At 43.0% G+C, this 57671-nt stretch carries 42 protein-coding genes (2 of these 42 cut by a window edge); 24 read left to right on the plus strand and 18 right to left on the minus strand.

What is annotated here, in order from left to right; all coding sequences use genetic code 11:
• Together ACFGVS_RS07180 and ACFGVS_RS07185 are read right to left on the minus strand one after the other, a co-directional pair.
• Positions 1-1994 carry the 5' portion of a HAMP domain-containing protein gene (locus ACFGVS_RS07180; RefSeq protein WP_439698052.1) on the minus strand. The gene continues 3655 nt to the left of window position 1, outside the view, so 1994 of the gene's 5649 nt are visible here — the first part of the coding sequence; it begins with the start codon at positions 1992-1994; the stop codon falls past the left edge of the window.
• A gap of 402 nt (positions 1995-2396) precedes the next feature.
• Complete coding sequence (locus ACFGVS_RS07185; RefSeq protein ID WP_439698053.1) at positions 2397-3185, minus strand: rhamnogalacturonan acetylesterase; 789 nt, start codon at positions 3183-3185, stop codon at positions 2397-2399.
• 377 nt (positions 3186-3562) lie between these two features.
• Between ACFGVS_RS07185 and ACFGVS_RS07190 the strand changes: the two genes are divergently transcribed.
• The 6 genes from ACFGVS_RS07190 to ACFGVS_RS07215 all read left to right on the plus strand — a co-directional run bounded on the left by ACFGVS_RS07190 (position 3563) and on the right by ACFGVS_RS07215 (position 14802).
• A complete protein-coding gene (locus tag ACFGVS_RS07190) occupies positions 3563-4126 on the plus strand; it encodes an RNA polymerase sigma-70 factor (protein WP_439698054.1) in 564 nt (187 codons plus the stop codon).
• 116 nt (positions 4127-4242) lie between these two features.
• Positions 4243-5439 carry a FecR family protein gene (locus ACFGVS_RS07195; RefSeq protein ID WP_439698055.1) on the plus strand — a complete coding sequence of 399 codons (1197 nt, stop codon included), beginning with the start codon at positions 4243-4245 and terminating at the stop codon, positions 5437-5439.
• Positions 5440-5588: 149 nt separating this feature from the next.
• The gene (locus tag ACFGVS_RS07200; RefSeq protein WP_439698056.1) at positions 5589-9131 is read left to right on the plus strand and encodes a TonB-dependent receptor; all 3543 of its coding nucleotides are present in this window, start codon (positions 5589-5591) and stop codon (positions 9129-9131) included.
• Positions 9132-9161: 30 nt separating this feature from the next.
• Positions 9162-11135 (plus strand): RagB/SusD family nutrient uptake outer membrane protein, encoded by a 1974-nt coding sequence (locus tag ACFGVS_RS07205; protein ID WP_439698057.1) that lies wholly within the window; start codon positions 9162-9164, stop codon positions 11133-11135.
• 289 nt (positions 11136-11424) lie between these two features.
• Positions 11425-12738 (plus strand): glycoside hydrolase family 88/105 protein, encoded by a 1314-nt coding sequence (locus ACFGVS_RS07210; protein WP_439698058.1) that lies wholly within the window; start codon positions 11425-11427, stop codon positions 12736-12738.
• A 51-nt stretch (positions 12739-12789) separates the two neighbouring features.
• Positions 12790-14802 carry an FAD-dependent oxidoreductase gene (locus ACFGVS_RS07215; protein ID WP_439698059.1) on the plus strand — a complete coding sequence of 671 codons (2013 nt, stop codon included), beginning with the start codon at positions 12790-12792 and terminating at the stop codon, positions 14800-14802.
• 63 nt (positions 14803-14865) lie between these two features.
• On the opposite strand, the gene ACFGVS_RS07220 is transcribed toward ACFGVS_RS07215, so the two are convergent.
• From ACFGVS_RS07220 to ACFGVS_RS07255, 8 genes are all read right to left on the minus strand, one after another.
• Positions 14866-17328, minus strand: a complete 2463-nt coding sequence (locus tag ACFGVS_RS07220; RefSeq protein WP_439698060.1) for a glycoside hydrolase family 31 protein — start codon at positions 17326-17328, stop codon at positions 14866-14868.
• Positions 17328-18473: a glycoside hydrolase family 88/105 protein gene (locus ACFGVS_RS07225; RefSeq protein ID WP_439698061.1), complete on the minus strand. Its 1146-nt coding sequence runs from the start codon at positions 18471-18473 to the stop codon at positions 17328-17330. The genes ACFGVS_RS07220 and ACFGVS_RS07225 overlap by 1 nt, the downstream gene beginning before the upstream one ends.
• Positions 18474-18533: 60 nt before the next feature.
• Complete coding sequence (locus ACFGVS_RS07230) at positions 18534-20675, minus strand: hypothetical protein (protein WP_439698062.1); 2142 nt, start codon at positions 20673-20675, stop codon at positions 18534-18536.
• 167 nt (positions 20676-20842) lie between these two features.
• On the minus strand, positions 20843-21649 hold the full coding sequence (locus ACFGVS_RS07235; RefSeq protein ID WP_439698063.1) for a rhamnogalacturonan acetylesterase: 807 nt from the start codon (positions 21647-21649) through the stop codon (positions 20843-20845).
• Positions 21650-21662: 13 nt separating this feature from the next.
• On the minus strand, positions 21663-22433 hold the full coding sequence (locus tag ACFGVS_RS07240; protein ID WP_439698064.1) for a rhamnogalacturonan acetylesterase: 771 nt from the start codon (positions 22431-22433) through the stop codon (positions 21663-21665).
• Positions 22434-22440: 7 nt separating this feature from the next.
• Positions 22441-25299, minus strand: coding sequence for a glycosyl hydrolase (locus ACFGVS_RS07245; RefSeq protein ID WP_439698065.1), 2859 nt, complete (start codon positions 25297-25299; stop codon positions 22441-22443).
• Positions 25300-25309: 10 nt separating this feature from the next.
• Positions 25310-26539 carry an oligogalacturonate lyase family protein gene (locus ACFGVS_RS07250; protein ID WP_439698066.1) on the minus strand — a complete coding sequence of 410 codons (1230 nt, stop codon included), beginning with the start codon at positions 26537-26539 and terminating at the stop codon, positions 25310-25312.
• Between the two features lie 14 nt (positions 26540-26553).
• A complete protein-coding gene (locus ACFGVS_RS07255; protein ID WP_439698067.1) occupies positions 26554-27900 on the minus strand; it encodes a rhamnogalacturonan acetylesterase in 1347 nt (448 codons plus the stop codon).
• A 252-nt stretch (positions 27901-28152) separates the two neighbouring features.
• On the opposite strand from ACFGVS_RS07255, the gene ACFGVS_RS07260 reads away from it, so the two are divergent.
• Both ACFGVS_RS07260 and ACFGVS_RS07265 read left to right on the plus strand, forming a co-directional pair.
• Complete coding sequence (locus tag ACFGVS_RS07260; protein ID WP_439698068.1) at positions 28153-29598, plus strand: MFS transporter; 1446 nt, start codon at positions 28153-28155, stop codon at positions 29596-29598.
• A 32-nt stretch (positions 29599-29630) separates the two neighbouring features.
• Positions 29631-30200, plus strand: coding sequence for a Crp/Fnr family transcriptional regulator (locus tag ACFGVS_RS07265; RefSeq protein WP_090648007.1), 570 nt, complete (start codon positions 29631-29633; stop codon positions 30198-30200).
• Between the two features lie 102 nt (positions 30201-30302).
• Here ACFGVS_RS07265 and rhaM read toward each other — a convergent pair whose 3' ends face one another.
• A complete protein-coding gene (gene rhaM, locus ACFGVS_RS07270; protein ID WP_439698069.1) occupies positions 30303-30617 on the minus strand; it encodes an L-rhamnose mutarotase in 315 nt (104 codons plus the stop codon).
• Between the two features lie 222 nt (positions 30618-30839).
• Here rhaM and ACFGVS_RS07275 point away from each other — a divergent pair, with 222 nt between their 5' ends.
• Positions 30840-31871 carry a GntR family transcriptional regulator gene (locus ACFGVS_RS07275; protein ID WP_439698070.1) on the plus strand — a complete coding sequence of 344 codons (1032 nt, stop codon included), beginning with the start codon at positions 30840-30842 and terminating at the stop codon, positions 31869-31871.
• A 19-nt stretch (positions 31872-31890) separates the two neighbouring features.
• Here ACFGVS_RS07275 and ACFGVS_RS07280 read toward each other — a convergent pair whose 3' ends face one another.
• Positions 31891-32898, minus strand: a complete 1008-nt coding sequence (locus ACFGVS_RS07280; protein ID WP_439698071.1) for a GntR family transcriptional regulator — start codon at positions 32896-32898, stop codon at positions 31891-31893.
• 199 nt (positions 32899-33097) lie between these two features.
• On the opposite strand from ACFGVS_RS07280, the gene ACFGVS_RS07285 reads away from it, so the two are divergent.
• The 9 genes from ACFGVS_RS07285 (at position 33098) to ACFGVS_RS07325 (ending at position 40674) form a co-directional block, all read left to right on the plus strand.
• Positions 33098-33361: a CHC2 zinc finger domain-containing protein gene (locus ACFGVS_RS07285; RefSeq protein ID WP_177183788.1), complete on the plus strand. Its 264-nt coding sequence runs from the start codon at positions 33098-33100 to the stop codon at positions 33359-33361.
• 573 nt (positions 33362-33934) lie between these two features.
• Entirely contained in the window at positions 33935-34576 is a 642-nt protein-coding gene (locus ACFGVS_RS07290) for a GNAT family N-acetyltransferase (RefSeq protein ID WP_439698072.1), read from the plus strand.
• Between the two features lie 72 nt (positions 34577-34648).
• A complete protein-coding gene (locus tag ACFGVS_RS07295) occupies positions 34649-35014 on the plus strand; it encodes a four helix bundle protein (RefSeq protein ID WP_439698073.1) in 366 nt (121 codons plus the stop codon).
• A gap of 33 nt (positions 35015-35047) precedes the next feature.
• Positions 35048-36274 (plus strand): argininosuccinate synthase, encoded by a 1227-nt coding sequence (gene argG / locus ACFGVS_RS07300; RefSeq protein WP_439698074.1) that lies wholly within the window; start codon positions 35048-35050, stop codon positions 36272-36274.
• Between the two features lie 2 nt (positions 36275-36276).
• On the plus strand, positions 36277-36681 hold the full coding sequence (locus tag ACFGVS_RS07305) for a cupin domain-containing protein (RefSeq protein WP_439698075.1): 405 nt from the start codon (positions 36277-36279) through the stop codon (positions 36679-36681).
• A gap of 30 nt (positions 36682-36711) precedes the next feature.
• Positions 36712-37749 (plus strand): N-acetyl-gamma-glutamyl-phosphate reductase, encoded by a 1038-nt coding sequence (argC, locus tag ACFGVS_RS07310; protein WP_439698076.1) that lies wholly within the window; start codon positions 36712-36714, stop codon positions 37747-37749.
• A 157-nt stretch (positions 37750-37906) separates the two neighbouring features.
• A complete protein-coding gene (locus ACFGVS_RS07315; protein WP_439698077.1) occupies positions 37907-39034 on the plus strand; it encodes an aspartate aminotransferase family protein in 1128 nt (375 codons plus the stop codon).
• Positions 39035-39060: 26 nt separating this feature from the next.
• Positions 39061-40008 carry an N-acetylornithine carbamoyltransferase gene (locus ACFGVS_RS07320; RefSeq protein WP_439698078.1) on the plus strand — a complete coding sequence of 316 codons (948 nt, stop codon included), beginning with the start codon at positions 39061-39063 and terminating at the stop codon, positions 40006-40008.
• A 57-nt stretch (positions 40009-40065) separates the two neighbouring features.
• Positions 40066-40674: an FMN-binding negative transcriptional regulator gene (locus ACFGVS_RS07325; RefSeq protein WP_439698079.1), complete on the plus strand. Its 609-nt coding sequence runs from the start codon at positions 40066-40068 to the stop codon at positions 40672-40674.
• Between the two features lie 3 nt (positions 40675-40677).
• Here ACFGVS_RS07325 and ACFGVS_RS07330 read toward each other — a convergent pair whose 3' ends face one another.
• Together ACFGVS_RS07330 and ACFGVS_RS07335 are read right to left on the minus strand one after the other, a co-directional pair.
• Positions 40678-41922 (minus strand): cation:proton antiporter, encoded by a 1245-nt coding sequence (locus ACFGVS_RS07330; RefSeq protein ID WP_090647141.1) that lies wholly within the window; start codon positions 41920-41922, stop codon positions 40678-40680.
• 56 nt (positions 41923-41978) lie between these two features.
• Positions 41979-43277 carry an NAD(P)/FAD-dependent oxidoreductase gene (locus ACFGVS_RS07335; RefSeq protein ID WP_439698080.1) on the minus strand — a complete coding sequence of 433 codons (1299 nt, stop codon included), beginning with the start codon at positions 43275-43277 and terminating at the stop codon, positions 41979-41981.
• A 203-nt stretch (positions 43278-43480) separates the two neighbouring features.
• On the opposite strand from ACFGVS_RS07335, the gene argB reads away from it, so the two are divergent.
• From argB to ACFGVS_RS07350, 3 genes are all read left to right on the plus strand, one after another.
• On the plus strand, positions 43481-44326 hold the full coding sequence (gene argB / locus ACFGVS_RS07340) for an acetylglutamate kinase (RefSeq protein WP_439698081.1): 846 nt from the start codon (positions 43481-43483) through the stop codon (positions 44324-44326).
• The gene (gene proC / locus ACFGVS_RS07345; RefSeq protein ID WP_274212903.1) at positions 44323-45144 is read left to right on the plus strand and encodes a pyrroline-5-carboxylate reductase; all 822 of its coding nucleotides are present in this window, start codon (positions 44323-44325) and stop codon (positions 45142-45144) included. The genes argB and proC overlap by 4 nt, the downstream gene beginning before the upstream one ends.
• A 222-nt stretch (positions 45145-45366) precedes the next feature.
• A complete protein-coding gene (locus ACFGVS_RS07350) occupies positions 45367-46743 on the plus strand; it encodes an aspartate kinase (RefSeq protein ID WP_439698082.1) in 1377 nt (458 codons plus the stop codon).
• Between the two features lie 56 nt (positions 46744-46799).
• On the opposite strand, the gene ACFGVS_RS07355 is transcribed toward ACFGVS_RS07350, so the two are convergent.
• Positions 46800-47258: a hypothetical protein gene (locus ACFGVS_RS07355; RefSeq protein WP_274212901.1), complete on the minus strand. Its 459-nt coding sequence runs from the start codon at positions 47256-47258 to the stop codon at positions 46800-46802.
• Positions 47259-47487: 229 nt separating this feature from the next.
• Here ACFGVS_RS07355 and ACFGVS_RS07360 point away from each other — a divergent pair, with 229 nt between their 5' ends.
• The gene (locus ACFGVS_RS07360) at positions 47488-50220 is read left to right on the plus strand and encodes a prolyl oligopeptidase family serine peptidase (RefSeq protein ID WP_439698083.1); all 2733 of its coding nucleotides are present in this window, start codon (positions 47488-47490) and stop codon (positions 50218-50220) included.
• Between the two features lie 430 nt (positions 50221-50650).
• On the opposite strand, the gene ACFGVS_RS07365 is transcribed toward ACFGVS_RS07360, so the two are convergent.
• From ACFGVS_RS07365 to ACFGVS_RS07375, 3 genes are read right to left on the minus strand one after another with little or no spacing between them, the layout of a single operon-like run.
• On the minus strand, positions 50651-52297 hold the full coding sequence (locus ACFGVS_RS07365; protein ID WP_439698084.1) for a 2-oxo acid dehydrogenase subunit E2: 1647 nt from the start codon (positions 52295-52297) through the stop codon (positions 50651-50653).
• 43 nt (positions 52298-52340) lie between these two features.
• A complete protein-coding gene (locus tag ACFGVS_RS07370; RefSeq protein ID WP_439698085.1) occupies positions 52341-53588 on the minus strand; it encodes a competence/damage-inducible protein A in 1248 nt (415 codons plus the stop codon).
• A gap of 5 nt (positions 53589-53593) precedes the next feature.
• Positions 53594-56443, minus strand: coding sequence for a putative LPS assembly protein LptD (locus tag ACFGVS_RS07375; RefSeq protein WP_439698086.1), 2850 nt, complete (start codon positions 56441-56443; stop codon positions 53594-53596).
• Positions 56444-56495: 52 nt separating this feature from the next.
• On the opposite strand from ACFGVS_RS07375, the gene ACFGVS_RS07380 reads away from it, so the two are divergent.
• A complete protein-coding gene (locus ACFGVS_RS07380) occupies positions 56496-57398 on the plus strand; it encodes an N-acetylmuramoyl-L-alanine amidase family protein (protein WP_274212894.1) in 903 nt (300 codons plus the stop codon).
• Between the two features lie 272 nt (positions 57399-57670).
• Position 57671, plus strand: partial view of an MlaD family protein gene (locus ACFGVS_RS07385; protein WP_090647093.1) — a 1-nt sliver only. Its footprint extends 944 nt past the window's final position; a 1-nt sliver of its 945-nt coding sequence is all that appears in the window; only part of the start codon is in view: it crosses the right edge, with 1 base visible at position 57671; its stop codon lies beyond the right edge, outside the window.

Below are 57671 nucleotides of genomic sequence, written 5' to 3' on the forward strand. Positions count from 1 at the left end.
TTGTTTACCGAGTCGGTCAAATCTTTCCAGGTACCATCCACGCCCGGCACGTTGGCCTGGCCGCCCAACTGCCCTTCCGAACCTACTTCGCGTGCCACGCGGGTTACTTCAGATGCAAAACCGCGCAACTGGTCAACCATGGTGTTGATCGTATCTTTAAGCTCTAACAACTCACCCTTGGCGTTTACGGTGATCTTTCGCGAAAGGTCGCCCTTGGCCACAGCAGTGGTTACCTCGGCTATATTACGTACCTGCGAGGTAAGGTTATCGGCCATTTTATTTACCGAGTCGGTTAAATCCTTCCAGGTACCGCCTACACCCGGCACGTTGGCCTGGCCGCCCAGCTGCCCCTCCGAACCTACCTCCCGGGCCACCCGCGTTACCTCCGAACCGAAGGAGTTTAATTGATCCACCATCGTATTAATGGTGATCTTTAGTTCCAGCATTTCGCCCTGTACGTCAACCGTAATTTTTTTAGATAAGTCGCCTTTGGCCACCGCGGTGGTTACTTCGGCAATGTTACGTACCTGCCCGGTTAAGTTACCCGCCATCTGGTTTACCGAGTCGGTCAAATCCTTCCAGGTACCACCTACGCCCGGCACGTTGGCCTGGCCACCTAACTGCCCTTCGGAGCCTACCTCACGGGCCACGCGGGTTACCTCCGAAGAAAAAGAGTTAAGCTGATCCACCATCGTATTGATGGTATTTTTCAATTCCAGCAACTCGCCTTTGGCATCCACCGTAATTTTTCGCGAAAGGTCGCCCTTGGCCACAGCGGTTGTTACACCCGCAATATTACGTACCTGGTCGGTAAGATTACTTCCCATCTGGTTTACCGAGTCGGTCAGGTCTTTCCATACACCACCTACACCTTTTACACGGGCCTGGCCGCCGAGTTTACCTTCGGTACCTACCTCAAGCGCTACGCGCGTTACTTCGGATGCGAAGGAGTTAAGCTGATCCACCATCGTATTGATGGTTTTTTTCAGCTCGAGCATTTCGCCTTTTACGTCTACCGTAATTTTTTTAGAAAGGTCGCCGTTGGCCACCGCTGTGGTTACGCCGGCTATATTACGCACCTGCGAGGTAAGGTTACCCGCCATACGGTTTACTGAATCTGTTAAGTCTTTCCAGGTACCGGCAACGCCCGGTACCTTGGCCTGGCCGCCCAGCTTACCTTCGGTACCTACCTCGAGCGCCACACGGGTTACCTCGGATGAAAAAGAGTTGAGCTGATCTACCATCGTATTGATGGTATTTTTCAGCTCAAGGATTTCGCCTTTGGCCTCTACCGTGATCTTGCGGGAAAGGTCGCCCTTGGCCACAGCCGTGGTTACTGCGGCTACGTTACGAACCTGGGCTGTTAAGTTACCGGCCATCTGGTTTACCGAGTCGGTAAGTTCGGCCCACACGCCCGCTACGCCTTTAATTTTGGCCTGCTCGCCCAGCTTACCTTCCGAACCTACCTGCCGGGCTACACGGGTTACTTCCATGGAGAACAGCTGGAGTTTGGAAAGCATCTGGTTTGATTCCTTGGCTATGCGCAAAAACTCCCCTTTTAGCGGATGACCTTTTATCTCTAAGGGGATATGTTTAGATAAATCTCCGTTGGCTACGGAATTAATCATACCCGCAATTTCCAGCGTAGGCGACGTAAGATCTTCGATGAGGTTGTTTAATGAATTTACACCGCTGGCCCACTCACCTTTAGCATCCGATAGTTCGATGCGTTTGCCCAGGTTACCCCTTTTGCCAATGGTTTTCTCGGCAGCAGATATCTCGGCCACAAAGCGCTCGTTCATATCGATAATATCGTTGAGTACTTCGCAAATGCGGCCGTTGATGCCGGCCTGGGTTACCGGCATGCGCACATTAAGCCTGCCCCCTTTAACAAGTGACAGTACTTTAAGTAATTCTTTAAGGTCAAGGGTCTCGGTGTCAGCCTGTGTAACGCCGGCTTCATTCAAGATGTTTTCTAAAATGTCGTCCTTCATGAGAAGAGTTAAATTGTGATCAGTTTATTTAAAATAGCTGTTACATAAACAACGGGAAGCAACGCATGGTTAAATCCGTTATAGTAAAGATAAAAAAGCGACAGTAAATTTCTAAACAGTTAAGGCTAAAATATTACAAAGAAAATATTTTTCAGGTATAATAAAGCATCGGCAATCAGACAGCAAATAAAACAAATATTCGAGAAATTGTTTTAAAATTTATTTTTTTTGGCGCAATTTTTTCGCCACGAGAAAACCTATAAATATCGGCGCAACGCAACCGGCTATCTTCGGTTGAGCACCACACGATCTAAATGCAATAATACACTTACAATGAGTTAATTACACAAAAAAATCAGTTTACATTGTGGGCGCCGCAGTTAGCAACATAATAATCACCACTTATTTTTCATCTACAGGTTTAAGGTTTGAAAGCGCGATATGCCGCGCAAGTTCAAGCTTTAACAACCGGATTCCATTTAGAACAATTCCGGCTATTTTTCGGGCCCCCAATTTACTAAAATGCGTATTATCAGCCTGGCCGTTAGGATAGTTAATACTCTCGCCCGGAGCCAGGTAGTTAAATAATTTTTTTGATTCTTCGGGCCCTAACTTTTGAAATAAAGCCTGGCTCTCTCTATCCAGGTCAATTAGTGGCACTTTTTGTTCATCGGCCAGTTTACGCACTATTGCCGAATATACCTCATGTGTACCAACAACGGTACCCGTTGTATCAAACTTTCTTCGTGCCACGGGCGTCAGCAATACCGGAATTGCCTTTTTGTCTCTTGTTTCCCGGATGAACGTTTCTAAATTATCCCTATATCCCTGTTCGTTGATGTAGCTTTTTTTGGTGGGCACTTCGTCATTGTGGCCAAATTGTATAAATACATAATCGCCCTCATGTAAGCTGCTTACAATACCATCCCACAAACCTTCGCTGATAAATGTTTTGGTACTCCGGCCGTTTTGTGCGCGGTTATCAACTGTTACGGTACTATCAAATAACAAGCTGAAGGGCATCCCCCAGCCTGTCTCGGGAAAAGCTTTAGGCTGCTTTATGGCCATAGTGGAATCACCCGCCAGGTAAACGGTGACCCGGCCAGGTGTAATAATAAACGACATAAGCAGCACAGCGCCTATTAAAATGCCGGTAAATAACAGGCCTTTAGGTTTAATTTTGGTACTCATATGTATGGTGTTTTTTAAAAGCAGATAAAAGGCCAAACGGCAGCACAAGCTGATTTTTCTCAAATTTTCCAATTGGTTATGAATCATTAATGAAAAGGACGCTGTATCCTTTGAATAATTTAGATTGCAGGAGTCAATATTAAAGAATAAATTATTCAATACCATCCTGTTCCATACTGATGTAGATAGCCTTTTCACTTTTTTCATGAGATTAGGCTTGATAAAACCTGTACTCTATTTAGTACAGGACACAGCAGGACACATGGCGGTGAATTTATTTCTACATTAGTTAAACCAATTATTATCATAAGCCGCAAGTTTAAACCTGCTTATTAAATAACATCTTCCTGTACCTGACTGTTATAACTTTATCTGTAATGGAAAACAATGTTTTAGATATTCAAAGTAAAACCTACAGCGAAACTGATTTAAAAAATTTATTCGACGATTATTACAACCGACTGGTTTATTTTTCGTACCAGATCATTAACAATAAACCACAGGCCGAGGATATTGCCCAGGATGCTTTTGTGAAATTCTGGGATAACTGCAATCATGTTTCCAGCAATCCGGTGGCCATAAAAAATTTCCTTTACAGTACGGTAAAAAATGCCAGCCTAAATGTTATCAGGCATAATAAGGTGGCCGAACAGCATATGAACAGCCTGCATGGCATTCCTGCTGACGAAACCATATTTCATACCATTATCAGGACCGAAGTACTGGCCGAGATATACCAGGCAATTGAATTACTGCCCGGCAGCTGCCAGCAAATATTCCGGATGAGCTACCTGGATGATATGAAAAACCATCAAATAGCCGATGTATTGGGTATATCAGTTAATACGGTGAAAACCCAAAAACAAAGGGCCCTTAAAGTACTGCGGGGCAATTTGAGTCCCGAGCTTTTTGTTGTATTAATTGCATTTTCCTGTTTTTAATTTCGGGCTTTTTCTCTAAAATATTTTTTTTCATCCTCTGTCACCCCCTTGTTACATTCAAGTGTCCTTATTAATATTACCAGTTATGTGCCCCAGGCACAACCTAAATATTATTTATGGACAACAATTACGAAGCCTACCGGTATGCTGCCCTTATTGCCAGGCGCCTGAAAGGAGAGTTATCTGCAATTGAAGAAATTGAGCTGAATGCCTGGATAAACGCGAAGCCCGAAAATGCTTTGCTCATGGAGAACCTGCAGGACGAGGAATTGACAAAGGCCGACCTGGATTTCCTCGCCTCTATAAAAACAGGCGACGCCTGGCAAAACATTGTTATTCGTACACAAAAAACATCCTTTACCAATAAGGTTTATTATTTCATGCTAAAGTGGAAGTATGCGGCAGCCATCCTTATCCTGTTTTCTGTGATCGTTATATTTTATAAAAGCCCCCAGCCTGTAAAACAACAAGCTGCAGCATCGCAAAATACACCCTACAAAAATGACGTCCCCCCGGGGACGGATAAAGCTAAACTTACTTTGGCCGATGGTTCCGTAATAACCATAAACGGTCGGATGGCCGGGATTGTTAAAAATTACGCTGGCATAAAAGTCAGCGTTAATAAAGGCCTTGTTAGTTACCATATAACTGATAGTATAGGCAATCTTGTTGAAAACCAACTTAATGCTATTACTACCCCTACCGGGTGCAAATACAAAATATTGCTGCCAGATGGTAGTATGGTTTGGCTAAACTCTGCATCGTCTTTAAAATTCCCAATGGTGTTTAACCAGCTTGAGCGTAAGGTTTATTTAACCGGCGAGGCTTATTTTGAAGTTGCCAAAAATAAATTGAAGCCTTTTAAAGTGTTTGCAAACAACACGGTGGTACAGGTACTGGGTACCCATTTTAACATACATGCTTACAACGATGAAAAAGTCGTAAAAACCACTTTACTTGAAGGATCGGTTAAAATATACACAGGCGGGCGCAGCAAAACAATAATGCCGGGGCAACAGGCCTATATTAAACTAAACTCGCCGAAAATTAAAATACAGCCCATTGATGTTAGTAAATCTGTAGCCTGGAAAAATGATCTTTTCATTTTTGACGGGGAAGACATGGAAAGTGTAATGAAACAAATTGCCAGGTGGTACAATGTTGAAGTGGAATACAAAGGCGGAATACCTCAAACCCACATTTCGGGAAGTATATCACGCAATAACAACCTGTCGCAAATATTAAATATGCTTGAACTTACAGGAGGGGTTCATTTCGGGATTGATGGCCGCAAAATTACCGTAAGCAGGTAAAGGCTTCCAAAATTTAAGAAAAAAAACAATTAGAAGGCATTGATCAAAAAAACCGGAAGCGTTGGAGCGCCCCCGGCAGATACAGGATCAATAGCTGGCCGTATGCGATTACTAACCAATTGATTATTCAACCTATATGATGTAAAAGTATGAATTTTAATTTTTACTATGAATGTTTTTACCGGCTGCGCAAGCCGGTATTTAAAACACTCCTGATTATGAAACTAACCACTGTTATTTTACTGGTATGCAGTATGCACGTAAGCGCAATCTCGTATTCGCAAACTGTTACCCTGTCAGAAAAAAATGTTTCATTGCAGAAGATATTCCAGCAAATTAACAAGCAGGTTAATTACAGTTTTTTATATACTGACGAGTTGCTTCAAAAAACAAAAAAGATTTCTATCGAAGTTAAAGATGTGCCCTTAGAAACCGTATTGAAGGAATGTTTTGCAGGTCAGCCTTTTACCTACCAGATTTTTGACAAAACCATCATCTTAAAACCAAAGGCCGACGTGATGGATAATGCCCCGCCGGTGCCCCCTGTAACCATTACGGGTAAAATTACCGACGAAACCGGCCAGCCCCTACCAGGTGTAAGCGTTAAACTGAAAGGGACAAATGCCGTAGCTGTTAGCGATGGAAATGGTTCATATAACCTGCACGTTCCTGATGACAATGTTCAAAACGGGGTGTTAATATTTAGTTTTATTGGTTTTAGAACACAGGAGGTTACCTTAGGCACCAGCCTTGTGGTAGATGTTAAATTAATACCCGAATCACGGTCATTAAGCGAAGTTGTGGTAATTGGCTACGGTACGCAAAAACGGGGCGATGTATCAAGCGCTATAGCATCGGTTAACGTAGAGAAAATGGACAAGGTACCCGCGGCTAACCTGAGCACCGCTTTACAGGGACAGGCACCTGGCCTGGTTGTACGGCCAAGCTCTTATCGCCCGGGAGCGGGCTCCGCTATACGTATCAGGGGCAACCGTTCATTAAATGCCACCAACGACCCTTTGTTTGTTGTTGATGGTGTTCCGGTATCATATAGTATTGATGACATTAATCCCCTGGATATCGAATCGGTGGATATATTGAAGGATGCTTCGGCTACAGCCATTTATGGTTCAAGAGGTGCTAACGGGGTTATACAAATTACCACAAAAAAAGGAAAGGCAGGTAAGGTAACCGTTAACTATAGCGGCAGCACATCGTTTGATAATATATTGAGAAAATTAAACGTATTTGACGGACCTGATTATGCACAGTTTAAAAGGGATGCTTATGTAGGGGGCAAATCATACAATTCCGGATTAAGCACCACAAGCAGCAGCCAGCGCTATTTCCCCGATCCGGCATCAGACTATAAACTTTTTGGTGCAGACCCTAATGTGTTAAATAAAGTTATGGCCGGATACTCCTTTACCAAATACGACCCCACAAATGGAATTTTTGATGTAGCCACACGGCCTACTACAGATGCCGAAAAAGCTTTACTTTCAAGCCTGGGATACCCGGTACTTGATAATGTAGCTATTTACGATGCCTCCAAAGTTCCTACTTTTGACTGGCAAAGCAAGGCGTTAAGAACAGGATCAACGCAAAACCACAATTTTTCTATAGCAGGTGGCTCCGAAAAATTCAGCAATGCTTTTTCCTTAGGTTATCTAAAACAAAATGGCATAATACCGGGGCAGGACTACAGGCGGTACAGCATATCAAACAGCGCCACTTTCAGGCCGGTAAGCTACTTTTCGGCAGGTAGTAATATCACTTACGCCAATGCCATACAAAACACCGGGTCTGATATCTACAGCGCAGCATCGGGGCAACTACCTTTGGCCGAGCCCTATGACAGTAGCGGCAATTTTGTACTGTTCCCGGGCAACGACAGTAATATTATTAATCCCCTTAATGATGTTACCAATATCATTAATGAAAACCGCGTAAGCCATTTGCTGGCCAACGTGTATGTACAAGCTAATATTTATAAGGGATTGACACTAAAAAGCACTTTTGGCGCCGACGTATCCAGCGCCAGGAATGGCACATTTAATGGTTCAATTTCATCGTCGCGGGCGGGCGGCGCGGCAAACGCCTCATTCAACACAAGTTCAAACCTGACCTGGACACTGCAAAACCAATTGTCATACAGTACCACCATTGCCAAAAAGCATGACCTCAGTGTAACCGCAGTACAGGAGTTGTTGAAAGACCGGAGAGACTCCACCAACGCTTCGGCCGCCGGCCTTAATTATGAATCGCAAAGGTGGTACTCCTTACAAAATAATGCCACAGGGGTGGTAACCTATAAAGGAGGCTATTCACAATATCAGTTAGCATCGTTTTTGGGGAGGGTAATTTACGCGTACAACAGCAGGTATATTTTAACCCTGGCAGAAAGATATGACGGCTCTTCTGTGTTATCCGAACAACATAAGGGTAAAGCCTTTCCGTCAGGATCCGTGGCATGGCGTATCGACCAGGAAAACTTCATGAGAGCAGTAAACTTTGTTGATCAGCTAAAGTTACGCGGTGGTATAGGTTCTGTGGGTAACTCCGGTATCAGGCCATATTTAACCAACGGTACTTTAAACCTATCCTACTATAATTTTGGTGTAAGCCCGGCCCAGGGTTACGCACCTAATGGTTTACCACTCCCTGACTTAACCTGGGAAAAAACCGTAACCAAAAATATAGGCCTGGATTATGGTTTATTTAAGGGCAGAATATCGGGCTCCATTGACGTTTATGAATCTAACTCAAATGAAATTCAGCCTCAGAAATTACCTGATGCATCCGGTTATAGTAATATTACGGTTAACCTGGGCAAAGTACGGAACCGTGGTATTGAAGTGGCATTATCAACTGTCAATATTAACCAGGGCGGGTTTAAATGGACAACCGATTTTGTATTCTCCAAAAATAAAGAGGCTATCACATCGCTGGATGGCTCGGGTAATAACAACGTTTCGAGCCAATGGTTCATAGGTGCACCTATCAGGTCATATTATGATTATAAAAGACAAGGCATATTCCAGAACAGCGATGCATTGCCTGGCGGAATTTTGTATGACTATTTCTGGAAAAAAGCCGGTAACAAGGCCAATACCGCCTTACAGCCGGGCCGCATCCGCGTACAGGATTTGAATGGTGATACTACAATTACCGAAGCTGATAAAACACTGTTGGGTTCGCCAAATCCACAGTGGACCGGCAGCATCAATAGTACCCTTAGCTATAAAGGTTTTGAATTGTCGGCCTTTGTGTATATCAGTCATGGCGGATTGGTGCGCGACCCACGCCCTTCGCTTGTTGGCCGTTATCAGTCGATAAAATTAAACTATTGGACACCAACCAACCCTTCCAATGATTATCCGCAGCCCAACCTTACCAGCGACATACCGCTTTACTGGCAGGCCAACGGTTTCAGGGACGGATCATTTGTACGGGTGCGGAGTATTTTGCTTTCATACCAGCTACCGGCCTCGTTACTTAATAAAATAAAGATGCGTAGCTTATCATTTTCTGTTAACGCGGTTAACCCCTTCTTGTTTAGCAAATACAAAACCTACGATCCTGAAACAATGCCTTATTCAAGCTCCTATCCGTCAAGCAGCACCAATAACCCTGGCCCTACATCATACAGCTACAGAAGTTTGGTATTCGGGATAAAAGCGGGCTTGTAAACAATTGGTTATAATTAATAAGATAATAAAATGAAAAAATATATCATTCCGGTTATTTTACTCATGATAGGTTTAGATATCGCATCATGCAAAAAATACCTTAAAGAAGACCTGGTAAGCACCCTTACGCAGGAGTATTATAACACCGACCAGGGTTTAGAGGATTTGGTACGATCTGCCTATACCCCGCTCCGCAACAAATTTGAAGGTGAGCAGGCATATGCCTTATACAATTTTGGTACCGATGAATTTATTGAGGGCGATCAGTTTAACTATGAATACTATAACAGTTATGCAGCAAGCCTTAACCCTGCCGAAGGTTTATTAAATGGCTTATGGGTAAATAACTACCAGGGTATTGGCCGTTGTAATCTGGGTATACAGCAGCTGCCGCTTTTTAAAAGTACAACATCAAAAAGTCTGGGCACGCCGGCGCAGGTTACCCAGCGCATAGCCGAACTGAGGTTTCTGAGGGGGTATTATTATTTTCAGCTGGTACAGCAGTTTGCAGGTGTGCCACTGGTATTGCAGCCAATTACCGGCAAGCAAACTGATTTCGCGCGTGCATCTGCTGCCGATGTATATAAACAAATTATTAATGATCTTCGTTTCGCTGCGGCTAATCTTACACCAACTATAACAGACCAGGGCAGGGCTACCCAGGGTGCAGCACAGCATTTTTTGGCCAAGGTATATTTAACCCGCGGCAGCGCGGTTACCGATGCCAGAGGTCAAAAGCCAACAGATATTGATAGCGCGGCTTATTATGCTACGCAGGTAATTAACAGTCCGTACTACATGCTTGAGAGCGATTATATGAATATCTGGAATGGTGTTTATCCTGCTGGTTACCCAAAGGTGACCACCCCGGCTATAGGGCAAAACGGCTCGGCCCCTTCCGGCGATATCAGCAGGTTTCAAACAGCACAGGCCAGCAAAGAGATCATTTTTGCAGCCCAGTTCATCAAAGATCTTACATTGGATGGCAACACCGGTAACCGTACACATGAATATTACATTTGTCAGTATGATGTGGGCATACCCGGAATGGCGCGAAATGCCGATAACTTTAACGGCAGGCCCTTTCGCCGCTTAGGACCTTCTGATTACACCATAGATTTGTTCGACCGAAAAAACGACTCGCGCTTTTATAAAAGCTTCCGTACGGTATTTTACTCTAACACCAACACCGGTACACCTAAATTTACCTCGGCCGACGCTCCTAATCCATCATTGGTGGGCTCGTACAAGTTTGGTATCGGCGACACCGCCGCATTATTTATAGTAAATACCAAAAGCACGCCGTTAACCAAAGAACAATTAGCTAAATACAGGTATACCGTTTATGCCCGATATTATACTAATACACCCGGGGGGCCCATACAGCAAGGCTTTAACAACAACAAGTATCTCACCCTGGTAAAAATGCTTGATCCGGTACGTGTAACGAACGATTATAATGAAGAACGCGGGATACGTAACGGTATAGTTGCCCGGCTGGCCGAAACTTACCTGATTGCCGCCGAAGCGTACGGGCGCAAAGGCGACTATATAGCCGCGCTGAACTACGTTAACAAACTGCGGCAAAGGGCCGCATACCATGCCGGTGAATTCAGAAACCCGCAAACATATATGTTTGATGGCGGTACACCCGGCGATGTATCTGACACGTACCCGCAATTAATGGCCACCACCGATTTATTTATGACTAATGCGGCAAGTGAAAATTATCCGCCTACGGTAGTAGGTACGGCTGACCGATTTATTCATTTTATGCTAAATGAGCGCACCCGTGAACTATGCGGCGAGTTTTACCGATGGGAAGACCTTGTACGTACAGAAACCTTGTACGACAGAACGAAACTGTTTAACAAGGATGCCACAAGCATTATAGCCAGGGATAAGTTAAGGCCAATTCCTCAAATACAGATTGACGCTACTACTATAAATGGTCAGCCCATGTCGCCCAGCCAAAAAAGCGCCTACCAAAATCCGGGTTGGTAAGTAGTAACCACCTGACAACACCTCAACCAGGAATATACTGTTTGAGGTGTTGTGGTTTTCTTGCGATCACATCAAAAAAGCCTTTGAATCATTATTAAACTATAGTTTTACACGTAACATGTTCAAAAAGCCATTATACAAATGCCTTTTTGAATTTTGACTTTTGATTTTTAACTTATTATTACATTAACTGCATTATTTAATGAATCAATCTGATAATATATTAGGCAGCAACCAACATTTGCGGCGTATTTTAAACTGCGTTGTTATCACGCTTTTATTACAAACAATGTCGTTTGCATCATTTAGTCAAAATACCGTTTCAAAAAACAATGATGCAACCACCCCATTACATTTGCTTAAACCAGCTTATATAACCCCATACGGAGAAACAAAACAAGCTGATGTTAAGGCTGTTCTGGACAGGGTACACCATTACCTGGATGGGGTTACCCCCTACCAGCTCATTGATAAGCCGAGCGGGCAGGCAATCAACAATTTCGACAAGGTAAACTCCAACAGTGTTTTTGCAGCCGCCGATTTCAGGCTGATAAGCTATGAGTGGGGCGTAACTTACACTGGGATGCTGGAGGCAGGTGCAGCAACCGGGGATAAAAAATTTACAGACTACACCGTAAACCGGTTGAGTTATATTGGTAACGCTGTTGCTGCCTTTAAAACCTATCTAAAAGCCTCGCCACTGGCAGTAACACCCGTAAAGTCGGTAATCGCCCCCGAGGCGCTTGACGATGCCGGGTCAATGGCCGCAGCCATGATCAAAGCCGTAAAAACAGGGGCCGTAAAGCCGGATCTGCGGCCAATAATTGATAACTATATCGGCTATATCCTAACAAAACAATTTCGCCTAAGCGATGGTACACTGGCACGTAACCGCCCTCACCCAAATACATTATGGCTTGATGATCTGTATATGAGCCTTCCGGCCCTGACACAAATGGGCGCACTTACCGGCGACAGAAAGTATTTTGATGAGGCGGTGAAGCAATACCAATTATTCAGCAAACGAATGTTTAACACCGAACGCGGATTATTTATGCATGGCTGGGTTCAGGATATGGATCCGCACCCACAGTTTCATTGGGCCAGGGCAAATGGCTGGGCTATTTTAACAACTATTGAATTACTTGATGCCCTGCCGCAGGATCATCCGGGACGAATGTTTTTAACAGAGATGCTAAAAAAACATGCGGCCGGCCTTGCACAGCGCCAGGATGCAACGGGTTTCTGGCACCAGCTGCTTGACCGGAACGATTCGTACCTCGAAACTTCGGCAACGGCAATTTATGCCTATTGCTTTGCAAGAGCTATCAATAAGGGATGGCTGGATGCCAAAGCTTACGGACCAGCGGCACTGCTTGCCTGGAACGCCGTGGGTACAAAAGTAAATGACAAAGGTCAGGTAGAAGGTACCTGCGTGGGTACAGGCATGGGGTTCGATCCTGCTTTTTATTACTACCGGCCAGTAAATAACTATGCGGCGCATGGTTACGGCCCGGTTTTGCTGGCAGGGGCCGAAATTTACCGCATGCTGCAAAACCACCCGTTTGTAATTAACGACAGTGCGGTACAGGTACCCAAATAAGCGTAGCCGGCCTTGCCGTACCTGGTTATTGAACGTTTAAAAAAAACAACTATGAAAAATCATAAAATAATCATCCTGTTAATCATAGTAACTCATTTTAGTACGGCATGGCCCCTGTATGCACAAAACATCAAAGCGTTTGAAGCCGATGTTTGTATATATGGCGGCAACTGTGCCGGTGTAATTGCGGCTTATACAGCAAAAAAAATGGGCAAAACAGTGGTATTGGTTGAGCCTGGGAATCATTTGGGCGGCATGACCTCGGGCGGCTTAGGCTATACCGATATCGGCAACAAATATGTGGTTACCGGCCTGGCCAGAGATTTTTACCGGAAAATTGGACAGCATTACGGAAAATTTGAGCAATGGATATTTGAGCCAAAGGTGGCCGAGGATATTTTTAACGAATACGCAAAAACAGCAGGTTTTACCGTGTTGATGGGAAACCGCCTTATCAAAGTAAATAAGAACGGTAACCTATTGACCGAAATGGTAGTTGAAAATTCTTTGAAACCCACCGCCCATACCAATATTATCATTAAGGCAAAGGAGTTTATTGACTGCACCTACGAAGGCGATTTGATGGCCCGTTCGGGTGTTTCGTACACGGTTGGGCGGGAAGCAAACGGCCAGTATCATGAAACCATAAACGGCGTTGAAGTTATGGATGGCCACCAGTTTCCCGACGGCGTTGACCCGTATAAAGTACCAGGTGATCCTAAGAGCGGTTTATTATGGGGAATAGCTAACATCAGCTTACAGGCAATGGGCTCCGGAGATAAAAAAGTACAGGCTTATAACTTTCGTATTACCTTAACCAATGTGCCTGAAAATCGTATAGCCATTACAAGGCCGGAAAACTACGATCCTCAGAAATATGAATTGCTGCTCCGCCTAAAGGAAAAAGCGCCCTGGAAATCAATTAACGATGTGCTTATTATAAGCAAAATGCCTAATGGGAAGACCGACATTAATAACAAAGGCGGTTTTTCTACCGATATGATAGGCATGAACTGGGATTACCCCGAAGCTGATTATGAAACAAGATTAAAAATCCGGGAGGACCACGAAACCTATACAAAAGGCTTTCTATATTTCCTTGGAAACGATCCGCGGATACCGGCTAACATCCGTAATGAAATGAAACAATGGGGCTACCCGAAAGATGAATATACGGATAATGGAAACTGGACTCCCCAGCTTTATATCAGGGAAGCCCGCAGAATGATAGGACAACTGGTAATGACCCAACAATACTGCCAGGGTAAAGAGATTGCCAATGACGGTATTGCAATGGCCGCCTATACCATGGACTCGCATAATTGCGACAGGCAAGTGGTAAATGGTATGGTAAAAAATGAAGGCAATGTTGAAGTTGGCGGTTTTGGCCCCTACCCGGTTTCATACAGGGCCATTGTTCCAAAACCTGCGGAGGTAGCAAATATTTTAGTGCCGGTTTGCCTGTCGGCTTCGCATATTGCTTACGGTTCCATTCGTATGGAGCCTGTATTTATGGTATTGGGGCAGTCGGCCGCGGTTGCTGCCTGCCAGGCTATTGATAAAAAAATACCTGTACAGTTGGTTGATATTAAAGCAGTACAGAAACTATTGAAAAATAATCCGCTTGCAGATGGCAGCACACCCGAGGTTCTGGTTGATAACGACGATACCGCTCACGTTCAAATAACCGGGGATTGGAAAGTTGCACAATCGGGTGGTTATGGTCCAACCTATTTTATCGATACGTCTAAAACCGGCGCACTCAATTCGGTTAAGTTCAGGCCGGAGATTGTTAAAAGCAGCAACTATAACGTGTACGTTTATTTTCCAAAAACTAAAAACGCATCAGCTAAAACCCATATCACCATTTTTAACGGGACAAACACAACCGAAAAGATCATTGACCAGACAACTATCCAGGTTGAAGGGCAAACATCGGGAGAGTGGGTTTCTTTAGGATCTTACTACCTATCAAAAAACAAACAGGCTTATGTACAAATCTCCAACGAAAACGCCAACGGGACAACCGTTGCCGATGCCGTGCTTTTTGTACCGTCCAGGTAATTGAAGTGGCGGTCCCGGCTTCACAATAGTAAAACCACTTGAAATGATGAAACAGGCTTAGCTTTATTTAAAGCTAAGCATAACATCCCCTCTATTGCTATGAGCTGCCTTAATCCATAATAAATGGTCCGTTTTATCGTAATACCAGCCAGCGATACTATTTAATTCATCGGGACGGCTCACTGCTTTTAAAATCTCCTTATTTTCAATTACCATGGATGGCTCCTTATCGCTACTCCAATGTATTTTAGCCAGGTAACCATGTGGCGCGGGGGTGTAACTGCCCACAGGTTTTTTAATATTCAACTCCCAGCCCCCGGTAACATTTGCTACCGTAATTTGAGTGATCGCTTTTTCGCCTTGCTGATATTTCAGGCTGATACCATCATCTTCATACAGTTTAAATTCGGATGCCTGGTCCGGAAAAATATCCAGAGTAATCACATCCACGGGTTTTTCACCCATATATTTCATAGCCGGTTGCATAGGGATAATACTGCCTGCTTTTACAAATAGCGGCAACTGGTCGGCGGGTGTTAATATATGGATATATTGTTTTCCGTTATATTTTTTACCCGTCCAATAGTTAAACCAAACACCGGCTGGTAAATACACCGTACGTGTTTGAGCTCCCTTTACAGTTACGGGGCAAACCATCATGTTATCACCAAATAAATATTGATCGGCTATATTATACGTATTCGGATCATCCTGGTACTCCAGTACAAGAGCACGCATCAGCGGCATACCTGTTTGGTATTGTTTATAGGCATTGCTATAAATATAAGGGATCAGCCGGTATCGCAAATCATCATATTTTTTAAAGTTGGCCAAAGCTTCTGCCCCATAATTCCATGGCTCTTTATAACCCGGGTGATCCATGCCGAATACCATAGCAACCGGGCTAAACATACCAAACTGCACCCAACGCATATATAACTCCGGATCGGCAGCATGCTCAAAACCGCCCATACAATGCGCCCAGTACCCTACGCCCGACAAGCCAATATTTAACCCGGCTTTAATAACCGGTGCAAAATACTGCCATTCGCTCGGCCAGTCGCCGGCAAAAATGTATGGATAACGCTGTATGCCCGAGTATCCCTCGCGGGTCTGGTTCAAGCCGCGAATGCCATTATATTCCTGGAACTTTAAATATGGGGCTTTGGCATAAGCTATAGGGAAAACATTATGCAATTGCGCAACCTCTTTACCGGTAGGCCCCACCTTTTCACTTTCATTTGCCAATGAACCAAAGGCGCTGCCTTCATCGGTTTTCAGGAATTTGGCGCCTATGGAAGCTACTTTCATTACCCCGTTATCCCACCACCAGCTGGTAGCCTGCTGATCAAAAAAATTCACAAACTCGCCCGGCTTGCCGTTTTCGGGGTAGGTAAAACCTTTGGCCTGCGCCTGGTCGAGCAGATTCAGGTTTTTGGCATTATCAAACCGTGGGCGAATGTGCAATCCTACCATTTTAAAGTTCATGGCGTACAGGCTATCGAACATGGCTTTGGGGTTTTTAAATGTTTCGCGCCATTCAAAGGTTGTAGCGCCCTTGCCCCCGTTTTTACCAAACAACCGCCAGGTAGAATCCAGGAACAGGATATCAACCTGGATCCCCATTTCGCGCATCTTGCGTGCAAGCTCAATCACATATTTATCAGATGTAAGTTCCTCATGTCCCCAGGTGCCGCCGCTATAGGTTCCCATATGCAACCCGAAGGCAAAGCGCGGCAATAAAGGTGATTTGCCGGTTATTGACAGGTAGCTGTTTAATATGACCGGGAAAGCCGGGCCATAAATAAAGTAATAATCCAGCTCACCATCATTGGCTTTAAAGCTGTATTCTTCATCACTTTTGCTGCCCATGTCCCATGCTGTGGCCGATGAATTATGCAGATAAATACCATAGCCGCGGGTGCTCATAAAAAACGGCACCGGGCAATAGTTTGCTTCGTTGATGTTATAGGCGCCCAGCAAATTATCTTTGTTTTTGCCCCTGCCCACATTTAAATTTACCAGTTTGTTACGCTGATCTGTAAAATCCATACGCTCACCAAAGCCGAAAAAGTGTTCATTGGGCATCAATTGCTTGATACACATCACCGTATCGCCCATATGATGCATACCACCACTTTTTGGTACATATTCAGATGATAACATTACGCCTTTAGCATCGGATACATTGATAATAAAAGGCGATTTAATAACCGTAATAATTAACGCAGATGTTTGAATAACGTAAGCCGATTTTGCATCAGTTATCTTATAATTTACTGCAGGCCAGTTATAGTTTTCCTGCATTAAATGCTCATCAGCCAAAAAATTATGGCTCCAGCTTGCCCTTACCCTAAACATGGACGGTGAACAAAACTCAATTTGGACATCGCCATTAACATTTTTAAAATACAGCGTATTGCCTTGCTTTTTATATCCCGACTTATTACTGCCAATACCCGTTTGCGCAAATGCGTTTAAGGTGAACATTAAAACAAGCACAAGAAACAGCGTAACCTTCCTCATTATTTACTCAATTTATAAACTTCGCTGCCTGCCAGCAGAAAACAGCCCAAACCATAATCTTCAAAATCGGGCACGCTGTTATAAGTTACCGGTTGCCCGTCTTTAGGTTGCTTGCCGGTTCCCTGCACAAAACCCAGCATACCATCTGTATGTAAACTCTCTGCCGACATAGCATTCCAGGCTTTGGTTACTATAGGTAAATAGGTTTTCTTTTTGAGGATGCCATGGTTGATGCCCCAGGCCATACCATAGGCAAACAGCGCTGTACCTGTTAATTCCTTGCCGCCAAAATTGGTAGAGTCTTTTAAGCTCACATTCCAGTAACCATCCGCACGTTGCAGCGGTACCAGGGCTTCAATCATTTCTTTATAAACATTTAAATATTCATCGCGATGCGGGGCTTTTTTGGGCATTACCTCCAAAACGCGTAACATGGCCGCCAATACCCAGCCATTACCGCGCGACCAGTAACAATCGGCGCCATTGGGCTCTTTGTAAGGGGTTACAAAATCCTTATCCCGCCACCAAAGATGATCGGCAGTGTTGTACAGGCCCTTGCCGCCATGCACTGTTTTGGTATAGTTATAAATGGCGAACATCTTTTCATAATACTTATCGTCCTGGTAAACCGCGCCAAGCCTGGCATATACCGGCATGGCCATTTGCAGCGCATCAACCCAGCTCCAGTCATCCTGTTTTTCGCTATTGACCATCAGGTCGATACTTTGCTTTATTTTCTCTATACGTTCCGGCTTTTTATCTATCAGGTACAGGTCTATATATGTCTGGCCGCAGCATTGGTTATCGGCGTTCCGGGTATCAACGGCACCACGCGGCGCCCATTGGTGTTTTTCGCCCCAGTCAACCGCGTAATCATAATATTTTTTTTGCGGATCTATTTTGTACATCGCCATCAAACCCTCGTAATAAACCGCTCTTGTCCACAGGTTACTGGTTCGGGTAACACCTTTTACGGTAACAGAAGCACCTGCATCCGGCCATTTTTGCATAAAATAGTTGTTAGCCAAAGTCATATCGGCCAATACTTTACTTTTTGATGGCAGCTGGGCGTGTACAGCGCCCGCCGTAACCATGATTGCACCTGTGCACAGTATCATTTTCAGTTTTGCAAATAGTTTATTCATATTGTAGGTTTTGATGTATTTCTATTCATTTAATTCACAGGTTATTATCTCCGGCTTTTTTTAAGGCATTTTTTTAAGTCCTTCCCATCTTACTTTCCACTTCCCATCTTTTGGGAAACCCGGATTAGCGATAGTTGAACCATCCCAGCCGGCACACATCATGGCTACAGCAGCCAGCAATCCGCCGTTGCCTGGCAGGTAGAGGCGTAAGCGCCCATCCTGGTAATTATGACCGTTGGGCAGGTAAGTATTGGTTTTTATGGGCATAAATAAGGCCTCCATGGCTTTTTCGGGCATATTTAAGCGGGCAGCAGTCATGGCTGTCATCGGGAAATCCCAGCCCCAGGTATCTTTCCAGTCCCATACATTCCATACCAGGTCAAAAGTTTTCTTCATTATTAGGGTATCCAGCTTATTGTTATAAGGCAGCATACCATAGGCCGCTAATACCGCCGGATGATCCGTTTTCAATTTCGGATTGGTATAAGCATCGGGCGAGCTCTCCGCAGCAAGGTAAACGCCATCCTTTTGGGGTAGCTCTGCCAGTTTCTTCAGGATGAGCGCATATTTTTTATCGGGTTGCATGCCCAAACGCTTGCGCCATTCCTGGGCGGTTGTAAGCGCCCAGCGCCAGTATTGCAGCTCATAAGTTGGGTTAAACGTGTCTTCGGGTTTATAACGTTCCTGTGCCAGTATAATGCCCTTGCCTAAATTATAACGATCATGCTCTTTATCGTAAGTGGGGAACGAGGCCATAAAATCGGCATCGGCTAATACCAGGTCTTTGTATTTATTTAGGGTTTGTTTATTGGAATGTGCGCGGTAATCCAGCTCGGCAAAATAAATAAAATGCGGCTGCTGCCAGATCAGGAACGCGCCTACCGATGACGGGCTTTCATTACCATCAGGATCAGTCATTTTTTGCCAGCGAACGCCATCGTAACCCTGCCGCTTAGCTATAGCACGTGCGTTAACTTTAACATGATGGTACCAGGCCATGCTGTTTTCCAGCAGCTGCTCCCGTCCCCAAAGCGCAAAGTGAATACCATGCCACCAGTGCATTTCAAGGTGGGGTTTACCATACCAGCTATTATAGGTGAGCCCGGTTTCCTGAGGCGGTTGATGGCCCGAGCATTGTATTTTGGTAAGGTATTGGGATAGCACCACCCGCCGTTCCAGTTCATTGGCCCGTGGGTCTGTACTGCCGCTAAAATCAACCGCGCCGCCGCTTTGCCAAAAAGCCCTCCATTGCTGTATGTTGTTTGCCTGCGTTTGAGTAAAGCCCGGTAAAACCGCTGCGGTTTTGCGTGGGGTAAACAAACAGGTAAACGTTAACAGATTTGTTTTGCCCTGCGGGGATAACACAAACTGATGAACGGCGGTATTTTTAACGGCTGCAGATCCCTGCCAATCCAGGCGCACAAAATATTGGTTAGTATCTAAACGATGAATAATGGAGGCCTGATGCCGACCTGATGAAATGACAGTTGAATAATGTTTTTCAGGGTTTTTCCGGTTATCGCCATAGTCAGTAAATTGATTGGTAGGAAACGGAAAACGCAGCCTTACTTTTAGCCTGCCCTGGCTCAATAATTTAGATTGAACTTTTACTGCCACCAAATCCTGCCCCTGGTGGACATAGGTTTGTACGCTTACTGCTTCGCCGTCAAAAGTAAAAGTACTGTTGATGGCGCCCGTCCAGAGATCGAGTTCCTGGCGAATGTTTTGAATTTCATTGATGTTTGCTTCGGTTCCATTCTCATGCAATAGTATAAAACCAAGATTGCCCAGTTGTAAGCGATGCACATTTTCGCGGAACCAGTTAGCTGCATCCCTACTGCGCCCGGGCTGGTTCCATTGCACCGCGTACGTAACTTTACGGCCATTGAGGGTATAGGTTTTTAATGTTTCATCAAACTTATAACCCATGGTATCCTTGAAGCTATGCCAACCCCACTCTGATTGTGTACCCAGCGGAATGCCTTTATCATAATGTTCGGGGAAGGTTTGCAGACCGGTAGCATCAACCGTAAAAGCAAAACGACCATTACCAACCGACAGCGATGATAAGGTATCTGTACCCTTATTGATCACATTGTGCCTTTGCACCAATGCCTTGCGGTTTATTGGGATTTGCGCCTTTATAATAACCGGCCAGGCACAGGCAAAAATTGCAAAATATACAGGCAGTAGTTTCTTCATCTCTCCTTCTTATTCTTTAAGTTTTCCTCAGAAGCTGTGGGTTAAACCCTTTATTTTTAATGTAGAGACGCATAATTGCAGCTCCCGTATGCAAATCGACCCTGAAAATCCCGAATATCCTGCGAGAGACGCAATTATGCGTCTCTACAATGGTTACAACCGCGGCATTACTTTAAATATTTATTAAGGGCCAGTTTATTGAATGACCTGATCCCCTGGACTACAAATTTTGCATTTAGCTGCGCGCCGGGCTCAAGCGTGTGGGTAGCATCGGTACCAAAATAGACCGATTTTACTTTTGCCTCACCCTCTTCATCATAGTCATCGGCTATCATTTTATTCAGATCGACGAAATAAGTACCGGTTTGCTCACCTAACTCCCTGGCCCATTGCCCGTAACTGTTATCATCGTTGCGACCGGCCGATTTGCCATCCTTCCAAACATTGCGCGGTATTGGCGAACAAATAATTGGCGTTGCGCCTTTGGCCTTTATATCGGTAATATATTTGCGCATATACCAGCCGTAAGTGTGTACCACCTCCTGTATTTTCCTTTTCGGGTTGTAAATTTCCTGCTGCTCGTTGCCAATACCCTTAATGGTTCCGCGTGCCCGGGCGGTGTCATCCAATGCACCGGCGTCGTTATGGCCAAATTGCATAATTACAAAGTCGCCGGGTTTTACTTTTGCCAGTACCTTATCCCATAGCCCAAGCGTTTGAAATGTGCGGCTGCTGCTTCCGCCCAGTGCATCGTTTTCAACCGATATCCGGGTTGTATCAAAATAAGGAGCTATATAGTTGCCCCATCCCCACAAACCGCCATCACCTTTTCCTTTACCATTCTTCACGGTTGAATCGCCGATGAGGTAAAAGGTTGGTTTATCAGCTGGTTTTATCAGCATAAAAGACGATAGCAAGATCATGCCTATCAGCAATAAGCTTAAACCTGCATTTTTACGCATTAAATTTTTCATAATAGCTTACCAGTTAGTTTTTAAGATATTTATTTAAAGGATTCTTCGGATCGGCCCGGATGCCTTCGGCAACAGATTCGGCATTTACAGTGGCACCTGCTTTATTGGTATGGGTATGATCGCCGGGAAAGAATTTTTTTACCGAATCGGCGCCCCATTGGTCATATTTATCAGCGGTAAGCCGGTTCATATCAATGAAAATAGCCCCTTCCTGCTGCGCTACCTCCCGTGCCCATTTGCCATAATCATTATCAGCACGAATCACTTTACCATCACGAAACTCATTACGCGGAATCATCGACAAGACCATTGGCGTAGCGCCTTTAGCTTTGGTTTCCCTTATAAATTTGCGAAAATACCAGCCGTAGGTGTGTACAGTTTCTTTTACCCCATTGGGCCAGGTAAGCTCTGCTGTTTCCTCGCCTGTACCTTTTAGTACACCGCGGTATCCTTTTTTTGTAGTATCGGGTTGGCTGCCTTCATTATGGCCGAATACCATCATCACATAATCGCCGGGCTTTAACAGGGAATCTACCTTGTTCCACCTGCCCTCTTTTATAAAAGTACGCGTGCTGCGACCGGCCATTGCATGGTTCTCGATATTGATCTTCGACAGGTTAAAATAGTTTGGAATGATACTGCCCCAACCCCATGTTTCCTTATCGCTGTTGTGGGTTGTAGAGTCCCCGATGAGGTACAATGTTGGCTTTTGCTGATTAACAAACGCCAGGCCCGCGAAAGCTATCATTAACAAGATAAAAAGGGATTTTAGTGCTTTTACCATGATATAACTATTTAATTTGCAAATATTTAGCCGGCCTAAGGGTAACCGGCCCAACCAAACCAGATGGCTTTGGCTGCCAGTTTATTGCGGTAAAAAGCCCATCCTGGCCTTTGGACCCGGAGCTATGTGACTGAAAATTAGTATTATAGAAGATCCTGTAGGGGATATTCTTTTTATCCATATCTATAATGCGGTTCACCATCAGGTTGGCTACTTTTACCTGTAACTGATTGATCAACCTTAACTGTCCTGAAGAAATGGTAATTATATATGGCGCACCTATCAGCGTTGCCAACTTTTTGCCGTTAAGGTAAACTTCGGCACTTTCATGTACCTTACCTAAATCCAGCTGCCAGGCTACCGCATTTTGTGCAGGTTTTTTGAATGTGATTGAATAACTCCCTGTTCCCGAAAACGCCTTAAATTCATCCCCCCCTAAAGCCGTCCATGATTTAAGCTCACTGGTTTTTACCGGTTGCGGCAAGGTTGGGCCGCCCTGGGTAAATGTGAGCGCCCATATGCCATTTACATTTACCGGTTTACCGGCAAGCTGGTAATATTTATAATTTGCGATATTAACTTTTGAAGGTAACATTTGCAAAATGCAGCTTTGCCCGGGCTGTAGTTGCAGGTAAACACCGGTTTGGCCTTTGCCTTGTTTCCGGTTGCTGGCCAGGCCGTAACTTTTGGTCATCGGATCAAATACCACTACCGACGCTGCACTAACTGATAACCTTACCCAGCCATCAATCGCTTTATCGCTATTATTGGCGATAAAATAGCTGTTGCCGTTTTTGTAGGTTCTGCGTACAAATTGAAGTCCATCATCGGTCATACTTTCCCTGTTAATTCCCGCGGCATCCAGCAAAGGGGGGATATCATCGGCAATTAAAAACCTGCCTTTGCCTATCGTAGCTATTTTAACACCATTGGCCCCCGGGGTAAAGTTTAACCCGGTCAGTAAATCCTTAAATGCTTTTTCCCGCTCATTTAAACGGGCATATCCAGGCACATCTAACAGCAGGTTCTTATACACCACCACTGTTGCTCCTGCCTTTGCCAGATCCATTATTTTATGGAATGTTTCCTGCGGGATATACCTGCAATCGGGCAGCAGAATGGTTTTGTAACTGATTCCACCGGTAGCTATGCGGGCGCCCGTGGCTTGCAGCGCAATTATCTGTTTATCTGATATAAAATCAAAAGTGTAGCCCTTTTTCAGCATCTCCTGGGTTGAGTTTTCGAAACCGGTACCGCTAAAATCGGGTTTCATGGCATCATAATGCTTCAGTAAACCTTTTTCGCCTGGTTCCGAAAAACTATCAAACAAGGGATAATAAACCAGCACATCATTATCAGGCTTGCCCTGTTGCAAAAACGACTGGCAATTGGTTATGTATTGGTTAAGGGTCGAAAAGTCGTTCCAGAACGGATTGGTCTGGTTAAAATGTACTTCGGCATAAAACAACCAACCCGGCCAGGGGGCATCCTTTGGCGAATAGCTGATACCATGATAAAAAATATGGTTAACACCACCTACAAAATATTTATCAATAGCCTGTTTAACATCGCCTAATGACGACAAAAAATGATCATTAAGCCAGGTTGCCGACTCAGATGAAGCCAGCGGTTTACCTGTAACGTGTGCCGCCGAGGTAGCAAACTTGAATCGCAGGATATCATTCCCCTCGGTTTCGGGAATATCAATAGCCGCGTAAAGATCCAGTATATTGGATGGCGAACCGTGCGATTGATTACGGATTAAAGCGCCTTTTGATTTACCCCATTCGTGCCAGGGTTTGGTAAAATTATCAAGCAACAAATCGGATATGGTTTCACGGTAATCGCACAATATCCTGTTATCGTTCTCTTTGTCGCCACTGCCGAATAAGGCCGGTAAATGATCCCGAAGATCGTAGCCACGGCGCTTAATAAACTCGTCAAAAAACTGTGGGGTAAAATTTGATTGCCCGCGGGCGTCGTCAACCTCGTACGAGTCGTTAAAAAACGCGCGGATAGCACTTACATCCTGGCCTTTGAATGCCTGGTTAAACTTATCCAGGTAATGATCAAGCGCCGGTTTCGAAAAATGGTCAATCACATAGCCCTCGCCACCCGGGGCGGCCCGCTCCACCATTTTACCGTGCCAACCCATAAAAAGCGCATATAGCTTCCAGTTACCGGCGGGTGCGGTCCAGTTAAGTTTGCCATCGGCCTCAACTTTATCGGTCAGGTTAAGGGCCTGCCCTTTGCCATCATAGGCCATTAAAACGGTGAGTGGTATGCGTTTTTCAAACCGCACCTGGTCAAGCGCCATCAATTGCAGGTTTTTATTAGCGCTGATGGGCTCAACCAGGTCGGTGATCTTTGGCGCCTGGCCGTCTGCGCGTACCAGGGGTTGTTGTACAAACACCACAGGTTCATTTAATTTATCCCCGCCCTTCAGGTCATAATTTTTCCAGAAGAGTTCCTTACTCGCGTCCCGATCTGTTACCCAGGGGCCTCCAAAGGGCCAGCCTGTGGCGTTAGCCAGGTCAATACCCATATCCAAACGTTTAGCCTCCTGCAGTGTATATTTCAGCATATCAACCCATTGGGGCGACAAATACGGTATAAACTCACGCTCGTGTCCTTTAACGCCGTAAATGGGTGTTATTTCCATTCCGCCTAAACCGGCGTCATGGTAGCTTTGCATATTCCAGGCCAGGTCCTTTTTATTTACATCGCTGCCTTGCCACCACCAGCGGGCCCAGGGTTTGGTTTGCCTGGTAATAACAGGCCACGTTACCTGGGCTGTTGCCTCCTCGGCACTTATTAAAAGCACTAAAACGGCAGCTATTTTGAAGTTTTTGTTGAATACCGACATGTAGATTTTTTTATTTGTGTTTGGCAATTTCAACCGCATAAACGCCCTCATGACCTTCAAAATTGGCCCGGAAGATAACCCATTTTTCATCGGGCGAAAAATGCACATTAGGTTCCAGGTGATAGTTGTGATTTTTCATATTAACCAGTTTCTCCGATTTAAAACGATCTCCATTGGGTTTAAAAAGGTAAATCCACATGCCATCGGGCGCTTTGGCTACCTGCCCGGCATTACCGCCATCACCTGCAAATGTTTGCTCATCCCTGGTAACGTTGAAATGGATTGACCATTCGTTACGGTCCATCTGGTAAACGCGGTCTTCCTTACCCGTATTCATGTTGATGCCCGCCAGGAAAAATGTTTGCCCTTTAGGTTTTTGCAGATCAAACCACTCGGTATTACCAAGCGGCGAAAAAAACTCATGCCCTGCAATTTCATTTACCATGGTACGCTTATGCAATAGTTTATTTTCGCCGGTTTTTATATTGATGTTCCAAATCCTGTCTACCTTCTCCCATGGCCCTTCATGACAGTACGACAAATTATCTGGATCTGTGGGCGAGAAAAGCAGGTGATTAGTCCATTCGTTCTCCTGGTGTATTTGTTTTAATAATTTGTGCTTAACATCAAGCACATATAGCGTACGCTGGATATGCGCATCATAAATCCGGTTAAAAAAATCATGTTTTTCGGGATATTTGGCCAGTATTTCACGCTCCTGCTCACCGGTGGCTTTAACACAGGCCATAAAAGTTCCATCGGCATTTACGGTTCCTACCCTGCCTTTAAAGTCTGGGGCAAAAGCATAAATAAACCTGGTTTTATGAGTATTTACATTTACGGCAAATATACTGTCGCCGCTTTGGTAAAATGCCTCACGGGTTTTAGCGCAAACCATCTCGCCCGATACCTTTTCGCAGCTGGTTAACTGGTCGGTCTTTAACGTTTTCAGGTTGACGGTAAACAGTTGCTGACCCTTATCCGTTTTGCCGTAAAACACCATCAAATCACCTTCGTTCTTTTCCTGGAGAACAAAGGGATTATTGTTAAAATAAAAACTCCCGTTATCATTTTCGCGGTTTACCAGCCGAACAACCTTATGCCCGGTTTCTTTATCAATCCATTGGGCCGGCATGGGTTTTACGCCCCCTGTTTCTATTAAATCCTGAGCTTTTAGGGTAAAAAAGCTTACCTGTAAAAGGGCAAAAGTTATCAAAGCCAGTTTTTTGCTTATTATCATTATTAAGATTTTAATTAGTTTCCGTCGGGTTTTATGGTGCTGTTTTTGGGGCTGGCTGGCAGGTTGAAAGTATCGGCAGGGTCGGGATGCGATGGATCATAAGGCGGTGCGTCAATAATATACTTCTCAATACCCAGGTGATTGCCCTTGATCCCCTCGATAACACATTTGGCAATTTCATAAGCTCCATAGCTGTTAAAGTGGGTATTATCTGCCAGGTCTTTGGGCTGGTTGGGGAACGAGTTGGCCGGATACCACACAAAAGCCTTTTTAGAACCTTCATTGCCAAGGGCCTCATAAAGTTTAGCCGTCATGGCGTTAAGATCTATCAGCGGTACATTTTGCTCTTTGGCAACCCTCCTTGCAGCATCCGGGTAATCGCCCAGCGTATTCACAACTTTACTGCTATCATTAAAAGCGCGGCGACTGGTGGAAGTTACAATAACCGGGATGGCATTTTTATCCCGTATTTTACTGATGAACAGCTTTAGGCGATCTGTATATGATTTATAGGCGCCATCTTCGGGACCTTTTTCTTTCTGATCATTATGCCCAAACTCGATAAAAAGATAATCCCCCGGCTTAATGATACTCAATATTTTATCCAAACGGTGGCCGTTTAAAAAGCTGCCCAGGGAAAGTCCCGATTCTGCATGATCAGCAATGGCTACCCCAGGTTTAAAAAACCTGGTGATCATTTGCCCCCATGAGCACCAGGGCTCGTCATCCTGGTCAACCACGGTGGAGTTTCCAGCCAGGTAAACAGTTACCTGATCATCCACCTTTTCTATTTCAAGCGCATCAATACATGGCAGGGTATCATTAAATTCAAGGCTGAGCTTATCATCCCAGTCATATTTTCCAAATTCGCGGGGTTTAAGGGATACCTTACCGCCTGTGCCGATATCCGGCTTACGTATATTTACTATGAAGCTTACTCGTTTTATATTGCCTTTACTGGTTGTAACTTTTTCCAGCATTAGCCTGCGCGATTCTGCACGTACGGTTATATTACTGTTACCCTTAGTGTCGCCCAATAGCAGTGTTACTTTATAATTGCCTTCGGGTACGTTTACCGAAAAATAGAAAGGTTTATCGCTGGTTACGTAATCACCTGTAAGCAATTTCCGGGGATTGCGGACCACTGCTGTTACTTTTGAGTCAAAATCAAACCCATAACCTTTATTGTCATCAAATTGAACATCCGAGCCTATCTTTTGATAGCCATCGGCTGCCTTGCCGCTGCCAAAATCAAATTTAAAACTGGTTTTAGCTGCCTGTGCCAAAAGTGTTGCAGGTAAGGTAAACCACAGCAAAAAACAAAAGCAGGGCAATAAGATCTTGCGAGTCGACTTTATCATGATGAATATTAATTTACCTGGTTATCTGGTTGCCCAAAATTGGGGCATGGTTTATAATAGATAAAGTTATACCATGGATACACAAACAGCGTCCTGCACTGTCCTGAATGAAGATACTGTTTGTGTAACAAATTCATTGCCTGTTCAAACTCATTAAGAATGATTCAAATGCTTTATGTACCGATTGGATAACCCTTTCATTTTTTAACACACATCAATGCTTATTCATTTTCTGTTGCCCAATTTTGGGGCATGAAAACAGAAACATTAGCGTATTTACCCGGAACTGACGTTGCAGAAAATTATACCGGCAATTTTTCCGAACTAAAAATTGCTATTGCCGGTATTTCTATAAGCCTGTTTATGATGAACCTCGACACAAGTATTGTGAGCGCAGGATTGCCAACAATGATTAAAAGCTTAAAAACCACTTTTGCTTCGGCACAATGGTTTGTGCTGGCTTACCTGCTTGTACTTACCGCTCTAATTACAGCCGCAGGACGGCTTGGCGACATTATAGGTAAAAAGAAATTATACCTGGCGGGTATTGTTATATTTACCATAGCATCTTTGCTCTGCGGTATATCTAATAGTGCAGCATTATTTATCTTATTCCGAGGGTTACAAGGTTTGGGGGCAGCCTTAATATTGGCCTTGAGTATGGCCATAGCAACGGAACTCACACCTAAAAAAATGTTGGGCAAAACAATGGGGGTTTTATCAACCATAACAGCCCTGGGTATTGCAGGCGGACCAACAATTGGCGGCATATTGCTTTCAACTTTCGGGTGGCAATCTATGTTTTTAGTAAACATACCTTTTGGAATTGTGGCTTATGGATTGGGCTATAAATACATAAACAGCCCTACTATTAAAAAACGTATGCCTATTGATAAGGTTGGAATAATTTTATTGGCAGCAACCTTATCATCCTACTGTTTTGGCATGACCATGATTGAAAAAAGCGGTTTTGGCAATACTACTGTTTTAACGTTATTGGCAGTTACTATTATTGGCTTAGTTGTATTTATTCGGTTTGAGAAAAGAATAGCGCATCCTTTAATAAACGTCGCCATTTTTAAAAACAGGCTTATTAGCAAAAACCTGTTTACTACAGTGCTTGTTTATACCGTAATTATTACAACAGTAATATTGCCACCGTTTTATCTTTTAAAAGCAGCTAATTACAGCCTGATACAGGTTGGGCTAATTATGTCATTCGGCCCTTTATTAACTGTTGCACTTAGTATTTACGCAGGCAAAATTGCCGACAGGTATGGTGCAAAAAATGTGATGTTTTGCGCAGTAATTACCATCGCCATTGGATGCTTTTGCATGAGCACAATTACCCCGGCCGATAATATTGTAGGTTATCTTTGGCGGATAGGAATTATCGCGCTGGGATTGAATTTTTTTAAAACCCCTAACAACACGGTTGTAATGGAAATAGCACCAGCAGACCAACGCGGGCTACTAAGTGGCTTTTTATCGCTGTCGCGGATTTTAGGGCAAATAACCGGAACAACAGTAATGGGCGTTATCTTCGCGGTGTTGTCGGGAGTGTCTGGCACTTCAAAAATTGGCAGCTCGCCGCAGGCAATAACCTATGGCTTTCATGTAGTGTTTTTGATAAACGCATTTATAGCATCGTTTGCGGCATTATTGATCTATCCGAAGTTCTTGAAACAAAATGCATAATTTTAATAAGTAATAAATTCGATTGAATGTTTATGAAAGAAACCTTAGCCAGGTACATCCAGAAAAAAGTTAAAATTAGTGATGAAGATTTGCAATTTATTCTTTCGCATTTTAAGCCCCGTACGGTTAAAAAGAAAGAAATTTTATTGCATGAAGGAGATTTGTCAAACAGGATGTATTTTGTTGTAAAAGGCTGTCTGCGAATCTATTTTATTAAAGACGTTGGTACAGAAGTTACCCGAAGAATCATATTTGAAAATGATGCATCATCGTCAATGGTGTCTTTTATCACCCAAAATAGATCAAAGGAATACATTGAAGCAGTAATGGACTCCGAACTGTTATATATGGATAGAAAGGATTTTTACCACCTGGTAGAAACTTTGCCTATATGGGAAAAATTTTATCGCCATCAGCTGGAATACGCTTATGTAATTAACACCAACAGGTTAATGAGTTTTATTACTAACGATGCTACCGAACGCTATTTATTATTGCTCAAAGAAAACCCCGAAATAATAAAACGGTTACCCAACAGGCTGGTGGCTAACTATTTGAATATTACACAAGAAGGATTAAGCAGGTTAAAATCAAAATTATAGAATGGCCCGGGCAACAAGCTGGTTAAAAAAGCTACCCTTTCACAGAGCAGTTTACAGCCTTAATGGTACAATCACCAGCCCTATGGTCCTTTATTAAAATAATTATGGCAAATAAAAAACCTCTTTTAGGGGGGTACTTACCGGTGAATTATCGGGATTGCTTTCCATAATATCGCCCATATAAGCCCACCATTTTTGCATAACGGCTTCTGCTGGTAAATTATCCAGTAAGGTCTTGTCGGCTACTTTTAAAACGCCAATCAGGCTGTTGGTTTCCTCATCCAGGAAGATAGCATAATCGCTTATTCCCGTATCTTTTAACAGCGCCGATAATTCGGGCCATATTTCATCATGGCGTTTTTTGTACTCCTGTTCAAAGCCCGGAAAAAGCTTCATTTTAAATGCTACGCGATCCATAGGTAAATGTTAAAAGGTTAAATACGGCAATTGGTTACTGATATTTGATTCGTCCAAAAATCGCATATATATTTAAACGACGCTGTATGTTTTGCCAAAATAACATTTCTTTTCGCAGTTAACAATCCTGTAGCATCATGATTAACTGGCGAAAAGTTTTAACTTTAGCTCGGTTAAACTTGCTTTTAAGTTTATAGCCGGCACAGGATTTAATGATGAGGTATGAAGTCTTCGCGATTATTGGATTATATATATATTGACTATTATTCATCCACACCCAAATACATACAATTAGCCAACTCGATTATTAAAAGTGTACGCGAAGGGAAACTGGTTATTAATGAAACACTACCCTCCATTAACGAGCTGAACCTCAATTTTGAAATATCGCGGGATACTGCCGAAAAAGCCTATAAACACTTAAAGTCAATTGGCTTGCTTGGCTCCGTACCGGGTAAGGGATATTATATAAAAAACACCGAGGCCGGCCAGCAATATAAAGTGTTTTTAATATTCAATAAGTTAAGCACCCATAAAAAGCTGGTATATGATGCCATTGTTGATGGTCTTGGTCATGAGGCCGCTATCGACTTTTATATATACAATAACGATTTTGAGTTTTTTAAAAAGCTAATCCAAAACAATAGTAATGATTATACGCACTACGTAATTTTACCGCACTTTATGGATGGTGGCGAAAATGTACATGATATCATCAATACCTTACCCAAAGACAAGCTGATAATACTCGACAAACTTGTGCCAGGTGTAAAAGGCGACTTCGCCGCGGTATACGAAAATTTTGAAAAAGATATTTTTCATGCCCTGGAGCAGGCGTTGCCGCAGCTAAGCAAGTACCATACGTTAAAGATCATATTTCCCGAATACACCTATTTTCCGGGTGAGATATTAAAAGGTTTCTTTACCTTCTGTATCCAGTACGCCTTTACCTATAAAGTTGTTCATGATATACATGGAGAGCCTATAAACGAAGGCGAGGTTTTTATAAACCTAATGGAGAATGACCTGGTTGTTTTGATTGAACGGATGCTATCGACAAAATTGCAGATAGGTAAAGATGTTGGTGTGATATCGTATAACGAAACCCCGCTAAAAAAAATTATACTAAACGGCTTAACCACCATATCAACAGATTTTGAAAAAATGGGAGAAATGACTGCCGACGTTATAAAAAACGGGTATACAGGCAGGTATGAGGTGCCATTTTATTTAACCTTAAGATCATCATTATAAGCCTGTACCACGACAAGTATTATAATGATTTCCGGATAATGATCTTAAATTCATTTTTGATAACAGCTGCTTTATTTTGGAGCATGAGCTCTGCAGTTTTCCGGCCCATTTCTTCAAAGTCGGTAGATATTACGGTGATATCCAGCAGTTCTTTAAATACAGTTTCGTTGAAGGATATAATGCCTATATCTTTCCCTAATTTGTTGCCGGTGATCCTGACAGCTTTAATCAGGTCGGCTAAATCATCCTCGGCAAGTACAATATATACAGTTGCTTTTTTTAGCTCATCCAGTTTAACTGACGAAACAACTTCAAATTTCTTTTGGTTCTCTTCACAAAACTGGGCGATACCATCTTTTATCTCAGGCGGATGGTGGCGGTTGAAAGGGAAAATAACTGCTACTCGTTCATATTTTGCTAAATGATAGGTAACTTCATTTAACGCACCATAAATATCGTTTCTGAAGTCCTGGAATACTGCAGAAACATTGTTTAATTGGGGGAGGTACTTATCAACCAATATCAGTTGGCCGGCCGGGATTCTTTTTAAAATATTTAAGTATTCCAGCTCGTTAGCATTGTCAAAAAAGTGCGGCATCACCAGGTAGTAATGGTAATTACCCAAATTAGCTTCTATACTCTCTTCAAGCAAAGCAGGATTGTAGTGGTGAATATGAAGATCGACCCTGCCTTTGTCGCCCAGGGTTTGCACTATAGCATCATACACGTTTTTTTTATAAGAGCTCAGTTTGTTGAACAACAATAAAACCTTCATCCTTACATCGGGCTTACCAATTACAAAATACCCTTTTCCCGAAACTGAATGGATATATCCCTCCTGTTTTAGAATGATATAGGCTTTTTCAATAGTATCCCTTGATACCCCATATTGTTTGCTATAAAGGTTTATGGATAACAGTTGTTCATTTTTTCGGTAAACGCCTTTATCTATATCTTTTTTAATGGAATTGGCCGTTTGTTGCACCAGGGACTTTACCCTATAATTATTTATTTGTTTTGTTCCCATTAGGTTTAGCTGATATCAGGTTAATGATTTACAACAATAGGAAAATTAACTCATACCTCATCATTCCGCGGTAAACCCTATATCGTGGTATTTTCAGGGTAAGGCCATTTGTTGTGATAGTGCAAGGTAAAGCAAGGTTTTTTTGTTCACCGCTTTAACCACGCGTATTAATTCTTATTTTCGCCCATCTTATATGTCTATGTCAGAATCTATCTCCACCCCTGTCCAACCCAACCTCGTAGAAATCGTCTCCAAATACATCCTGCTCGAAGTAAGCCGAAAAGCGCTTAAAGGTAAGTGCCCCTTCCACAAAGATCAGGCTACGTCATTAATGGTTTACGAAGAAAAAAATATGTTTCAATGTTTCGGCTGTGGCAAAGGCGGCGGCCCGATAGAATTTGTGATGGCAATTGAAAATAAATCGCGCGAAGACGCAATCGGGCTTATCGCCCAGGCAAAATAAAGTAGTACGGCATCGGGGGTTATAGTCAAAATCTTCGATTTGTCAGCAATTGCGTAAAAGTGGTAATTAGTTGCACAAAAATTGAAACTAATTGAACTTTTTTGCTGTCTTTTTGACTTCATTTTGAGTATTTGTGTACTGTTTTCGTGGCAATTTCGGGGCACACGAAAATTAAATGGCAGCAATTTATTTTACCGTCTTTTCACCGGGATAATAACGGGCGTGTTATCTCATTTCCATTTAAATGTTATAATGTAAGTTTTTTCTTGGATAAGTAAAAATTTATGGCCTAATTTGCACCCAAATTAAAAACACAGTAACACCTCAAAAAAAATGAATCAACCAAGCTTAAATAAGCCCGCAACAAGAGCAACATTTGCTCCCATTGCCGCTGCTTTGGGTTCAACTGTTTTTTTATCCTGCCCTTCCCGACGAAGGCCCTATATGCCAAGGGTTTGAATTAATTTCCCGTACTAAACCCCGCAAAAGAGTTGTTAAACTTCTTTGTAAAAAAGCCATCTAATTATTAAGGCGATGAAAAGCCAATTAATTTAACGGTAATTATCTATTTAAATGACCATACAAGATTTTGATATTCAGGTTGCTACAGCTCAGCATGTAGATTATGCCACAATGATTTGCGATGAAATGGCCGAATCGGCCAAGGCACGCGGAACGGGTATTGCGCAACGGTCGCCAGAATATGTTGCCAACAAAATGCTGGAAGGCAAAGCAGTTATCGCCTTACGTAAAGACGGTACGTGGGCCGGCTTCTGCTACATTGAAACCTGGAGCCACGGGGATTTTGTAGCCAACTCGGGGCTAATTGTTAACCCTAACTTCCGCAAAGTGGGTTTGGCAAAGGCCATTAAGCATGCTATTTTCCAGCTTTCGCGTAAAAAATATCCCGAAGCCAAAATATTCGGGCTAACCACAGGCCTGGCGGTAATGAAAATAAACTCAGAAATTGGATACGAGCCTGTAACCTACTCTGAGCTTACCCAGGACGAAAACTTTTGGGCCGGCTGCAAAAGCTGCGTTAATTACGATATCCTGATGAGCAAAGGCCGCAAAAACTGCATGTGCACCGCCATGCTGTTCGATCCCGCCGAAAAAATGAAGCAGGACGAAGAAAAAATGAAACGCATTACGCATAAGGCCACATTATTGGAGAGAATAGAAAATGCGATTAAGAAACGAATTGGTCATGAATAGGTAAAAGGTGAAAGGTTAAGGGCGAAAGGTAGAACCATCGGTCAAGGGCGAAGGGTAGAAAAGAAGAATTAAATGAGGGATTATAAAAAGTTAGATGTTTGGAAAAAATCACATTTGCTTACGAAGCAGGTGTATGCTGACATTTTACCTATAATGCCTATGGAAGAACGTTTTGCTTTAACCAACCAATTGCGCAGATCAACATACTCCATTCCTTTGAATATTGTAGAAGGTTGTGGAAAAAATACGGATCGTGATTTTGTCCATTATCTTGACAATGCCTTAGGATCTGCGCATGAAGTAGAATATACTTGTTACCTGATTTATGACCTGGGATTTATATCAAAAGAAATTTATGAAAATACTAATACAGCAATAAACGAGATAAAAGCCATGTTAATTGGCTTCATAAAATTTTTACGGGGCGAAAACCTTTAACCTTTCGCCTTTAACCTTTTACCTCTAAAAAGAATGAAAAAGAAAGTAGTATTAGCATACAGCGGCGGATTAGACACCTCATTTTGCTGTATATATTTAACACAGGACCTTGGTTATGAAGTTCACTCGGTAATTGTAAATACTGGTGGCTTTAGCGACGAGGAACTAAAAGGGGTTGAAGAACGCGCTTATAAAATGGGCGTTACATCGCACCATGTGGTTGATGAAACTAAAAACTTTTACGATACCTGTGTTCGTTTTTTGATTTATGGTAACGTTTTAAAAAACAACACTTACCCCCTTTCGGTAAGTGCCGAGCGTGTTAGCCAGGCTACTGCCATTGCTAACTACGCCAAAGAAATTGGCGCTGAATTTGTTGCCCACGGCAGCACCGGTGCAGGTAATGACCAGGTACGTTTCGATATGATTTTCAATATCCTGGTTCCCGAAGTTAAGATCATCACTCCTATCCGCGATTTAAAATTAAGCCGCGAAGAGGAAATTCAATACCTGAAAGATCATGGAGTGGAAATGAACTTCGAGAAAGCCAAGTATTCAATTAACAAAGGCATTTGGGGAACATCTGTAGGTGGTAAAGAAACTTTAACATCTAACTTAGGTTTACCAGAAGAAGCATGGCCAACCCAGGTAACCGAATCTGAGGTAAAGGATCTTGTTCTTACCTTCGACAAAGGTGAATTAGTTGGTATTAACGATGAAAAATATGATCATCCAACCAAAGCAATCCAGGCTTTGCAGGCCATAGCTCAGCCATATGGCATTGGCAGGGATATTCACGTTGGCGATACCATTATTGGTATTAAAGGCCGGGTAGGCTTTGAGGCTGCAGCACCAATGGTAATTATAAAGGCTCACCATACTTTAGAGAAACACGTGCTAACCAAATGGCAGCTATCCTGGAAAGACCAGCTTTCTGCTTTCTACGGTAACTGGCTGCATGAAGGGCAGTTCCATGATCCTATTATGCGCAATATGGAGGCTTTTTTAGCCGATACACAGTTAAATGTAAGTGGCAAAGTATTTGTACAATTACACCCATATCGTTTCCAGGTTATCGGTATCGAGTCTGATCATGATTTGATGTCGAATAAATTTGGTAGCTACGGTGAAATGAATAACTCCTGGAGTGGCGAAGACGTTAAAGGTTTCTCGAAAATTTTTGGTAATCAGGTAATGATCTATCACAAAGTAAATGCCCCCCAGCCCCCTGAAGGGGGAGCGAAAATTGCTCAAGACTAATCATGGGAGATAAAGAAAATACCAACGCTATTCCTACTCCCCCTTTAGGGGGCAGGGGGACTCCTTTTTCAAAAGGAGAATGCCTGAAGCATTATAACTGGGGCGATGACTGCCACGGCTGGACTTTTATTGATACCGAGGCATTATCTGTAAAACAGGAGCTAATGCCGCCAGACACGGCTGAACAATTACATTACCATGAAAAGGCAACTCAATTGTTCTTTATTTTGAAAGGGCGGGCAACTTTCTCCATTGATGGAGAAACAACCGTTTTAAAGCCGGAACAAGGCATCGAAATATTACCGGGGCAAAAACATTTCATCAGTAATAACGACCGGAGTGACCTGGAGTTTATTTTATATTCATATCCATCAACAAATAATGACAGGATCAATGTTGCCCCCTAACCCCCTGAAGGGGGAATAATAATTGATATTATGACTGATAATTTAAAAGATATAACAAATAGTTCAACTCCCCCTTCAGGGGGTCGAGGGGCTATACGTGCAGGCATTATTGGCGGTGCGGGATATACCGGCGGCGAAATGTTGCGTATCCTCATTAACCACCCTAACGTTGATATTGCATTTGTACATAGCAACAGCAATGCCGGCAATTATATCTACGAGGTACATACCGATTTGTTTGGCGATTCCGACCTGAAATTCGTAGCCGAGTTTAATACTGATATTGATGTATTATTCCTTTGTGTAGGCCATGGCGATGCTAAAAAGTTTTTGGATGCGAATGAGATTCCAGACGAAGTAAAGATTATTGACCTTAGCCAGGACTTTCGTTTAAATCAAAATTCAAAATTAAAAAGTAAAAACTTCACATACGGTTTGCCTGAGTTAAACAGGGAAACCATTAAAACAGCAGAAAATATAGCCAACCCGGGTTGTTTTGCTACTTGTTTGCAATTGGGATTATTGCCCCTTGCATCAAAAGGATTGTTAGACAACGAAGTACACATTACCGCAACTACTGGTTCAACAGGCGCAGGCCAAAGCCTGGCAGCTACTTCGCACTTTACATGGCGAAATGATAACTTATCTGTTTACAAGGTATTTAATCACCAGCATTTGAATGAGATAGGCCAATCTTTAAAGCAGCTACAGTCTGGTTTCGATAAAGCCATCCATTTTGTACCTTACCGCGGCGACTTTACACGTGGCATTATCGCATCAATATACACAGAAAACGATTTAAGCGAAGACGAAGCTTTAGCGCTCTATCAAAACTATTACGAGGGGCATCCATTTACCCACGTTACCAACAGGAATATCGATTTAAAGCAAATTGTAAACACCAACAAATGCTTTATTCAGGTACAAAAACATGGCAATAAAATATTCATTGTCAGCATTATGGATAATTTACTTAAGGGTGCCTCGGGCCAGGCAGTACAAAACATGAACTTAATGTTCGGGCTGGACGAGCGCGCAGGGCTACGACTTAAGGCGACTGCGTTTTAAGCTGAAAGCTTAAAGACAGTTGCCGATGATAATCAAGATTTGTTTCAGCAAACAAACGCGCTAATAAATTAAGTTAAGGCAATGCTGATTAGCCTTATTAAAACAATTAGAAAATAAAAGCTTTTGGCCTTCAGCCTTCTGCTTTAAGCTCAACAAAATGAAATTATTCGACGTATATCCAATCAATCCAATAAATATAGTAAGAGGCCAGGGTAGCCTTGTATATGATGCCCAGGACAACGAATACCTTGACATGTACGGCGGTCACGCTGTAATATCTATCGGGCACACACATCCCCACTATGTGAAGCGCGTAGAAGATCAATTGCACAAACTGGGTTTTTATTCCAACTCCATCGAAATCCCTATCCAAAAAGAACTGGCCACCAAATTAGGCAAAGTATCAGGCAAAGAAGATTATCAACTATTCCTTTGCAATTCGGGTGCTGAAGCAAACGAAAATGCTTTAAAACTGGCATCGTTTTATAATGGCAAAAAGAAAGTTATCGCATTTACCAAGGCATTTCATGGCCGTACATCTTTAGCAGTTGCGGTTACCGATAACCCAAAGATTGTTGCCCCTATTAACGAAACCGACAATGTAATATTTTTACCCTGGGCTGATGAGGCTGCTTTGGCACAGGCTTTTGCCGATAACGAAATATCCTCTGTAATTATCGAGGGCATCCAGGGCGTTGGCGGTATCCAGGTAGCACCAGAAAGTTTTCTGCAAAAAATCCGGTCGTTATGCGATGAGTATAACGCAGTTTTTATAGCCGACTCGGTTCAATGTGGTTACGGGCGTACCGGTAAATTCTTCTCGCAGGATTTTGCAGGAGTTGATGCCGATATATACAGCATGGCCAAAGGAATGGGCAATGGTTTTCCGGTTGGTGGTATCATTATTTCGCCAAAAATACAGCCGGCTTATGGCATGCTGGGCACTACTTTCGGTGGCAACCATTTGGCTTGCGCCGCCGGATTAGCCGTGTTGGAAGTAATGGAACAGGACAGCCTGATGCAAAATGCTGCCACAGTTGGCGAGTACCTGATAAAGGAACTTAAAAAACTGGAGCAGGTAAAAGAAGTCAGGGGTCGCGGTCTGATGATCGGGATTGAATTGCCCGAAGAGTTATCCCATGCCCGTAAAGAACTTTTATTTAAACACCATATTTTTACAGGCGAGGCTAAACCTAACGTAGTAAGGTTATTACCTGCTTTGAACTTAACCAGGGCTCATGCGGATAGGTTCCTGGAAGCCTTTGTAGATGTTTTAAATCAATAGATCGCAATATATAATAATCCCGACTGATGAAACTATTTTCTTCTGTAAACGACGTTACCGATATTGATGCCCTTGTAAAAGAGGCATTGGCGCTTAAGCAAAACCCTTATGCCAACCAGGAATTGGGCAAAAATAAAACCCTTGCATTGGTGTTTTTAAACCCAAGCCTGCGTACCCGTATGAGCACGCAAAAAGCGGCCCTTAACCTGGGCATGAATGTGATGGTGCTTAACATCGATAAAGAAGGATGGGCGTTGGAGCTACGCGATGGCGTTGTAATGGACGGCACAACTGTTGAGCATATCCGTGAAGCGGCGGGCGTTATGGGGCAGTATGCCGATATTATTGGCGTACGTTCATTCCCCGGCTTGCGTAACCGCAAGGAAGATTATAGCGAAATGATATTTAACAAGTTTGTAGAGTTTTGCAAAGTACCGGTGGTGAGCCTGGAATCGGCTACCCGCCACCCTTTGCAAAGCCTTGCAGATTTGGTTACCATAACTGAATTAAAAACCACGGCGCGCCCTAAAGTTGTATTAACCTGGGCGCCGCATATTAAGCCGCTGCCGCAAGCCGTACCGAATTCATTTTCCGAGTGGATGTGCAAGGCTGACGTTGATTTTACCATCGTACAGCCCAAAGGATATGAGCTTTGTGCCGATTTCATTCAAGGTGCAACTATCAGTTATAACCAGGATGAGGCATTGGCAGGCGCCGATTTTATCTACGTAAAAAACTGGTCGGCCTATGAGCCGTACGGTAACATATTAGGCAAAAATGAGGAATGGATGCTGACCAATGAAAAATTGAAATTAACCAATGATGCTAAGGTGATGCATTGCTTACCCGTTCGCCGCAACTTAGAGCTGTCTGACGAGATTTTGGACGGGCCTAACAGCATTGTTGTACATGAAGCCGGTAACCGCGTTTGGGCGGCCCAGGCAGTGCTAAAGCAAATGCTGGAAAGCTTGTAGTTAGCTTTTATAGATGCACATATTTAGCAAAAACTTAACTCTTGATTCTCGAGAACTATGTACATACCAGCTTTCAATAAGTTTCCCGACCAGCAAGAGGCCGTAAGTTTTATGCAACGCTACAGCTTTGCAACTATTATTACTGCTGATCATGATGTGCCGGTTGCTACCCACCTCCCCTTTTTGATTGAGCAGCATGATGATAAACTGGTGCTGTTATCTCATTTTGCCAAAGCAAACCCACAGGCATTGGCTATAATTAATAAACCCGTATTGGTGATATTCACCGAACCACATGCTTACGTATCGCCCAGCAATTACGAAAAGGAAACTAATGTACCTACCTGGAATTATTTAGCTGTACACGCCTACGGAAAAGCAAGTTTATTAGCCGAAGGAAATGAAACTGCCGAATTGTTAGCTAAAATGATAAACAACTATGAAGCGGGCTATCTGCAACAATGGGATAACCTGCCCGATGATTACAAGCAAAAGATGATGAAAGGCATTGTGGCATTTGAAATCGTCGTCGACGATTTGCAAGGCAAACAAAAGCTAAGTCAGAACAGATCAGTACTTGAGCGTGAAAACATCATCAACACCTTAAGTAAAAGCGAGGATTCCGCTGAAAGCGAGATCGCCAAATATATGTCGAAATTAAAATAGCATTTATTCGATATACTTAGATGCCCTGTTTATCATAGCATTAAGTGTAAGTCCCTGAACTATTACCGAGAATATCACTATAAAATAACTTCCAGAGAGAATAAGATGACGGTAAGGCGTATTTGGCAGAGTTAGCGCCAGTGCTATGGAGATACCTCCCCTTAATCCAGCCCAGGTCATTACGTTAATATTGCTGTAATTTACCTTTAATGATCGCCTTAAAAAAGTAAGCGGCAACATAATACTCAGCCAGCGCGCTATCAAGATAAACACAATAGATATGCTCCCGGTAACCCAATAGTTGTTGACGAATGGTAAATTGATAAGCTGTAACCCGATCATTACAAACAAAATAGTATTCAGCATTTCATCAACCAATTGCCAAAATTTTTCCAGCGATTCATGCGACCGCTCTTTATTATCCTGGTTGATGGAATGGCTCCCGGCAAACAGACCTGCGGTCACCACTGCTAACGGTATCGAAAATTCGAAAATGGTGGCCAATACCGATAAGCCCATCACCAATGCCAACGAGATAAGCACAATGGTTTGAAAATCCTTTACCGATTTCATCAGTCGTTGCGCAAGGTACCCAAAAACAGCTCCTGCTATAATCCCCAGCAAAACTTCCTTTAAAATGAGTACAACTACTTTCGAAGCTTCTATATTTTTTTCGCCTACATTGGTTATTTCAAGTAAAATCACAAATAACACCAAACCTACGCCATCGTTAAACAGCGATTCGCCCGAAATAATGGTTTCCAGGTGCGCAGGCAATTTTGAATTTTTAACAATTGCCGAAACCGCCACCGGGTCGGTTGGCGATACTAAGGCTCCAAACAGCAGGCAATAAATAAGTGGCATATGAATATGAAAAAATGGAGCCAGGTAATACAACAGCGAGCCAAAAATGGCAGTAGATAATATTACCCCTAAGGTACTTAGCACCAGCACAGGCCGCATTTCTTTTTTAAGTTTTTTTCCATCGAGGTTAAACGCGCTGGAAAACAGCAGGAAACCCAGCATAATATTGAGCACCACCTTCGAGAAATCGATATTCTTGGCAAGGGTTGTTAAATACCCGGCTGTTGCGGGATCCAGTTTATCAACAACTAATATAACAATAGAAACTATGGTGGCTATCAAAACAATACCGATGGTACCCGGAAGTTTTATAAAGCGCGCATTTAGGTAGGAAAAAAATGCGCTTACGATAACCAATAAAGCAATAACAACAAACAGATCCATAGGCGTTTACTTTTTAACTAATAAAATAAACGCCGCAATGTTTTAAACAACTGATTTTATTTCGACTCAGGATCCGTCATCCGAGTTTCCGTATCAAAATAACGCACTATCAATCGGTTGTCGCTGTTTTTATTAAAATAGTTAATAGCCCAGCTAAAAAATATAATTCCCTTATTGGTAAAACCAGCTAACGACATTAAATGGACAAAGCCCCACAATAACCAGGCAAAAAATCCCTGGAAATGCAGCTTGCCCAAATCGGCCACGGCTTTGTTACGACCTATTGTTGCTAACGATCCTTTGTCTTTATATTTAAACGGAACTGTAGCCTGGTTATTCAATATCCTCACCAGGTTTTTGGCAAGCCACTCTCCCTGCTGAATAGCCGCAGGTGCCACTCCCGGATGCCCATTTGGTGTATCGGGTGTTATCATGGCCGATACATCGCCAATAGCGAAAATATTACTATAACCGTTTACTTTATTAATTTCATCAACCTGTATGCGGTTACCCCTGGTAATATTAGTCTCGGGTAAGCCGGCAGGCACCTCGCCTTTCACGCCAGCTGCCCATAAAACATTGCGGGTAAGTATGGTAGTACCGTCATCTATTTTAAGCAAAACGCCATCGTAGCTTTGCACGTGCACACTATTGTAAATGGTGACGTCCATGTCTTCTAAAAACTTTTTTGCTTTTGCCGATGCTGCCTGCGAGAAGGCGCCAAGTACAACATCCTTACCCTCAACCAGGTAAACTTTCATATTATGTTTACGTAAGCCGTGATAATCCTTCATCAGAATTAACTGGCGCATTTCGGCAAGTGCGCCGGATAACTCCACACCGGTTGGCCCTCCGCCTACTACAACAAAAGTCATCAAAGCTGCTTTCTCTTCCGGGTCTTTGGTAACCAACGACATTTCGAGGTTTTGCAATATCAAACTACGCAGGTTTAATGCCTCGGGGATATTCTTCATCGGCATAGCAAAATGCTCAATTTCTTTGTTGCCAAAAAAGTTAGTATTCGATCCTGTTGCAATAATCAGGTAATCATAATATACAGTGCCAATATTAGTGGTGAGTGTATTAGTTTCAGGATGTATCTGTTCAACTTCTGCCAGTGCAAACCTGAAATTATCTTGCTTTGTAAAAATCCTCCGGATTGGAAAACCAATAGAATCGGCAGCGATGGAACCGGCAGCTACCTGGTAAAGCAACGGTTGAAATGTATGGTAATTATGTTTATCAAGCAGCAGTACGTCTACCGGTGCATTTTTAAGGTTTTTAGCTAATTCCAGTCCGCCAAAACCGCCGCCAATGATCACTACACGTGGCTTTGTACCTTTCTTTTTATCCATAGGGAAAATTTACAGCAAGTTTAATGCCTTAAACTGAAGTATACTAATTATTTCATAATCAAATTGTAAACTTACAATACTGTAACCAGATAATCATTTTTGAATGATTTTTATAAGAAATAGACTATAATTTCTTATTTTTAACAGATTTTTCTTAAAAACAGAGTCAAATTGATAAGTGCCGTGTTAAATTACTGTGAAGAATGAACAAAAGTGATACAGTTTCTATTAAATCGACCGAAATAGCGGCCAAAAAAAGTCTGCATGTTATCAAAATCGGCGGAAATGTAATAGATAACTCCGAAAACTTATATCATTTCCTGAAAGATTTTGAAACGCTGGATGGCTTTAAAATATTGGTACATGGCGGTGGTAAGGTAGCAACACAAATAGCGGGAGATTTGGGCATTGAAGCAAAGCTTGTTGATGGCCGGCGCATAACCGATATAGAAACGTTAAAAGTGGTTACCATGGTATACGGTGGCCTCATTAATAAAAACATAGTAGCTCAGTTACAACGCTTTGGCAATAACGCCATAGGGCTTACCGGCGCAGACGGTAATTTTATTAAAGCAAAAAAACGCCCGGTAAAAACTATTGATTATGGTTTTGTGGGCGATATAGACGAAAACTCCATCAACCCGGGCAATATAAGCAGGTTAATGGAGGCGGGTTTTACTCCAGTATTTTGCGCGATAACGCACGATGGAGAAGGGCAGTTGCTAAATACTAATGCCGATACTATTGCATCGGCATTAGCGGTAAATCTGGCGTCGTTGTATGATACAACCCTGATTTATTGCTTTGAGAAAAAGGGTGTTTTACAGGATATTGATGACGAAGATTCATTGATACGCGAAATTAACCCGGAGCACTACGAAGAATTAAAAAAAGAACGAATTATACACAGCGGTATGCTGCCTAAACTCGATAATGCATTTACAGCGATAGCCTGCGGCGTAAAAGCAGTAATAATTGGCAAAAGCGACGATTTAGGAAATATAAAGAATAACAAACCATTTGGAACTCGTTTAAGTAAAACCACATGAACGCATCACAGCAAATAGCCATTTTGGGCTCTGGAAACATCGGGCTTTCATTAGCCAAAGGGTTGGTTAAAGCAGGTATTTGCAAACCTCAGCAAATAACACTTACACGCAGAAATGCAGGTGCACTGGCAGATTACGCCGCTTTAGGCTATCATACCACCGATAACAATTTAAAAGCCGTTAAAAAATCGGATATTATAGTTTTGGCAGTTTTGCCACAGCAATTGAATAAGTTACTTGACGAGATAAGGCCCGCCATCAAGCCCGAAAAACAACTCCTGATATCAGTAATATCCGGCGTTAGTTGCAGCGACATTCGCCAGCAATTGGAATTAAACGTACAGGTGGTGCGTGCTATGCCTAATACGGCGATAGCCATTGGCCACTCCATGACTTGTATTGCCACCGATAACGGTACCAATAAAAATATCAACCTGGTAAAATCACTTTTTGATACCGTTGGTGTAAGCATTCAGATTAATGAAGAATTAATGACATCGGCTACCGCACTTTGTGCCTGCGGTATCGCCTTCTTTTTGCGCTCTATCCGCGCTGCATCGCAAGGCGGCACCGAGATTGGTTTCCACGCCGGCGACGCCTTGAAGATGGCTGCGCAAACGGCCAAAGGCGCTGCCGATTTGTTATTGCAGCTATCATCGCACCCCGAACAGGAAATTGATAAGGTAACCTCGCCAAGCGGTTGTACCATTGCCGGGCTTAACGAGATGGAACACAATGGCTTTAGTTCGGCCATGATAAAGGGCATTAAGTTATCTGCCGAAAAGGCCGGCGACCTTTATAAAAAGGAAGAGCATTAATATTGACACACAAATTGTCACAGATTTTTTCTAATTACACGAATTAGATTGGTTCAAGACAATGCTGCAATACACTAATTAGTGCCAGTTTTTTCGAATTTTACGAGTTTGATTGGCGTAAAGGCAGTTATATCATATAAGGTTTTCATATCTAAATAGACAAAAATTTGTTTTTTATTCGTGTAATTCGACAAAATTCGTGTCTATTCGTGTTTTAAAATAATGTTAACAGTAGAAAAAATCGGCGGTACATCCATGACCGCATTGGGTGATGTGATCAAAAACATTATCCTGTTTGAGCGCAGCGGCGACCAGCTTTACAACCGCATCTTTGTAGTATCGGCATTTTCGGGGGTGACCAACCTCCTGCTCGAAAATAAAAAAACCAAGGCCCCTGGTGTTTATCACCGTTTGGCAACTTATAAGGATTTTCATAAGCCCCTTAAAGAACTTATTGTTAAACTAAAGCAACTCAATAAAAACTACGAAGGCCTTGGCTTAAACCTTGCCCAGGCTGATGCCTTTATTGAGCAACGTCTTAAAGACGCACAAACCTACCTGGAAAATATCGCCAATATCCTTGCCTCTGGTTATGTAAATAAAGCCGATGTGTTGCTGGCCGCACGCGAAATCCTGGCATCGATAGGCGAAAGTCATTCGGCGTTTGTATTTGCCAATGTCCTGCAAAACATGGGCATCAACGCCACTTTTGTTGATTTGAGCGGCTTCCATGATCACCGGTCCTTAACTATCGATCAACGTATCCGGAAGGATCTGCAGCACATTGATTTTGCCGGCACCATTACTATTGTAACCGGTTACGCCAAAGGCACTGAAGGTATTATGCGCGAGTTTGACCGCGGCTATTCTGAAGTTACTTTTAGTAAAATAGCTGTTGAAGTAAAACCACAGGAAGCTATCATCCATAAAGAATACCATTTATGTACCGCCGACCCGCAATTGGTAGGCGTTGAAAATTGTTTCCCGGTAGGCAATACCAACTACGATGTGGCCGACCAATTGGCTGATGTGGGCATGGAAGCTATCCATCCAAAAGCATCCAAACCATTAGAGATCAATGATATTGACCTGAGAATAAAAAACACTTTCCAACCCGAACATCCCGGCACATTAATTACACGCGAGTACATATGTGATAAAAAAAGGGTTGAAGTAATTACCGGAACCGAGCACGTAATGATGATTGATATATACGACCCATCGATGGTGGGCAACGTAGGTACCGATTTTCATATCATGCAGCTGTTTTATAAATATGGCGTAAGCTATACTTTTAAGGCCACAAGCGCCAACAGTATCTCGATTGTAATATGGGATAAGGATTTTAATAAAAAGCTGATACAGGAGCTTGAAGATGACTATGAGAAAGTAACTGTAGAAAAAATGGCCATGGTATGCCTCATCGGTTCTAATATGGATCAGCCAGGCTTATTAGCCAAATCGGCAACAGCGCTGGCACAAAAAGGCATCAATATTAAAAGCTGTGGCTTTGCCCTGCGCAAGGTAAACATCCAGTTTTTGGTTGCAAGAGAAGATTTTGCCGAAGCTATAAAGGCCTTGAATAAGGCGATGATATAATTTGAAAGCAAATCAGGGGATGAAAATTGTAGTAGAAATACTCAATTGTCATCCCCTCACTTTTCCATTTTTATCGCCTTTATACTGTAAATATTCAGCATGGTTAATAGTTCTGTTAAATAAACATCCACATTTCCAAGCCTGATAGTTTTAGGAGCATGGCGTATTAAAATCTGGCCAGTTGAAATTTGCTTTGCAACCGGATACATTTTAATTATGAGTGAACCATTCTCTTCCTCAATCTCCTCAATATCTGTCCAATAATATTTTGCATTTTTAACATGGTCATAAATACAAACCTCATCAAATTCAAGCTGAGGCTCTTTATTTATTGCCACTATTATTGATTTTAAATTGTAGTAGAACAGGCTGATGAGATTAAACGCAAAGCCTATGTATATAAACCAATTTGCCACTGGTGGAATATTCCGGCTAAAAGAGATAACAAGTATCCATATTACAGCTACCACTAATTGCAAAATCAACCCAGCACCAAATTTAAAATAGTATTTCATCCTTCATCAAATGTAACAAATTACCCTAAAGTAACTAAGCTTTTACTTTTCGGATTATCCCGTATCTTCTCCTCCCTACATTGTAACTTTCACGTGGCTAATTTTTATAAACGAGCTATTTTGAGCATATTTAATGGTTAACAAAGTTGATATGCGTAAACTTTTACTAATAATCCTTTTGTCGGCTATCTACGTCAGCCTATCCGCTCAAACAATCTCAAAAAAACCTTTGGATCACGCTGTTTTTGACGGATGGCAAAGCATAACCGGCCAGCGGATAAGTAATGGTGGTAAATGGATTATGTATGTTGTGAAACCGCAGGAGGGCGATGCCTGCCTGGTGATAACTGATACAAAAAACACAACCAAAGTTCAGATACCACGTGCCGATACGGCGCGTTTCAGCAGCGATGGTAAATTTGCGGTATTCCAGATCAGGCCGTTTTTTAAAGATACCAGGCAAGCTAAGATCAAGAAGAAAAAACAATCGGAATTCCCAAAAGATACTTTAGGATTTATTTCGCTTTCGACACAAAACATCATCAAAATACCGTCAGTCAGAAACTTTAAAATAGCCGAGAGCGCCAACGTAATTGCCTATCTGTCTGCTGCTGATACTATAAAAAAACCTTCGCCTGGCGATACCTCCAAAAAAGCTATTAAAGAAACTACCGCACCGTCAACACAAGACGGTGCCGACCTTACGGTAAAACAACTGGCAGGTACAATAACCCATACCTTTAAATACGTCACCGATTACCAGGTAAGCAAAAATGGTAAGCTGGTGGCTTTTGCGGTTACCGCGCCGGTAAGGCAAAAACAATTTACTTCTGGCCTGTACGTTTTTGATGTGGATAAGAACGCAGTAAAAGCTATCAGCAAAGTCCGGGGCAATTACCACAACATAACCATTGATGACGCGGGCAGGCAAATTGCTTTTGCCGCCGAGAAGAACCCCGAAAAAGCCTTGATAAAACCATTTAAACTTTACTATTACAACATAACCCGCGACAGTGCTACCGTAATAGCCGCTGAAGGATTAGAAACCATGCCCGATAAATGGGCCGTGAGCGGCGATGGTAAAATATATTTCAGCAAGAGTGGCACAAACTTGTTTTTTGGCACTGCCCCTATCCCCAAACCGGCCGATACTACTATTGTTGATTTTGAAGTAGCCCGGCTTGATATCTGGAACTATAAAGATGATTACCTGCAGCCCCAACAGCTCAAGAACCTGCAAAAAGAACTTAAAAGAAGCTACCTGGCTATAATCAGGCCCGAAGATCCAACGTCTAAACAGGTGCAATTGGGCAGCAAGGCTATTCCCGAAGTTTTTGTGGCCGAGAATAAGGACGCGCGTTATGTTTTGGCACTAACAGATACCGGCGCACGCGTACAATCCCAATGGGAAGGCGACACCAAACAGCAAGCCATTTTAATTGATACTAAAAGCGGCAACAAACGGCTGATAAACCAAGGTGTAAAAGCGAGTTATCGCATCTCGCCGGACGGGCAGTACGTGATATGGTTCAATTTTGCCGATCAGCAGTGGTACAGCTACCAGATCATGACCGGCGCAAAAACCAACCTGACAAAATCAATCGGCACAAAAATGGGCGACGAACTGAATGATGTACCTAACTACGCCCAGAATTACGGCTTAGCAGGCTGGACAAAAGACGATAAGGCCGTATTAATTTACGACCGGTACGATATCTGGAGCATTGATCCCGCAACGGGCGAAGCCACCAACTTTACCAACGGTATAGGGCGCAAAAACAAACTCATTATCAGGTACGACATTACCGATCCCGAACAAAAGTTTATTCCCACAAAACAGCCTATGTGGTTGCTGGCACAGGACGAAGAAACAAAGCAATGGGGATATTTTGTAAAAAAGCCCGAGAGTAAATCCCCGCCTGAAAAGGTAACCTGGGGCAAATACAGCTATGGCGATTTAACCAGGGCAAAAAAGGCAGCAATTTACATTTACACCAAAGCCAATTATGAATCTTCTCCGGATTTATACGTATCAACCGACCTGAAGAAAGAGACCAAACTTAGCAGTATCAACCTTCAACAGGCCCAATACAACTGGGGAACAGCCGAACTGGTGCACTGGACTACGCCTAAAGGCTATAAGTCGACCGGTATTTTATATAAGCCGGAGGATTTCGACGTCAACAAAAAATACCCCATGGTAGTATATTTTTACGAAAAACTATCCGAAGGATTATATAATTACCTGCCCCCCGCACCTACCCCGTCGCGCCTGCCCATTTCATTTTTTGTAAGTAACGGCTATCTGGTTTTTGCACCTGATATTAGCTATGAAACGGGTCATCCCGGCGCTTCGGCGGTTGAATTCATCAACTCGGGAGTTGAATCATTGAAAAAGAATTCGTGGGTTGACGGCGCTCATATAGGCATCCAGGGACAAAGCTGGGGCGGCTACCAGGTGGCGTACCTGGTTACCCAAACCAATATGTATGCCGCGGCCTGGGCCGGCGCTCCGGTTGCCAACATGACTTCGGCATACGGCGGTATTCGCTGGGAGTCGGGTGTTAACAGGCAGTTTCAATATGAGAAAACGCAAAGCCGCATTGGCGCAACATTATGGGAAAAGCCGGAATTGTATATCGAGAATTCGCCGTTGTTTCAACTTCCCAAAGTACAAACCCCTGTAATGATCATGAGTAACGATGCTGACGGCGCGGTGCCCTGGTACCAGGGGATAGAAATGTTTACAGCCCTGCGCCGCCTGGGTAAACCGGTTTGGCTGCTGCAATATAACGGCGAAGCACATAACCTGGTTCAGCGGCAAAACCGCAAGGATATTACCATACGCGAGCAACAATATTTTGACCACTTTTTGAAAGGTGCGCCAATGCCTGTTTGGATGGCCAAAGGTGTACCCGCTGCGGATAAGGGTAAAGACTGGGGCTTTGAGTTGGTAAAATAGGCGAGCCGCTTTAAATCTCCCCAGGGTAAACGCATCCAAATAGCTAATGGAATGAGTTTATGGCGTCGGTAAGATATAAGCATCAAACTACACTTTGTTTTTATTGGCTGATCCTGGTTAAATGATCCGGCTGCCGAAGGGACTTGTATTGGCCAACAACATGCACAAGTATTTGGACGCGCCTAAATTGCGCAATCAGTTTAGTGTTAACCATGATAAAATACAAAATATTGATTATCAAATATTTATAAATATTTTATCTAAAATGTGTTAAGTTATGTTAACCCAATTAGTTTGCCCTGTAAATCTCCCCTAAAGTGGAGACTTCTTATTTTATCAAACGCCCTTCCCCTTTCAAAAAAGGAAGTTCGGAAACAACAAAGCCGGATTATTAATTAGTCCGGCTTTGTTGTTTTATATGATGAGTTGTTTATATCTCTCTGTTTGCGTCCCATTTTTCAAGATAATCGGCTACCCGGCGTACAAATGAGCCCCCTAAGGCGCCATCAACAACCCTGTGGTCATATGACAACGACAGGAACATCATGTGGCGGATGGCTATTACATCTCCCTGCGGGGTTTCTATTACAGCCGGTTTTTTCTTGATGGCGCCAACTGCCAGTATGGCTACCTGTGGCTGATTAATAATTGGCGTACCCATCACATTGCCAAACGATCCCACGTTAGTTATTGTAAATGTACCATCTCTTACATCGTCAGGTAATAATTTACCGGTACGGGCACGGTTGGCCAGGTCATTAACTGCCTTGGTAATCCCCAGCAGGTTTAACTCATCGGCTTTTTTAATCACCGGCACTATCAGGTTACCACTTGGCAGGGCGGTTGCCATGCTGATATTGATAGCTGCCTTCTTTATAATTTGCGTACCATTAACCGTTACATTGATCATCGGGAAATCTTTGATCGCCTTAACTACGGCCTCAATAAATATCGGGGTAAAGGTTATTTTTTCGTTCTCACGTTTTTCAAAGCTGCCTTTCACCTTTTCGCGCCATAAAACCAGCCCGGTTACATCAGCCTCAACAAATGAGGTAACATGCGGCGAGGTTTGCTTGCTCATCACCATATGATCGGCAATCAGGCGGCGCATCCTGTCCATCTCGATGACCTCATCAACACCAGATACCGAACCTGAGGATGATGCAGGCTGTGCAGGTGGAACTTCGGCCTTTGGTGCAGACACCGTTTCCGGTCCGGATACAGGTTGTGGCTCCGGAACCATTGTTGGTTCTTTCACTTGCTCAGGCTCAAACGCAGCCGCCGGCTTCTCGGTTACCGGGCTTTCTACCGGCGCGGCAGCACTTGTTGGCTCAACAGTTTGCGATACTGCAGCAAAGGGCGGTTCAGGTACTGCCTCTTTTTGAGCGGCAACCGGCGAATTTTTATATTGAATATAACTTAACAGATCGTCTTTGGTCAAACGGCCTTCAGATCCGGTACCGGGAATACGGTCGAGTTCATCAATGCTGATATTTTCCTGGCTGGCTATATTACGTACCAACGGCGAGTAAAACCGTCCCTCACCTTTAAAATTCTGATCATAAGGCGATGGCGCCTGGGGTTCAAGCTGTGCAATGCCCGGTATATCTGCAGGTGCTACAACATCGGGTTGATATTCTGCAACCTCTTGATTTTCAACTACAGGGGGCTGTGCATCGTACCTAACCTCATTAAACGGGGTGTATTCCTTAAAATCATCCTGACTTTCATCAACCGGTGCCGATTCTGCTATGTGAGGTACTTCAATAGCAGGAATTGTTGTTTCAACTTCCGGCGCTGACTTAGAATCGGATCCGGCAGTTGCATGTTCCGGCTCATCGGTTTCAATAATGGCAATTATCGCCCCTACCTGCACTACATCATTCTCCTGGTATAATTGCTCTATTAACCTACCGGCAACGGGTGACGGCACGTCTGAATCAACTTTATCAGTCGCAATCTCCATTACTGCTTCGTCGGCATCAACGCGATCTCCTGGATTTTTGTTCCATTTAATTACGGTTGCCTCCGCAACGCTTTCACCCATTTTTGGCAATAATAGTTGATATTTGGCCATAGATACAAATTATGCTTTCGCACAAAATTATACATTTTGCAGCTTAATCTACAACATCTGTTAGTAAAGTATTCAACATGGCTAATGCCGTTACAGCACTCCTTTCGATGTTTTGCTGCCTTTTATTGCCAAATGTGTATTTCTTTACTAACAACCTGCCCCTGCCTGCAACGGCAATCCACACAGTACCAACGGGTTTATCATCGGTGCCCCCATCGGGCCCTGCTATCCCCGTTATGGATATGGCAAAATCCGACCTGAAATTTAACAACGCCCCCTCTACCATTTCTTTCACAGTTTGCTCGCTTACCGCTCCAAAAGCCGACAAAGTTTCTGGTTTTACCCCAAGAATATGCTCCTTCAACTCATACGAATACACAATTCCACCTCCAAAAAATACTTTTGATGAGCCGGCATGCTGGGTAAAAAGATGAGAAAGATATCCGCCCGTGCAGCTTTCGGCCACCGATAAGGTTAGCCCTTTTTGGGCCATTTTATTAAGTATCGCTTTTTCTAAAGGAATATCTTCGGCAACAACAAAAACACGGCCTATGCGCTCAATTATTTTTCCGGCAAATTCATCAACGTCATTTTGCATCAGTGCAATATCATCGCCAAAAGCACTCAGCCGCAACCTAACCTGACCTAATTTGGGTAAATAAGCCAACTTAATATATGATGGCAATGCATCTTCAATATCCGCTATCCTTTCGGCCAAAAAAGACTCGCCTTCGCCAACCGTTAAAAGTGTTTTGTGAATGATTGAAGGCAATTTCAACGTGGCTTTTAACTTTGGTATTACACCATCTTCCATCATATACATCATCTCGAAGGGAACACCCGGCATCGATACATATATCACCCCATCATGGTTAAACCACATACCAGGCGCGGTACCGTTTTTGTTTAATATGATCTCGCAGTTTGATGGCACCTGAGCCTGTAGCCGGTTAATTTCGAGCAGAGGACGGTTATATTTAGCAAAAATACGCTCCACATTTTCCAATGCTTGCTTGTTTTCTACCATATCGGCCTTAAAATACTCCGCCAATGTTTTTTTGGTGATGTCATCTTTCGTTGGGCCTAATCCTCCGGTAATAAAAATAACTTTAGCCCTGCCTGCGGCCTCGGCCAATGCTTTAAGTATATGTTCCTTATCGTCAGATACCGACGAGATCTGTTTTACTCTTATTCCTATTTTATTAAGCTCCTTAGCCATCCAGGCCGAATTGGTATCAACAATTTGTCCTATCAGTATTTCGTCGCCAATGGTTATGATCTCTGCCAGCATAATAATTAATAAAAAGTCCTGTTACTTGAGTAGTCGTTTCTTTTACTCAGCTTCAAGTCCTGCAAAATAGTAGATTTTACCTTTAATGTAACATTATATGATTTTAAATAACCAAAAGGCACCCATTGAAACGAAAGGTCCCAGCAATGCAAATCGCGATAAATAGAAAATGAGGTAGCGCTGGCCAGTTTCATGGCCTTAAAATCGTAGTTGGTTGAGTATTGAATTTTCCATTTTTGGGTGATGCTAACATCGCCGCTTATCATAAGGGTATTGCTGGTAGATACCTGGTTAAGATAATTACTGTAGCTATAACTGTAGTTTAAGGATATATTCCAGGGTACGTTAAAATCGATATATGAATTTGGATCGCTGTTTACCAGCGCCAGACGTTGTAATTGCGGGGAACCTGCCCCTTGCAAGGTATTCACATTAGGTGTACCCGGCGCTTTGGCCGATGTGGAATTTAAGCTGCCGCTCATAGATATACTCAGTTGGTTTAACTGCGGAAACTGACCGTTTGACCACCTGAACTTATTAACCCGCTGGCTGGTGCGTACAATAGTATTGTTAGCAATAGAATCATGCACAGCGGTAACATAAGGATCAAATGAGCCGCTAAAACTAATATTCACCTTTTGTTTAAAAATAGCGGTGTGACCCGAAAACTGAATATTGGCCAATTTCATGGAGTCGGCGGCAAAATTGTAAAAACTTGAAAATGATAAGCCTTGTAAAAGGGTAATCTTTCTATCGGTGCCTGATGTATCGGTGCTTTTGGCTTTTAACTTGGCCTCGATTGTGTTATCAAGCGCGAAGCTGATGCCTGCCTGTTTACCCGACGATGGATAGCCATAGACGCCGTTTTCAAAAATTGAATATCTTTGATAGGTGTAAGGGTATGGCACGCTTGCCTGGCTTACCGCGGTTTTATAATACCCGTAGCTTGGGTCGCTAAAATCAGGGGTGTAACCAAAACCGATTGAAGGGGTCATTACGTGCCTTATAGCTTTTAAATTGCCTTTAAAGTTTAAGGTACCGTATAACTTGGTTGATAGGCCGGTACTTAAACTGTAGTTGCCTGCACGCTTAAATCCCTGTAATGTATCAACCAATAACTGATCAGAGTTGCTGATGCTTCCGCGTTCAAAATGTTTGTTTACACTTTGAAAATACCAGCGCTCAGTATAATTTACGCTGCTGTTAAACTGAAAATATTTAAGCACGTTTAACCCAAGGCTTACCGGTATCTGGTGTTGAAAACCATTTTGCAACCGTTTGGTAACTGTGCTTTTAAACAACTCAGACTCGGGAATGTTGTTTACTTTATTGGTAGCATTCATGTTATAACTCACGGTTATTTTTTGATACCATTTTTGCTCACCAACCCTGTCTTTTGAGTCAAACGGGTTAATTGACGACATTCCAAAAGCAATAGTTGGCAACTCGATAGTGATTGTTTTGTTGGCTATATCCTGGCTGTGGCCAATACCGACACTTAGGTTAAAGGGCGTACCCGCCCACGTTTTGCCATAGGATATACTTGAACGTAAGCTACTTTGCGCCGCGGTAACTACGTTATAATTTGACGTTGACGGATTGCGCGAAAAATAACCCGAAGTACCAGCGTTTACCGATGCGCTGAATGTTGAGCCCGGATTAGCGCTCGGATCCTGTGAGTGCGTCCAATCTATATGGATATCTTTTACGGCAGGGTCGCCAGGCAGGCCGTAATTATGCGATCCATAACTTAAGGACAGGTTGCCGGTATATTTATAACGCACAAGATACCGCGCGGTAGAATTTACTTCATATGACCCCTTGGAGTAGATGGTACCAGTGGTAGTTAAATCCATATAATCGCTTAAGCCCAGGTAATAACCAAAGCCAGACAGTTTAAAGCCCAGTTTTGCATCCTCGCCAAAAGTTGGCAGGATAACCCCGGATGTTCGCGTATTGGGCTTCGGAAAAAAGCCAAACGGAATAGCCAGGGGCAGCGGTACCCCCTCAATTTCCAAATAAGCGGGGCCGGATATGATCCTGTTTTTTTCGCCGATACCTTTGGTTATCACAATACCAAAATGTGTATCCGGATAAGGCAAATCGCAGGTACTAAATATAACATTACGGTAGGCAACTTCGGTTTCGTTAAGTTTTTTTGCCTGCCCTCCTGATATAAAATTACCTTCCTGTTCAGATGCAGGGTTGTAAAGCTTTCCTTTTTTGGTGGTGTAATTAAACAACAGCGAGTCGGATGCTATCGGTTTTTCATTTTTTGATTTAGACAAAGGCCGCCCAACATAACGCCTGGTACGCGGATCAATACTCCCGCTGGCGAAAATGAGGTGATTTTTTTGGTCGACCCTGATATAGTCTGCATCCAGCTCAAAATCCTCGTAAGTTACCCTTGCACGACCGTACAAGTATAAAATATTATGTTCGTTATCAACAATTGTCGAATCTTCGGCCACTGCCTTAACTTCCGATTGGATGCCCCCTTTCTTTTTTGTTGTATCAGTTTCAGGCAACTTGGTTTGGGGCTTACCCGGTATTGTTGGCTTACCCTGGCTGTTTTTGTTTTTATTGGTATCCGCTTTAATAACGGTATCTACAGCAGGAGTGATGTTAAAAGTATTGCTTACACCCTGCCCATCTGCATTTAGATTTGGCTTATTTTGCTTAGATTTCTTAACTTTAAGGAGTTTTCTATCTTTTGCCTTAGTAGTGTCGAGTTTAATAATCGTATCTGCAACGGCCTTGCGGCTATACCTGTTATATGTACCTTTGCTTTCGGCAACCAGTACATTTACCGTTAAAATAATTGCAAACAGAAAAAAAAGAGTTATGAATTTCAAAATTGATTATGAATAGTATTTTTGCAGATATAGTTAACAGCGTTCAAAAATAATGAAAAATAGGGCATTGAAAAGATTGATTTATAGTTTATCGGCATTGTTGTTACTCCTTTCATCGTTCCCACTTATTTCTTACGGCCTCATCAAAACAGATACGGTTGTTAATTCGGGTTTCAAAATAAAAACTATTATCGTTGATGCTGGTCATGGCGGCAAGCCCACCGGGACGGGGCATTTCTCGCACGGAGCATCAGGAAGTTTTTCTTCGGAAAGAAATGTAACGCTTGCTATCGCTTTAAAATTGCAGGCTGCAATAGAAAAAGATATGGCTGGGGTAAAAGCCGTTTTAACCCGGTCGACAGAGGACGATGTATCATTTGAACGCCGCGCCGAAATAGCAAACGAAAACAAAGGCAATATTTTTGTATCTATACACTGCAACTCACTATCTGACAGGCATGTGCGCGAGCAAGTTGGCACAAAACGCCATAAGCCGGTTTACCGTACGGTAAGTGTACCAGACCGCTCCGGCAAAGGAGTATTATTGTTGGTTTACGGTTTACACCGGTCAAAAGAAGAGGAAAGGACCATCGTTCACAACCAGGTTGAGGAAGATTCGGGAATGGACGCCGGATTAGATCCCGACGATCCCATTACTATCATTTTAACCAACGAGTATAAAAGAAAATTCAGGCAGCAAAGCATCAAACTGGCAACTTTAATTAATAATGAATTTGTTGAAACCGATGGGCGGCCAAGCGAAGGTTTACGGGAACAAGGTATTTACGTACTTTGCCATACCGCAATGCCATCCGTTTTGGTTGAAACAGGCTATATTAATAACCCAAGCGATGAAGCGTACCTAAACTCGGAAGATGGACAAAATGAAATTGTGAGTTCAATTGTGCGTGCGCTGTTAAATTATAAAAACGAAGTGGAGCATGTATCGCAATAATTTACATACGAATTTGTTACTAATTATATCGAATTTCACGAATTATAAAAGTTGAATATAAACATGATAAGAGACACTAATTTTCAATAATTAAAATGAATTGCAAGAATCATAAAATTAATATAGATACGAGCCATTCTTCAATTCGATACAATTCGCGATAATTAGTGTGTATAAAAACTTAATCAGTTGTTCAAACGTATATTGCTTATAACATCACCTGTGCCGCGGGCATTGCCAGCAAAAACATTTAAACATAATCACACTACTTAA

This window comes from Mucilaginibacter sediminis (assembly GCF_051903035.1).
Classification (GTDB): domain Bacteria; phylum Bacteroidota; class Bacteroidia; order Sphingobacteriales; family Sphingobacteriaceae; genus Mucilaginibacter.

What these genes read in the sequence shown, in the direction of transcription:
- ACFGVS_RS07285 (WP_177183788.1), top strand. Translation starts at nt 33,098, where the DNA reads ATGTCAGAATCTATCTCCACCCCTGTCCAACCCAACCTCGTAGAAATC.
- ACFGVS_RS07250 (WP_439698066.1), bottom strand. Translation starts at nt 26,539, where the DNA reads ATGATAATAAGCAAAAAACTGGCTTTGATAACTTTTGCCCTTTTACAG.
- argB (WP_439698081.1), top strand. Translation starts at nt 43,481, where the DNA reads ATGAACAAAAGTGATACAGTTTCTATTAAATCGACCGAAATAGCGGCC.
- ACFGVS_RS07275 (WP_439698070.1), top strand. Translation starts at nt 30,840, where the DNA reads ATGAAGTCTTCGCGATTATTGGATTATATATATATTGACTATTATTCA.
- ACFGVS_RS07205 (WP_439698057.1), top strand. Translation starts at nt 9,162, where the DNA reads ATGAAAAAATATATCATTCCGGTTATTTTACTCATGATAGGTTTAGAT.
- ACFGVS_RS07380 (WP_274212894.1), top strand. Translation starts at nt 56,496, where the DNA reads ATGAAAAATAGGGCATTGAAAAGATTGATTTATAGTTTATCGGCATTG.
- ACFGVS_RS07190 (WP_439698054.1), top strand. Translation starts at nt 3,563, where the DNA reads ATGGAAAACAATGTTTTAGATATTCAAAGTAAAACCTACAGCGAAACT.
- ACFGVS_RS07230 (WP_439698062.1), bottom strand. Translation starts at nt 20,675, where the DNA reads ATGAAGAAACTACTGCCTGTATATTTTGCAATTTTTGCCTGTGCCTGG.
- ACFGVS_RS07335 (WP_439698080.1), bottom strand. Translation starts at nt 43,277, where the DNA reads ATGGATAAAAAGAAAGGTACAAAGCCACGTGTAGTGATCATTGGCGGC.
- ACFGVS_RS07245 (WP_439698065.1), bottom strand. Translation starts at nt 25,299, where the DNA reads ATGTCGGTATTCAACAAAAACTTCAAAATAGCTGCCGTTTTAGTGCTT.
- ACFGVS_RS07355 (WP_274212901.1), bottom strand. Translation starts at nt 47,258, where the DNA reads ATGAAATACTATTTTAAATTTGGTGCTGGGTTGATTTTGCAATTAGTG.
- ACFGVS_RS07280 (WP_439698071.1), bottom strand. Translation starts at nt 32,898, where the DNA reads ATGGGAACAAAACAAATAAATAATTATAGGGTAAAGTCCCTGGTGCAA.
- ACFGVS_RS07215 (WP_439698059.1), top strand. Translation starts at nt 12,790, where the DNA reads ATGAAAAATCATAAAATAATCATCCTGTTAATCATAGTAACTCATTTT.
- ACFGVS_RS07210 (WP_439698058.1), top strand. Translation starts at nt 11,425, where the DNA reads ATGTCGTTTGCATCATTTAGTCAAAATACCGTTTCAAAAAACAATGAT.
- ACFGVS_RS07325 (WP_439698079.1), top strand. Translation starts at nt 40,066, where the DNA reads ATGTACATACCAGCTTTCAATAAGTTTCCCGACCAGCAAGAGGCCGTA.
- ACFGVS_RS07225 (WP_439698061.1), bottom strand. Translation starts at nt 18,473, where the DNA reads ATGAATAAACTATTTGCAAAACTGAAAATGATACTGTGCACAGGTGCA.
- ACFGVS_RS07365 (WP_439698084.1), bottom strand. Translation starts at nt 52,297, where the DNA reads ATGGCCAAATATCAACTATTATTGCCAAAAATGGGTGAAAGCGTTGCG.
- ACFGVS_RS07265 (WP_090648007.1), top strand. Translation starts at nt 29,631, where the DNA reads ATGAAAGAAACCTTAGCCAGGTACATCCAGAAAAAAGTTAAAATTAGT.
- argG (WP_439698074.1), top strand. Translation starts at nt 35,048, where the DNA reads ATGAAAAAGAAAGTAGTATTAGCATACAGCGGCGGATTAGACACCTCA.
- ACFGVS_RS07315 (WP_439698077.1), top strand. Translation starts at nt 37,907, where the DNA reads ATGAAATTATTCGACGTATATCCAATCAATCCAATAAATATAGTAAGA.
- ACFGVS_RS07200 (WP_439698056.1), top strand. Translation starts at nt 5,589, where the DNA reads ATGAATTTTAATTTTTACTATGAATGTTTTTACCGGCTGCGCAAGCCG.
- proC (WP_274212903.1), top strand. Translation starts at nt 44,323, where the DNA reads ATGAACGCATCACAGCAAATAGCCATTTTGGGCTCTGGAAACATCGGG.
- ACFGVS_RS07195 (WP_439698055.1), top strand. Translation starts at nt 4,243, where the DNA reads ATGGACAACAATTACGAAGCCTACCGGTATGCTGCCCTTATTGCCAGG.
- ACFGVS_RS07260 (WP_439698068.1), top strand. Translation starts at nt 28,153, where the DNA reads ATGAAAACAGAAACATTAGCGTATTTACCCGGAACTGACGTTGCAGAA.
- ACFGVS_RS07185 (WP_439698053.1), bottom strand. Translation starts at nt 3,185, where the DNA reads ATGAGTACCAAAATTAAACCTAAAGGCCTGTTATTTACCGGCATTTTA.
- ACFGVS_RS07330 (WP_090647141.1), bottom strand. Translation starts at nt 41,922, where the DNA reads ATGGATCTGTTTGTTGTTATTGCTTTATTGGTTATCGTAAGCGCATTT.
- ACFGVS_RS07320 (WP_439698078.1), top strand. Translation starts at nt 39,061, where the DNA reads ATGAAACTATTTTCTTCTGTAAACGACGTTACCGATATTGATGCCCTT.
- ACFGVS_RS07370 (WP_439698085.1), bottom strand. Translation starts at nt 53,588, where the DNA reads ATGCTGGCAGAGATCATAACCATTGGCGACGAAATACTGATAGGACAA.
- ACFGVS_RS07295 (WP_439698073.1), top strand. Translation starts at nt 34,649, where the DNA reads ATGAGGGATTATAAAAAGTTAGATGTTTGGAAAAAATCACATTTGCTT.
- ACFGVS_RS07220 (WP_439698060.1), bottom strand. Translation starts at nt 17,328, where the DNA reads ATGAGGAAGGTTACGCTGTTTCTTGTGCTTGTTTTAATGTTCACCTTA.
- ACFGVS_RS07350 (WP_439698082.1), top strand. Translation starts at nt 45,367, where the DNA reads ATGTTAACAGTAGAAAAAATCGGCGGTACATCCATGACCGCATTGGGT.
- rhaM (WP_439698069.1), bottom strand. Translation starts at nt 30,617, where the DNA reads ATGGATCGCGTAGCATTTAAAATGAAGCTTTTTCCGGGCTTTGAACAG.
- ACFGVS_RS07235 (WP_439698063.1), bottom strand. Translation starts at nt 21,649, where the DNA reads ATGAAAAATTTAATGCGTAAAAATGCAGGTTTAAGCTTATTGCTGATA.
- argC (WP_439698076.1), top strand. Translation starts at nt 36,712, where the DNA reads ATGACTGATAATTTAAAAGATATAACAAATAGTTCAACTCCCCCTTCA.
- ACFGVS_RS07240 (WP_439698064.1), bottom strand. Translation starts at nt 22,433, where the DNA reads ATGGTAAAAGCACTAAAATCCCTTTTTATCTTGTTAATGATAGCTTTC.
- ACFGVS_RS07255 (WP_439698067.1), bottom strand. Translation starts at nt 27,900, where the DNA reads ATGATAAAGTCGACTCGCAAGATCTTATTGCCCTGCTTTTGTTTTTTG.
- ACFGVS_RS07305 (WP_439698075.1), top strand. Translation starts at nt 36,277, where the DNA reads ATGGGAGATAAAGAAAATACCAACGCTATTCCTACTCCCCCTTTAGGG.
- ACFGVS_RS07290 (WP_439698072.1), top strand. Translation starts at nt 33,935, where the DNA reads ATGACCATACAAGATTTTGATATTCAGGTTGCTACAGCTCAGCATGTA.